General features: G+C 61.6%; 54 protein-coding genes (2 of these 54 cut by a window edge). 37 read left to right on the forward strand and 17 right to left on the reverse strand.

Going from position 1 to position 56,905, the window contains the following annotated elements; all coding sequences use genetic code 11:
• Positions 1-38, reverse strand: partial view of a Bax inhibitor-1/YccA family protein gene (locus AB1495_RS10645; RefSeq protein WP_005852283.1) — the beginning only. Its footprint begins 739 nt before the window's first position; only the first 38 of its 777 coding nucleotides appear in the window; it begins with the start codon at positions 36-38; the stop codon falls past the left edge of the window.
• 859 nt (positions 39-897) lie between these two features.
• Here AB1495_RS10645 and AB1495_RS10650 point away from each other — a divergent pair.
• The 4 genes from AB1495_RS10650 to AB1495_RS10665 all read left to right on the forward strand — a co-directional run bounded on the left by AB1495_RS10650 (position 898) and on the right by AB1495_RS10665 (position 3,975).
• On the forward strand, positions 898-1,272 hold the full coding sequence (locus tag AB1495_RS10650) for a helix-turn-helix domain-containing protein (protein WP_005852284.1): 375 nt from the start codon (positions 898-900) through the stop codon (positions 1,270-1,272).
• A 69-nt stretch (positions 1,273-1,341) separates the two neighbouring features.
• Positions 1,342-2,136, forward strand: a complete 795-nt coding sequence (gene hisN, locus AB1495_RS10655) for a histidinol-phosphatase (RefSeq protein WP_074635524.1) — start codon at positions 1,342-1,344, stop codon at positions 2,134-2,136.
• Entirely contained in the window at positions 2,133-3,473 is a 1,341-nt protein-coding gene (locus tag AB1495_RS10660) for an 8-oxoguanine deaminase (RefSeq protein WP_074635526.1), read from the forward strand. Before hisN ends, AB1495_RS10660 begins: the two co-directional genes overlap by 4 nt.
• Positions 3,474-3,540: 67 nt before the next feature.
• Positions 3,541-3,975: a CAP domain-containing protein gene (locus AB1495_RS10665; RefSeq protein WP_074635528.1), complete on the forward strand. Its 435-nt coding sequence runs from the start codon at positions 3,541-3,543 to the stop codon at positions 3,973-3,975.
• Between the two features lie 81 nt (positions 3,976-4,056).
• Here AB1495_RS10665 and guaD read toward each other — a convergent pair whose 3' ends face one another.
• A complete protein-coding gene (gene guaD / locus AB1495_RS10670) occupies positions 4,057-5,349 on the reverse strand; it encodes a guanine deaminase (RefSeq protein ID WP_074635529.1) in 1,293 nt (430 codons plus the stop codon).
• 117 nt (positions 5,350-5,466) lie between these two features.
• Between guaD and mgtE the strand changes: the two genes are divergently transcribed.
• The 4 genes from mgtE (at position 5,467) to AB1495_RS10690 (ending at position 10,241) form a co-directional block, all read left to right on the forward strand.
• Positions 5,467-6,870, forward strand: a complete 1,404-nt coding sequence (gene mgtE, locus AB1495_RS10675; protein ID WP_005852296.1) for a magnesium transporter — start codon at positions 5,467-5,469, stop codon at positions 6,868-6,870.
• On the forward strand, positions 6,867-7,427 hold the full coding sequence (locus AB1495_RS10680; RefSeq protein ID WP_074635531.1) for a 5-formyltetrahydrofolate cyclo-ligase: 561 nt from the start codon (positions 6,867-6,869) through the stop codon (positions 7,425-7,427). Before mgtE ends, AB1495_RS10680 begins: the two co-directional genes overlap by 4 nt.
• Before the next feature lie 77 nt (positions 7,428-7,504).
• A complete protein-coding gene (locus tag AB1495_RS10685; protein ID WP_009826492.1) occupies positions 7,505-8,317 on the forward strand; it encodes a TIGR00282 family metallophosphoesterase in 813 nt (270 codons plus the stop codon).
• 151 nt (positions 8,318-8,468) lie between these two features.
• The gene (locus AB1495_RS10690) at positions 8,469-10,241 is read left to right on the forward strand and encodes an SLC13 family permease (protein WP_009826493.1); all 1,773 of its coding nucleotides are present in this window, start codon (positions 8,469-8,471) and stop codon (positions 10,239-10,241) included.
• A gap of 79 nt (positions 10,242-10,320) precedes the next feature.
• On the opposite strand, the gene AB1495_RS10695 is transcribed toward AB1495_RS10690, so the two are convergent.
• Entirely contained in the window at positions 10,321-12,093 is a 1,773-nt protein-coding gene (locus AB1495_RS10695) for an SLC13 family permease (protein WP_074635532.1), read from the reverse strand.
• Positions 12,094-12,251: 158 nt separating this feature from the next.
• Here AB1495_RS10695 and AB1495_RS10700 point away from each other — a divergent pair, with 158 nt between their 5' ends.
• Positions 12,252-12,992 (forward strand): YebC/PmpR family DNA-binding transcriptional regulator, encoded by a 741-nt coding sequence (locus AB1495_RS10700; RefSeq protein WP_005852303.1) that lies wholly within the window; start codon positions 12,252-12,254, stop codon positions 12,990-12,992.
• 143 nt (positions 12,993-13,135) lie between these two features.
• Here the strand turns inward: AB1495_RS10700 and AB1495_RS10705 are convergent, their stop codons facing one another.
• Positions 13,136-13,375, reverse strand: coding sequence for a hypothetical protein (locus AB1495_RS10705; RefSeq protein ID WP_074635534.1), 240 nt, complete (start codon positions 13,373-13,375; stop codon positions 13,136-13,138).
• Between the two features lie 200 nt (positions 13,376-13,575).
• On the opposite strand from AB1495_RS10705, the gene AB1495_RS10710 reads away from it, so the two are divergent.
• The 8 genes from AB1495_RS10710 to AB1495_RS10745 all read left to right on the forward strand — a co-directional run bounded on the left by AB1495_RS10710 (position 13,576) and on the right by AB1495_RS10745 (position 22,761).
• Positions 13,576-14,172, forward strand: a complete 597-nt coding sequence (locus AB1495_RS10710) for a LysE/ArgO family amino acid transporter (protein ID WP_037943761.1) — start codon at positions 13,576-13,578, stop codon at positions 14,170-14,172.
• Positions 14,173-14,209: 37 nt separating this feature from the next.
• The gene (locus AB1495_RS10715; RefSeq protein ID WP_064217410.1) at positions 14,210-15,112 is read left to right on the forward strand and encodes a DMT family transporter; all 903 of its coding nucleotides are present in this window, start codon (positions 14,210-14,212) and stop codon (positions 15,110-15,112) included.
• Between the two features lie 122 nt (positions 15,113-15,234).
• Positions 15,235-15,810 carry a transcriptional regulator BetI gene (betI, locus tag AB1495_RS10720; RefSeq protein ID WP_074635535.1) on the forward strand — a complete coding sequence of 192 codons (576 nt, stop codon included), beginning with the start codon at positions 15,235-15,237 and terminating at the stop codon, positions 15,808-15,810.
• Positions 15,807-17,315, forward strand: a complete 1,509-nt coding sequence (gene betC / locus AB1495_RS10725) for a choline-sulfatase (RefSeq protein WP_074635537.1) — start codon at positions 15,807-15,809, stop codon at positions 17,313-17,315. Before betI ends, betC begins: the two co-directional genes overlap by 4 nt.
• 63 nt (positions 17,316-17,378) lie before the next feature.
• Entirely contained in the window at positions 17,379-18,563 is a 1,185-nt protein-coding gene (locus AB1495_RS10730) for a choline transporter (protein WP_074635539.1), read from the forward strand.
• A gap of 57 nt (positions 18,564-18,620) precedes the next feature.
• Positions 18,621-20,072 carry a betaine-aldehyde dehydrogenase gene (gene betB / locus AB1495_RS10735; RefSeq protein ID WP_074635540.1) on the forward strand — a complete coding sequence of 484 codons (1,452 nt, stop codon included), beginning with the start codon at positions 18,621-18,623 and terminating at the stop codon, positions 20,070-20,072.
• A 241-nt stretch (positions 20,073-20,313) separates the two neighbouring features.
• The gene (betA, locus tag AB1495_RS10740; RefSeq protein WP_074635542.1) at positions 20,314-21,972 is read left to right on the forward strand and encodes a choline dehydrogenase; all 1,659 of its coding nucleotides are present in this window, start codon (positions 20,314-20,316) and stop codon (positions 21,970-21,972) included.
• A gap of 102 nt (positions 21,973-22,074) precedes the next feature.
• Positions 22,075-22,761 carry a thermonuclease family protein gene (locus AB1495_RS10745; protein WP_074635543.1) on the forward strand — a complete coding sequence of 229 codons (687 nt, stop codon included), beginning with the start codon at positions 22,075-22,077 and terminating at the stop codon, positions 22,759-22,761.
• 4 nt (positions 22,762-22,765) lie between these two features.
• Here the strand turns inward: AB1495_RS10745 and AB1495_RS10750 are convergent, their stop codons facing one another.
• Positions 22,766-24,166: a short-chain fatty acyl-CoA regulator family protein gene (locus AB1495_RS10750; protein ID WP_074635545.1), complete on the reverse strand. Its 1,401-nt coding sequence runs from the start codon at positions 24,164-24,166 to the stop codon at positions 22,766-22,768.
• Between the two features lie 71 nt (positions 24,167-24,237).
• Positions 24,238-25,455, reverse strand: coding sequence for a multidrug effflux MFS transporter (locus AB1495_RS10755; RefSeq protein ID WP_064217417.1), 1,218 nt, complete (start codon positions 25,453-25,455; stop codon positions 24,238-24,240).
• Between the two features lie 178 nt (positions 25,456-25,633).
• On the opposite strand from AB1495_RS10755, the gene AB1495_RS10760 reads away from it, so the two are divergent.
• From AB1495_RS10760 to AB1495_RS10785, 6 genes are all read left to right on the forward strand, one after another.
• Positions 25,634-27,166, forward strand: a complete 1,533-nt coding sequence (locus AB1495_RS10760; protein ID WP_005852320.1) for an acyl-CoA carboxylase subunit beta — start codon at positions 25,634-25,636, stop codon at positions 27,164-27,166.
• A gap of 61 nt (positions 27,167-27,227) precedes the next feature.
• Positions 27,228-27,680 (forward strand): DUF6497 family protein, encoded by a 453-nt coding sequence (locus AB1495_RS10765; RefSeq protein WP_244268902.1) that lies wholly within the window; start codon positions 27,228-27,230, stop codon positions 27,678-27,680.
• Positions 27,681-27,894: 214 nt separating this feature from the next.
• Positions 27,895-28,038: a hypothetical protein gene (locus AB1495_RS10770; RefSeq protein WP_167354535.1), complete on the forward strand. Its 144-nt coding sequence runs from the start codon at positions 27,895-27,897 to the stop codon at positions 28,036-28,038.
• Positions 28,039-28,137: 99 nt separating this feature from the next.
• Entirely contained in the window at positions 28,138-28,485 is a 348-nt protein-coding gene (locus tag AB1495_RS10775) for a hypothetical protein (protein WP_005852325.1), read from the forward strand.
• Positions 28,486-28,669: 184 nt separating this feature from the next.
• On the forward strand, positions 28,670-28,876 hold the full coding sequence (locus AB1495_RS10780; RefSeq protein WP_037943771.1) for a hypothetical protein: 207 nt from the start codon (positions 28,670-28,672) through the stop codon (positions 28,874-28,876).
• 116 nt (positions 28,877-28,992) lie between these two features.
• Positions 28,993-31,038: an acetyl/propionyl/methylcrotonyl-CoA carboxylase subunit alpha gene (locus AB1495_RS10785; RefSeq protein ID WP_005852328.1), complete on the forward strand. Its 2,046-nt coding sequence runs from the start codon at positions 28,993-28,995 to the stop codon at positions 31,036-31,038.
• 94 nt (positions 31,039-31,132) lie between these two features.
• Here AB1495_RS10785 and AB1495_RS10790 read toward each other — a convergent pair whose 3' ends face one another.
• Positions 31,133-31,594, reverse strand: coding sequence for a DUF4174 domain-containing protein (locus AB1495_RS10790; protein WP_074635547.1), 462 nt, complete (start codon positions 31,592-31,594; stop codon positions 31,133-31,135).
• 168 nt (positions 31,595-31,762) lie between these two features.
• Here AB1495_RS10790 and AB1495_RS10795 point away from each other — a divergent pair, with 168 nt between their 5' ends.
• The 7 genes from AB1495_RS10795 (at position 31,763) to AB1495_RS10825 (ending at position 38,150) form a co-directional block, all read left to right on the forward strand.
• Positions 31,763-32,692 (forward strand): hypothetical protein, encoded by a 930-nt coding sequence (locus AB1495_RS10795; RefSeq protein WP_005852331.1) that lies wholly within the window; start codon positions 31,763-31,765, stop codon positions 32,690-32,692.
• The gene (gene scpA / locus AB1495_RS10800) at positions 32,655-34,784 is read left to right on the forward strand and encodes a methylmalonyl-CoA mutase (protein ID WP_074635549.1); all 2,130 of its coding nucleotides are present in this window, start codon (positions 32,655-32,657) and stop codon (positions 34,782-34,784) included. Before AB1495_RS10795 ends, scpA begins: the two co-directional genes overlap by 38 nt.
• A gap of 69 nt (positions 34,785-34,853) precedes the next feature.
• On the forward strand, positions 34,854-35,468 hold the full coding sequence (locus AB1495_RS10805) for a VOC family protein (RefSeq protein ID WP_074635551.1): 615 nt from the start codon (positions 34,854-34,856) through the stop codon (positions 35,466-35,468).
• On the forward strand, positions 35,465-35,950 hold the full coding sequence (locus AB1495_RS10810; protein WP_074635552.1) for a GNAT family N-acetyltransferase: 486 nt from the start codon (positions 35,465-35,467) through the stop codon (positions 35,948-35,950). The genes AB1495_RS10805 and AB1495_RS10810 overlap by 4 nt, the downstream gene beginning before the upstream one ends.
• 32 nt (positions 35,951-35,982) lie before the next feature.
• Complete coding sequence (locus tag AB1495_RS10815) at positions 35,983-36,663, forward strand: molecular chaperone DjiA (protein ID WP_037944973.1); 681 nt, start codon at positions 35,983-35,985, stop codon at positions 36,661-36,663.
• The gene (locus AB1495_RS10820) at positions 36,663-37,688 is read left to right on the forward strand and encodes an endonuclease/exonuclease/phosphatase family protein (protein WP_074635554.1); all 1,026 of its coding nucleotides are present in this window, start codon (positions 36,663-36,665) and stop codon (positions 37,686-37,688) included. The genes AB1495_RS10815 and AB1495_RS10820 overlap by 1 nt, the downstream gene beginning before the upstream one ends.
• A gap of 42 nt (positions 37,689-37,730) precedes the next feature.
• Complete coding sequence (locus AB1495_RS10825; protein ID WP_074635556.1) at positions 37,731-38,150, forward strand: hypothetical protein; 420 nt, start codon at positions 37,731-37,733, stop codon at positions 38,148-38,150.
• Between the two features lie 6 nt (positions 38,151-38,156).
• On the opposite strand, the gene ppx is transcribed toward AB1495_RS10825, so the two are convergent.
• From ppx to AB1495_RS10850, 5 genes are all read right to left on the reverse strand, one after another.
• Positions 38,157-39,731: an exopolyphosphatase gene (ppx, locus tag AB1495_RS10830; RefSeq protein WP_037954289.1), complete on the reverse strand. Its 1,575-nt coding sequence runs from the start codon at positions 39,729-39,731 to the stop codon at positions 38,157-38,159.
• Between the two features lie 179 nt (positions 39,732-39,910).
• Complete coding sequence (locus tag AB1495_RS10835) at positions 39,911-42,085, reverse strand: RNA degradosome polyphosphate kinase (RefSeq protein ID WP_039911814.1); 2,175 nt, start codon at positions 42,083-42,085, stop codon at positions 39,911-39,913.
• Between the two features lie 52 nt (positions 42,086-42,137).
• Positions 42,138-42,821 carry a chromosomal replication initiator DnaA gene (locus AB1495_RS10840; RefSeq protein ID WP_074635557.1) on the reverse strand — a complete coding sequence of 228 codons (684 nt, stop codon included), beginning with the start codon at positions 42,819-42,821 and terminating at the stop codon, positions 42,138-42,140.
• A gap of 4 nt (positions 42,822-42,825) precedes the next feature.
• Positions 42,826-43,905 (reverse strand): AI-2E family transporter, encoded by a 1,080-nt coding sequence (locus AB1495_RS10845; RefSeq protein WP_009826519.1) that lies wholly within the window; start codon positions 43,903-43,905, stop codon positions 42,826-42,828.
• 148 nt (positions 43,906-44,053) lie between these two features.
• Positions 44,054-45,415, reverse strand: coding sequence for an FAD-dependent oxidoreductase (locus AB1495_RS10850; protein ID WP_074635559.1), 1,362 nt, complete (start codon positions 45,413-45,415; stop codon positions 44,054-44,056).
• Positions 45,416-45,573: 158 nt separating this feature from the next.
• On the opposite strand from AB1495_RS10850, the gene proS reads away from it, so the two are divergent.
• From proS to AB1495_RS10875, 5 genes are all read left to right on the forward strand, one after another.
• Complete coding sequence (gene proS, locus AB1495_RS10855; RefSeq protein WP_037943787.1) at positions 45,574-46,914, forward strand: proline--tRNA ligase; 1,341 nt, start codon at positions 45,574-45,576, stop codon at positions 46,912-46,914.
• Positions 46,915-47,000: 86 nt separating this feature from the next.
• Entirely contained in the window at positions 47,001-47,513 is a 513-nt protein-coding gene (locus tag AB1495_RS10860; protein WP_074635561.1) for a DUF2937 family protein, read from the forward strand.
• Positions 47,514-47,689: 176 nt separating this feature from the next.
• Positions 47,690-48,937 carry a lipoprotein-releasing ABC transporter permease subunit gene (locus AB1495_RS10865; RefSeq protein ID WP_074635730.1) on the forward strand — a complete coding sequence of 416 codons (1,248 nt, stop codon included), beginning with the start codon at positions 47,690-47,692 and terminating at the stop codon, positions 48,935-48,937.
• Positions 48,930-49,613, forward strand: a complete 684-nt coding sequence (locus AB1495_RS10870; protein WP_074635562.1) for an ABC transporter ATP-binding protein — start codon at positions 48,930-48,932, stop codon at positions 49,611-49,613. The genes AB1495_RS10865 and AB1495_RS10870 overlap by 8 nt, the downstream gene beginning before the upstream one ends.
• An 82-nt stretch (positions 49,614-49,695) precedes the next feature.
• On the forward strand, positions 49,696-50,430 hold the full coding sequence (locus AB1495_RS10875) for a calcium-binding protein (RefSeq protein WP_074635564.1): 735 nt from the start codon (positions 49,696-49,698) through the stop codon (positions 50,428-50,430).
• A gap of 6 nt (positions 50,431-50,436) precedes the next feature.
• Here the strand turns inward: AB1495_RS10875 and AB1495_RS10880 are convergent, their stop codons facing one another.
• Complete coding sequence (locus AB1495_RS10880) at positions 50,437-50,871, reverse strand: DMT family transporter (protein ID WP_074635566.1); 435 nt, start codon at positions 50,869-50,871, stop codon at positions 50,437-50,439.
• 37 nt (positions 50,872-50,908) lie between these two features.
• Here AB1495_RS10880 and AB1495_RS10885 point away from each other — a divergent pair, with 37 nt between their 5' ends.
• A complete protein-coding gene (locus tag AB1495_RS10885) occupies positions 50,909-51,394 on the forward strand; it encodes a cytochrome c (RefSeq protein WP_244268904.1) in 486 nt (161 codons plus the stop codon).
• Here the strand turns inward: AB1495_RS10885 and AB1495_RS10890 are convergent.
• The 3 genes from AB1495_RS10890 to AB1495_RS10900 all read right to left on the reverse strand — a co-directional run bounded on the left by AB1495_RS10890 (position 51,391) and on the right by AB1495_RS10900 (position 55,296).
• Positions 51,391-52,071 (reverse strand): hypothetical protein, encoded by a 681-nt coding sequence (locus AB1495_RS10890; RefSeq protein WP_074635567.1) that lies wholly within the window; start codon positions 52,069-52,071, stop codon positions 51,391-51,393. The genes AB1495_RS10885 and AB1495_RS10890 overlap by 4 nt on opposite strands.
• A gap of 445 nt (positions 52,072-52,516) precedes the next feature.
• A complete protein-coding gene (locus tag AB1495_RS10895; protein ID WP_074635569.1) occupies positions 52,517-53,338 on the reverse strand; it encodes a HEPN domain-containing protein in 822 nt (273 codons plus the stop codon).
• A complete protein-coding gene (locus AB1495_RS10900; protein ID WP_005852372.1) occupies positions 53,335-55,296 on the reverse strand; it encodes a type IIA DNA topoisomerase subunit B in 1,962 nt (653 codons plus the stop codon). The genes AB1495_RS10895 and AB1495_RS10900 overlap by 4 nt, the downstream gene beginning before the upstream one ends.
• Positions 55,297-55,446: 150 nt before the next feature.
• Here AB1495_RS10900 and AB1495_RS10905 point away from each other — a divergent pair, with 150 nt between their 5' ends.
• A complete protein-coding gene (locus AB1495_RS10905) occupies positions 55,447-56,166 on the forward strand; it encodes a dimethylsulfonioproprionate lyase family protein (protein ID WP_074635571.1) in 720 nt (239 codons plus the stop codon).
• On the opposite strand, the gene AB1495_RS10910 is transcribed toward AB1495_RS10905, so the two are convergent.
• Positions 56,163-56,905, reverse strand: the 3' portion of a protein-coding gene (locus AB1495_RS10910; RefSeq protein ID WP_074635572.1) for an alpha/beta fold hydrolase. Its footprint extends 130 nt past the window's final position; only the last 743 of its 873 coding nucleotides appear in the window; its start codon lies off the right edge, out of view — the gene reads right to left on this strand; it ends in the stop codon at positions 56,163-56,165. The two genes, AB1495_RS10905 and AB1495_RS10910, sit on opposite strands and share 4 nt — an antisense overlap.

A 56,905-nucleotide genomic window follows, 5' to 3' on the forward strand; every position in this document is an offset into this window, starting at 1 on the left:
GATCCGGCCGCAGACCGGATTGTGTTCACGTCGGCCATGAATATCCTCCAAATAATAGACGTGTTGCAAAGTCGGTTCTCCGACCTCGGTATTGGGTCAAATATCGGCACACACGTCTTTGTTTTCAAGAGCTTTCGCATCCAATTCTAGCGCAGCGGGCACTATTGGCGTTTTGCTTTGCCAAATGTGGCGCAACATAGGCATTTCTTCCGTCGGAACACGCAGCCTTTCGGTTGCACATCTGCGTGTCCGTGATGGATGAGCTAAAGAACAGATATGAAGATTTGCCTAACGCGTTTGCGAATTTTGCGTCGCGGCGTTTTGCTGCCTCGTTCTCGCGGCTCTGAACGGTATTTTAAGGTTTAGACTGCAAGCCTTTTGCCCATGAGAAGGATGATTCTTCCCCGCGACGGGCGCAATTGTGCCGTAACGTTTTTGTTATTTGCGCTAATCAGGCGGTATTCGGGTGTCGTGAGCAAAACATCGCGCACCCGCGCAGAATGTAGTGGCGAAGCTGAGGGACGGGGCTATCTTACTGACAAATATGGTATTCTTGAGCGTGAGAGGAGCAGGTCTCAATGTGTTGGAAATGCTGACACACAGCATTGCGGCGAATTTATGGTGCTCGGCTCAGGTAAAAAGTTTTGCGAGTTCCCGAACGCTTGCTACGTTCAATTCGCGTATAAGGGGTATTTTTCTCGCGGAAACAACGCTTGATTAAGTGCTGGCGCTGATTGGAATGATAACTGAACGTATGTCCATTTTCATTTTATTTGCGCATAGTGAGTATATTTGCAAGTAGCACGTTTTGTCGGAAATGACCACGTGAATTGGTCACTTCCTCTCCACAAATACAAGCGTCGAAATTATGGGCGCTGAGTTAGAAAGAAGATCGTGATGCCTCATAAAGTAGATGTTCATGTTGGTCAGCGAATACGGCAGCGCCGTTGGCTGACAGGCATGACACAGCAGCGCTTAGCAGAACTTGTTGGCATAAAATTCCAGCAAATCCAAAAGTATGAAACCGGTGCAAACCGTGTCAGCGCGTCCAGACTTTGGGACATCGCCTTTGCCCTGAACGTGGACGTTTCGCATTTCTTTGAAGGTCTGGAAGCCGAAAAGCCTCAGCCCGAGAAGGCCTTGGACAATATCCCCGCCGATCTGAGCGGCGATAAAGAGGCGATGGATTTGATCCGCTCTTACTATGCGATCCCCGAAAACCAGCGTCGCCGCCTGTTCGAATTGGCGCGTGTCCTCAGTGATGTGGCTTAACCTTTAGCGGGAAGTGTTATCTTGCAAGGATCTGGCGAAAGTGTCAGATCGGTAGCTATGATACCAAATATGCACTCCGATCCCGATATATTGCGTGTGGGCCATTTGCTGGCGGACGCCGCCCGTGCCGCGATACTTCCCCATTTTCGTCAAGCAGATCTGATTGCGGACAACAAATTCCAGTCGGGGTATGATCCCGTCACAGAAGCCGATCGTGCGGCCGAACGGGCCATGCGCGATATCTTGGCACGCGAACGCCCCAACGACGCCATCCTAGGCGAAGAATATGGTATCGCGGAAGGCACCTCCGGGCTCACCTGGGTTTTGGACCCCATTGACGGCACGCGGGGTTTTGTCTCCGGCACGCCGACCTGGGGCGTGTTGATCGCCGTCAGCAATGCGAATGGGCCGTTTTTCGGGATCATCGACCAGCCCTATATTCGTGAGCGTTTTGTTGGGCACAGCGGCCAAGCCGAGGTGTCGGGCCCGTCTGGCGTTCATCCGCTACGGACACGTGGGGCGCGTGCACTGTCACAGGCGACCGTTTTCACTACTTTTCCAGAGGTCGGGACGACATCCGAAGGGGCCGCCTTTGCCGAGGTGGCGCGACATGCGCGTTTGGCGCGCTTTGGGATGGATTGCTATGCTTATGCTTTGGTGGCCTCGGGGCAGGTCGATCTGGTCATCGAAGCGGGCCTGCAACCCTATGATATTCAAGCGCCAATCGCCCTTGTCCATGCCGCCGGTGGCATCGTTACCGACTGGGATGGCGGCCCCGCCCATCATGGTGGACGTGCCATCGCGGCGGCCAATGCCGATATTCACGCCGAAGCTTTAGAGTTTGTTAGGAATTGTCCGATATGACCGAACTGCTGATACGCAACGCTGATTATCTTTTGACGATGGATGAGACGCGGAGCGAATTGGTATCGGCTGATGTTTTGCTGCGCGATGGGGTTGTCGTGGCGGTGGGGCAAAACCTGACAACTGAAGGGGAGGTGATAGAAGCATCAGGGTGCGTTGTGACGCCAGGGTTGGTGAACACCCATCACCACCTTTATCAAAGTCTGACGCGGGCGGTGCCGGGGGGGCAGGACGCGCTGCTGTTTGGCTGGCTTAAAACGCTTTATCCGATCTGGGCGCGGTTTACGCCGGATCACATGTATGTCTCGGCTCAGGTGGGGTTGGCAGAGCTTGCCTTGTCCGGCTGCACGTTAAGCTCGGACCACCTGTATATGTATCCGAACGGCAGCCGGTTGGAGGATACAATACACGCCGCGGCAGAGATCGGGATGCGGTTTCAGCCCACGCGCGGCGCGATGAGCATCGGGGAAAGCGACGGTGGGTTGCCACCTGACGCTTTGGTGGAACGCGAGGCTGCGATACTGGAGGATTGCATTCGTGTGATCGACGGTTTTCATGACCCATCGGCCTCTTCCATGTGTCGGGTTGGCATCGCGCCCTGTTCGCCCTTCTCGGTAAGTCGGGACCTGATGCGGGACGCAGCGCTGTTGGCGCGGGATAAAGGCGTGATGCTGCATACGCATCTTGCCGAGAACGACGAGGATATCGCCTATTCATTGGCGCAATTCGGCTGTCGTCCGGGTCAATATGCGCAGGATCTGGGCTGGGTCGGGCCCGATGTCTGGCATGCCCATTGCGTGAAGCTCGACCCGAGCGAGATCGCGTTATTCGCGCAGACCAAGACTGGCGTCGCACATTGCCCCTGTTCGAATTGCCGCTTGGGCTCGGGGATCGCGCCCCTTCGTGCGATGCGAGATGCCGGGGTTCCCGTGGGGCTAGGGGTCGATGGATCCGCAAGCAATGACGCCGGTAATCTTGTCGCGGAGGCTCGGCAGGCGATGCTTTTGCAGCGCGTTGCCGGCGGGGCGGATGCGATGAGCGCACGCGAAGCGCTCGAGATTGCCACGCGCGGCGGTGCAGACATCTTGGGCCGCCCCGAATGCGGGCGGATCGAAGTGGGGGCGCGGGCAGACATCGCCATCTGGGACGTGAGCGGGATTGAAAGCGCCGGGAGCTGGGATCCGGCAGCGTTGCTGCTTGCGGGGCCGACAACGGTCCGCGATTTGCTTGTTGAGGGGCGCAGCGTCGTGCGGGACGGGCAGGTCGTGACCATAGATCTACCCGCGCAGATCGCGCAGCAAAACAAACTCGCGCGGGCGCTGCGGGACGCGATATAAACACGCGTGCCTCGATCTCGGGAGGAAGTAGAGACGCGGGGAGCGCGAAGGTGGGGGAGTTGACGGTATGAATATTCTGCGAAGGCTGGCTTTGGCCGTGGCTCTGTTGATTGCCGCGATATCGCCTCTGCGAGCCGACCCACAGGCGGTTCAGATGTTGAATGCCATGCGCGCGCAGCAGGGGGTGGCCCCGCTGTCCTATGCACCGCGGCTAGAGGCCGCCGCGCGGGCACATGCGCTGGACATGGCGCGGCACGGGTATTTCTCGCACACGGGGCGCGATGGGTCTGGTGTCGGCGATCGGGTGCGGGCGCAGGGCTATCGCTGGTGTTATGTGGCCGAGAATCTTGCCAAGGGGCAGGGGGATCTGACGCAGGTCATGCGGGGATGGGCGCAGTCGGCGCCACATTACCGCAATATGATGAGCCGGAATGCCACGGGTTTTGGCCTGTTTCAGGGGCCGGACCGGATTTGGGCAATGGTTCTGGCCGCACCCTGTTAGGATGGGCCCGAAGCCGTCTCGCAAGGCGCGCCTGCGGGACGCGCCGCGGGGAGTTTAAAGGCAAAATGAAGGAGTCTGGCGTCAGCCTCGGCGCACCCCGTTGACCCAGACATCGCTGATGGCGCGGTCGTCGCCCATCATGATTGTGGCGAAAAGCTGATCCCATATGCTGTGCGCATTGTCGCTGCGCTGCTTGATCGCGGGGGTGGAGGCGAGGTCGAGCACGGTGATGTCGGCCTCGAAGCCTTCGGCGAGTGTGCCGATCTTTTCGTGCAGATGCAGGCTGCGGGCAGAGCCGGCGGTGGCAAGCCACATCAACTGCGCCGCATGGGTGGGGGTGCCGCGCAGCTGGCCGATCTCATAGGCCGCAGCCATTGTGCGCAGCATCGAGAAGGACGATCCGCCGCCGGTGTCCGTGGCCAAGCCAATCGGAATCTGGCGCGCCGCGATATGCGCCATGTCGAACAGTCCCGATCCGATGAAAGTGTTCGAGGTGGGACAATGCACCACCGATGCGCCGCTGTCGGCAAGGCGGTCTATCTCGCGCGGGGTCAGGTGGATGGCATGGCCAAAGACGGCGCGATCACGCACCAGCCCGTGTTCCTCGTAGGTGTCCAGATAATCGCGGGCGTGGGGCACAAGGTCTTGGACCCAAGCGATCTCGTCGATCTGTTCGCTCAGGTGCGTCTGCATCAGGCAGTCGGGGCGCTCGGTCCAGAGCGCACCCAGGGCCGCGAGTTGCTCCGGCGTCGAGGTCGGCGTGAAACGGGGCGTAATCGCATAGGTGGCGCGGCCTTTGCCGTGCCAGCGGTCGATCAGCATCTTGCTGTCGTCATAGGCCGATTGCGCCGTATCGCGCAGCCCGTCGGGGGCGTTGCGGTCCATGCAGGTCTTGCCCGCCACGATCCGCTGACCACGCTCTGCTGCCGCGTCGAATATCGCGTCGACGCTGGTGGGGGCGATGGTGGCGAAAGAGCAGACGGTGGTTGTGCCGTTGGCCAGGGTCAGATCCAGATAGCGCCCGGCGATGTCGCGGGCATAGGCGGGGTCTGACAGGCGCATTTCCTCGGGAAAGGTATAGCTGTTGAGCCAGTCGATCAGCCGTTTGCCCCAGCTCGCGATGATGGCGGTCTGCGGATAATGCACATGGGCATCGACAAACCCCGGGCAGATCAGCCGGTCGCCATAGTCCTGCACCGTCGCCTGCGGGTGCGCCTTGCGCAGGTCGTCGGCGCGGCCCACGGCCTTGATCTGCGCGCCTTCAATCAGCACGCCACCGTCGCTGTCGATATGGACCGTCTCCTCCCACGGGTCAGAGAGAGGATTGCCCGTAAATCGGAGCGTTTGGCCGAGGAGGAGTGTTTGTGTTTTCATGCCGCCTGTCTAACCGCAGCCTGCCGTGCCGACAATCCGATAGAGTAGGGTTCCGCGCCATTGTATCCGCGCTGTGGCACGCTTATGGTCTGCGCAAAATCGCAAGTGGGGGCAGCCATGGTTGACGACGCACAGGAACTTGAACTCTCCCCCGACGCCGAGGATGAAGGCGAGGCATATCGGCTGAACAAGAAGGCCGTGGCGTCCATTCTCTATGCTGTGGAAATCGATGACGCCGCCAAGCTGACAGAACTGATGGAGCCGCTGCACGCGGCCGACATCGCCGACCTTCTGGAACAGATCAGCGCCTTTGAACGGACCAAGCTGATCCGGCTCTATGACCGCGAGTTCGATGGCGAGATTCTGTCGGAGCTCGACGAATCGATCCGCGAGGAAGTCGTTGCGATTCTGACGCCCGAGGTGCTGTCGGACGCCGTGCGCGACATGGACAGCGATGATGTCGTCGATCTGATCGAAGACCTTGAGGATGCGCAGGCCGAGACCATTCTGGGGGCCCTGGAAGATGCGGACCGGGTCGCTGTCGAACAGGCGCTGACCTATCCCGAATATTCCGCTGGTCGTTTGATGCAGCGCGAAGTCGTGATGGCCCCCGAACACTGGACCGTGGGCGAGGCGATTGATCACCTGCGCGCCACGCCCGAGGAAGACCTGCCGGACCAGTTCTATCACATCGTCATGGTTGATCCGCGGTTGCACCCTGTGGGCAATGTCACCCTTGGCAAGCTGATGCGGTCCAAACGCGCCACCCCCATGCGCGACATTCTGGAGGATACGTTTCAGGTCATTCCCGCCCTGCGAGACGAGGGCGATGTCGCCTATGCGTTCAACCAGTATCACCTGATCTCCGCGCCCGTTGTCGATGACGAGGGGCGTTTGATCGGGGTGATCACCATTGATGACGCCATGTCGGTGCTGGACGAGGAACACGAAGAAGACATCCTGCGTCTGGCCGGTGTTGGCGAAGGGTCGCTGTCTGACCGTGTGATCGAGACAACCAAGCAGCGGTTGCCCTGGCTGGCGGTGAACCTGGTGACGGCCATCGCGGCCTCTATGGTGATTTCGCAGTTCGAGGCGGCGATCGCGCAGATCGTTGCGTTGGCGGTGTTGATGCCCATCGTGGCCTCTATGGGGGGGAATGCCGGTACGCAAAGCCTGACCGTGGCCGTGCGCGCCATCGCGACCCGGGATTTGACCGGATCGAACGTCTGGCGTGTGATCCGGCGTGAATGTCTTGTGGGGCTGGTGAATGGCCTGATTTTCGCGATCATCATGGGGATCGTCGGGATCCTGTGGTTCGGGTCACCCGCGCTTGGCTATGTGATCGCGACGGCGATGGTGATCAATATGGTCGTGGCGGGGCTTGCGGGGACGGGCATCCCGATCCTGCTGGAACGTTTTGGCGTGGATCCGGCCCTTGCCTCTGGTGCTTTTGTGACGACGGTGACGGATGTCGTGGGCTTCTTCGCCTTTCTGGGGCTGGCGGCGGCGGTCTTGCTGTGATGGATATGGCGGCGGTCAAGGCGGCAGCGCGCAAGGCGGCCTTCGCCCGCCGCAAGCCGCTGTTTGATGATGCCAACGCCGCGCAAGCCGGCTATCTGAGCGAAGTGCTCGCGGGGTACCGCGGCGTCCCGCTGTCCGGTTTTTTACCCATACGCACAGAGATTGACCCGCGCCCCGCCATGGCCGAGGCGGCGGCCCATGGCCCCGTGGGCGTGCCGGTGATCATGGGCGCAGCGCAGCCTTTGCGGTTTTCGCGCTGGACCCCGGATACCCCGTTGGTGGACGGTGCCTTTGGCGCTCAGATCCCCGCAGTCGAGGATTTCTTTGACCCTGAAATCGTGATCGTACCCCTGCTGGCGTTCAACCGCGCTGGCGGGCGTCTGGGGTATGGCGGCGGGTTTTATGACCGCACGCTGGAAAAGCTGCGTGCGCGGCGAGCGACCTTGGCGATCGGTTTTGCCTTTGCCGGGCAAGAGGTTGACGATCTGCCACTTGAACCCACCGACCAGCCGCTTGATCTGATCGTGACAGAGACGGGCGTGATCGAGATCGTCTAGGCGCGCCCGCACCCCGCGCGCAAAAACCGCAGCTCCGCCCCTTGCCCTCGGGCGCTGCGCAGCCTAACGCTTGGGGCATGAAAATACTCTTCCTCGGCGATGTCATGGGCCGCGCGGGCCGCCGCGCAATCAGCGAAAACCTTCCCCGTCTGCGGACGGAATGGAAGCTGGATTTTGTGGTGGTGAACGGTGAAAACGCCACCTCTGGCATGGGGCTGTCTGGCAGCCACGCCAAAACGCTGCTGGACGCAGGGGCCGATTGTCTGACCCTGGGCGACCACGCCTTTGACCAAAAAGACATGCTGAGCTTTATCGAACAGGAGCCGCGTGTCATCCGGCCGCTGAATTTTTCGAAAAACGCACCGGGCAAGGGCGCGCGCCTGTTCACCGCCAAGAACGGGCGCAAGGTGCTGGTCACCCAAGCACTTGGTCAGGTCTTCATGAAGCGTCCCTTTGACGATCCGTTCTCGGCGCTTGAGCCTGTGCTCAAGACCCACCCTCTGGGCGGCATGGCATCGGCGGTGATTGTCGATATGCACTGCGAGGCGACCTCGGAAAAGATGGCCATGGGGCATTGGTGTGATGGCCGCGCCAGCCTTGTTGTGGGCACGCATACCCATGTGCCCACGTCTGACGCGATGATCCTGCCGGGCGGGACGGCCTATCTGACAGATGCAGGCATGAGCGGCGATTACCATTCGGTGATCGGGATGGAGAAAACAGAGCCTTTGCGCCGCTTCATCACCGGCATGCCCAAAGACCGCTTCACCCCCGCCAACGAAGAAGCGACCCTATCCGGCGTCTATATCGAGACCGACGACCGCACCGGCAAGGCGACCCGTATCGTGCCCGTGCGTCAGGGCGGCAAGCTGCAGCAAAGCGCGCCCTGACCGCGTTTCGGCTGGCGCGCTTTAGACCCGTATCCGGAATAGCGCAGGGCAGGCGCATCTGACGCTTGCCCCAAGGCGACGCTTGCCGTGGACGTTGCAATCAACGACACTGCAGTCTGATTTTCATCTGCCCAAGGCCGGATATACCTGAATGGACTTTCTAAACCTGTCGGATAGCACCTCTGCCATCCTGGCATTGACCGTCGTTGTGATCATGTTCGTCATGTTCCTGCGCGAATCCCTCCCGACCGAGGTCGTGGCCCTGTCAGGGGCGGCCATCATGCTGGCGCTTGGCATCTTGCCCTATGACGATGCGCAGGCGGTGCTGCAGAACTCTGCCCCCTGGACCATTGCCGCGATGTTCATCGTGATGGGCGCGCTGGTGCGCACGGGCGCGCTGGATGTGCTGACGCGCATGGCCGAACGCTATGCCAAGACGCATCCGAAAACGGCGGTGGTGGGCGTGATCGTGGCCGTCATGGCGGCCTCGGCGGTGATGAACAACACGCCCGTGGTGGTGGTGATGATTCCGGTCGTGGTGCAGCTTAGCCAGACGCTTGGCACCAAAGCCTCCAAACTGCTGATCCCGCTGAGCTATGCGGCGATCATGGGCGGCTCCCTGACGCTGATCGGGACCTCGACCAACCTTCTGGTGGACGGTGTCGCACGGTCGCAGGGGCTGGAGCCGTTTGGCATTTTCGAGATCCTGCCCATCGGTCTGGTCGTCTGCGCCTGGGGCCTGATCTATATGGCCGTCTTCGCCCCCAAACTACTGCCCGCGCGCGACAGTATGGCGAATATGCTGTCGGACCGCTCCAAGATGAAGTTCTTCACCGAAGCCGTGATCCCGCCCGACTCCAACCTGATCGGGCGCGAGGTGCTTGACGTGCAGCTGTTCAAACGCGAAGGCGTGCGGCTGATCGACGTGGTGCGCGGCGATCAGTCGTTGCGCCGCGATCTGGCCAGTGTCGAACTGCGGGTCGGCGACCGTGTGGTTCTGCGCACCCAGATGACCGAGCTGCTTAGCCTTCAGGCCAATAAAGAGCTCAAGCGCGTCGATCAGGTCTCGGCGGTGGAAACCTCGACCGTAGAGGTGCTGATCACGCCGGGCTGCAAGATGGTGGGCCGCACGCTCGGGGCGCTGCGTCTGCGCCGGCGCTATGGGGTATACCCTTTGGCGGTACACCGGCGGAACCAGAACATCGGCCGCCAGCTTGACGACCTCATCGTCAAGGTCGGTGACACGCTGCTGCTTGAAGGCGCGATGGAGGATATCCAGCGCCTTGCCTCGGATATGGATATGGTCGACGTCTCGCAGCCGTCTGCACGGGCCTTCCGGCGGGGGCATGCCCCGATCGCCATCGCGGCGCTGGTGGGGATCGTGGTCTTGGCCGCGCTGAATGTCGCGCCGATCCTGCTGCTGGCCGTGCTGGCCGTGGCGCTGGTCCTGGTCACGGGCTGTATCGACGCGGAAGAGGCCTTCAGCTTTGTCGATGGCCGTCTGCTGGCGCTGATCTTCTCGATGCTTGCGGTCGGGGCAGGGTTACAAAACTCCGGCGCGATCAGCCTGATCGTTGACAATATCGCACCCTTCCTCGGCACGCTGTCGCCTTTCTATGTGATCTTCGCGGTGTTCCTGCTGACGACAACCCTGACAGAGATCGTGTCGAACAACGCGGTGGCGGTGATCATGACACCGATTGCCATCAGCCTCGGGTCCGCACTTGGCATGGACCCGCGCCCCCTGGTGGTCGCGGTGATGATCGCGGCGTCTTGCGCCTTTGCCACCCCCATCGGCTACCAAACCAATACGCTGGTCTATGGGCCGGGCGGCTACCGTTTCACCGACTTCATGCGCATCGGCATTCCGCTCAACCTGTCGATGTCGCTGCTCGTCTCCATGATGATCCCGCTCTTCTGGTAGCACCGTTCCCGCGCTTCCAAATGGCAAAAATCCCGGGGGTCCGGGGGCTGGCCCCCGGCACCTCCAATGGGTGCGCGCCCTAAAGCGGCCAGAAGACCAGAATAGCCGGAATGGACACCGCGACGACGATGATCTCAAGCGGCAGCCCCATGCGCCAGTAATCGCCAAAGCTATAGCCCCCGGGACCAAGGATCAGCGTGTTGTTCTTATGCCCAATGGGCGTCAGGAATGCGCTTGATGCGGCGACGGCGACCGCCATCAGGAACGGGTCGGGAGAGACATCAAGGCTTGCCGCCATCTGGATGCCCACGGGGGCGGCGACGATGGTGGTGGCGGTGTTATTCAGCACATCCGACAGGGTCATAGTGACCAGCATCAGCACCGTCAGCACCACCCATGCGGGCAGCCCTTGGGTCAATCCGACAAGCGCGCCGGCAATCAGCTCCGTCCCGCCAGAGCTTTCGAGCGCCGCCCCCAACGGGATCATCGACCCCAGCAAGACGACGACCGGCCATTCGATATGGGTATAAAGCTCCGACAGCGGGACGATCCGTGCCAGCACATAGGCGATGACGACCAGCCCCAGGGCGACGGGCAGGTAGATCAACCCAAAGCTCGCCGCCGTGACCGCGCCGCCAAACAGGCCGATGGCCAGCCAGACCTTGTGGTTTTCGGTCACCGCCAACCCGCGGTCAGCAAGGGGCAGTACGCCGAGCCATTCGACCACATGGGACGCGGTATCGCGCGGCACGAGCAGCAGCAGAATATCCCCCACCTGCAGCTCGGTCTTGCGCAGTTGCGAGGTGATGCGTTTGCCGCGCCGCGATACCCCCAGCAGCACGGAGCGCTGCCGCCACGACAGGCCGACCGCCTGAGCCGACCGGCCGTTCAGACGGGAATCGCTGGTGACCACGACCTCGATGATCTCGACCCCTTCGCCATCGGCGCGCAGGCGGTCTTCGCGGTCGGCGTCGGCGACATGCAGGTCCAGCGTGCTGCGAAATTCGTCCAGCGCATCGGGGGTCGCTTCAAGCACCAGCGCGTCGCCTGCGCGCAGGGGCAGGTTGCGTGACTGGCCGTAGCGGCGCTTGCCGTCCCGGATCACCCCCAGCATGGCGACATCGGCCTTCTCGGCTGCGTCCTGAAGCTCTGCCAGACGTCTACCGATCTGGGCATTGCCTTCGGGGATCGTCAGCTCTGCCAGATAGGGGGACAGGTCTTCGGGGCCCAGCACGTTATTCTCGCGCTGCGGGATAAACCGCCAGCCGATCAGCGCGACAAAGGCCAGCCCCGCCGCCGCTGCTATCCCGCCCACAGGGGCGAAATCGAACATGCGAAACGGTGCGCCAAGGGATTCCTGTCGGATCGAGGCGATGATGATATTGGGCGGCGTCCCGATCAGCGTCGCCATGCCGCCAAGGATCGTGGCAAAGCTCAGCGGCATCAGGCTCAACCCCGGGGATCGACCGGCCTTGCGGGCGGTCTGGATGTCGACCGGCATCAGCAGCGCAAGGGCCGCGACGTTGTTCATGAAGGCTGACAGCACCCCGCCGATAACCCCCATCAGCGTGATATGCCCGCCAAGGCTACGCGAGGCATCGACCAGCGTGCGCGTGATCAGCAACACCGCGCCAGACCGCGTCAGCCCCGCCGATACGATCAGCACCAGCGCGACCACCAGCGTCGCAGGGTGACCAAAGCCCGCAAAGGCATCCTTGCTGTCGACCACCCCCAGCACCACGGCAACCATCAGCGCGGCAAAGGCGACAAGGTCATAGCGGAACCGCCCCCACAAGAGCATGCCAAACACGGCGGCAAACAGGGTGAACAGGATGATTTGATCGGTGGTCATGAGCGTACCTTGCGTGAACTGCGACCAAAGCCCTAGCAGCCGCCCGCGCGCCTGTCTGCCCCAAACCCAGCCATACCGCGCGCGTGCGCGGTGGCTTGTTCAGGCGCGTGGGCTGCCGTATAGAGAGCCAACACTGAATTTTAGCATATGAGGTCACCATGGCAGGTCACTCAAAATGGGCAAATATCCAGCACCGTAAGGGCCGTCAGGACAAACTGCGCGCCAAGGTGTTTTCCAAGCTCTCCAAAGAAATCACCATCGCGGCGAAGATGGGCGAACCCGATCCGGACAAGAACCCGCGTCTGCGTCTGGCGGTGAAAGAGGCCAAGGGCCAGTCCATGCCCAAGGACAACATCGAACGCGCGATCAAGAAAGCCGTCGGCGGCGAGGGCGAGGATTACGAAGAAATCCGCTATGAAGGCTACGGCCCCAATGGTGTTGCCGTCATTGTCGAGGCGATGACCGACAACCGCAACCGCACCGCATCGACCGTGCGGTCCACCTTCACCAAGAACGGTGGCAATCTGGGCGAGACAGGCAGCGTCGGCTTCATGTTCGACCGTAAGGGCGAAATCACCTATCCCGCCAGCGTTGGCGATGCCGACACCGTCATGATGGCCGCCATCGAAGCCGGTGCGGAAGACGTCGAAAGCTCGGATGACGGGCATGTCATCTGGTGCATGGATACTGACCTGAACGATGTCAGCACCGCGCTAGAGGCCGAGTTGGGCGAATCCGACAGCACCAAGCTGGTCTGGCGTCCGACCACCACGACCGAAATGGATCTGGAAGGGATGGAAAAGCTGATGAAGCTGATCGACGCCCTGGAAGACGACGACGACGTGCAGCGGGTCACCGCGAACTTCGAAGCCTCTGACGAGGTGATGGAGCAGCTGTAACATCTACGCCCCGCCAGCGACCCACGTCGCGGCGGGGCTTTGCTTTGGCAGGGGCGGGTGCGTCACGCGCCCGCGAGACACAAAAAAACCGCCCCTGGCTTAGCTGCGGGGCGGTTTTTTTGTGTCAGCGTTTGAGGCCGAATTTATCCCAAAAGGCGCGCCATGCGAAAAAGACCACCCCAGGCCGGTTTGGCCGTGGTGTCGCGCACGCGCTGCTGCGAGATAGAGGCGAGGACGCGTTTGACCTCGTTGAGGTGCCCCAAGGCCCTTGATCCGCCTGCGCTTGCCTGAACGCTCAGGATCTTGGACTGTGTGTGCAGGGCTGCTTCGATAAGCGCCAATTCATCTTGGCTGATTTCCAGCTTCTGTTTGTCGTCGAACATGACATTATTCCTTGGTTGTATGCGGGTCAGATAGGCGCTGTATCTGTGGTTCGCTAGTAGTAACGGGCCCAATCACGCAAATGTTTCGCGGCCGCAACAATAAAGTTGGGGTTGCAGGGGATGAAAATTTATTTTTGGGTGGGGTCCGGCGGTGCATCTTACCCGAGACCGGCCCAGATTCCCGACGGAGCTTTTGACATATGACCGCCTTCTTTCCCGGCTTTGCCTTGGGCCTGACCTTGATTCTGGCTATCGGGGCGCAGAACGCTTTTGTCTTGCGCCAAGGCTTGCGGTTGCAGCATGTCTTTTGGGTCTGCCTGACCTGTGCGTTGTCGGATGCGGTGCTGATCGCCGCAGGGGTGGCGGGGTTCGGTGCGCTGGCAACGGCGGTGCCGTGGTTCGAAACGCTGATGCGTTACGGCGGGGCGGCGTTCCTGATCTGGTACGGCTTCCAGAATGCGCGATCGGCTTGGCAGGGCGGCCATGCGCTGGCCGCTGACGGGGCCGCGCAAACCAGCCTGCGCCGCACGATCCTGACCCTGCTCGCGCTGACCTGGCTGAACCCGCATGTCTATCTTGATACCGTCGTGCTGCTGGGGTCCATTGCCGCGCAATATGAAAGCCGCCTTGCCTTCGGGGCAGGTGCGGTCACGGCGAGCTTTGTTTTCTTTTTCAGCCTGGGCTATGGCGCGCGCCTGTTGGGGCCGTTTTTCAGCAAGCCGCGCAGCTGGCAAATTCTGGATGGTGTGATTGCGCTGACCATGTGGGCGATTGCTTTGAAACTTCTGCTGATGTGACCTTGCCCTTGGGGAAGGGTTGGGGAATGTTGCGCCCATGACAACTGCACATCCCCAAAGCCCCGTCACCGGTATCTTCTGGATGGTCGTGACCGGCCTGTGTTTCATTTGCGTGACCGCCTTGGTCAAACATATGGGCCCGCGCCTGCCGTCCTCCGAAGCTGCTTTTATCCGTTATGGCTTTGGCTTGGTGTTCCTGCTGCCCGCGATTGGCGCGCTGCGTGAGGCGAAGCTGTCGCGCCGCCAATGGGCGCTTTTTTCGGTACGCGGCGGGCTGCATGGGGTGGGCGTTATCCTGTGGTTCTACGCCATGACGCGTATCTCTATCGCCGAGGTGACGGCGATGAACTATCTTGCGCCGATCTATGTCACCATCGGGGCCGCGCTGTTTCTGGGCGAGAGCTTGGCCCTGCGCCGGATCATTGCGGTCGTGCTGGGGCTGGTCGGGGCCGCGATCATCCTGCGACCCGGGTTTCGCGAGCTGACCGGCGGGCACTTTGCGATGCTGATCGCGGCGGTGGTGTTTGGCGGGGCCTATTTGCTGGCCAAAGTGCTTGCGGACGAGGTGCGCCCGTCGGTCGTCGTCGCGATGATGTCGCTGTTCGTGACGCTGTTTCTGGCCCCCTTCGCGCTTGCCAACTGGATCACCCCCACGTGGGAGGAGATCGGAATCCTCGCCGCTGTCGCCTGTTTTGCAACCGCAGGCCACTATACCATGACGCTGGCTTTTGCCGCAGCACCGCTGACGGTGACCCAGCCGGTGACCTTCCTGCAACTGGTTTGGGCCACGGCGCTAGGGGCTGTCGTTTTTGCTGAACCCATTGATATCTGGGTCGTTCTCGGCGGGGCGGTGATCCTTGGGTCGGTGACGTTTATCACATGGCGCGAGGCGATGCTGAAACGCCAGATCACCCCCGCCACGCCGGCGACGAAATTCTAGCAACGCCGCCGGTTGGAATGTAACTAAACCCTGAGTTGATCCGCTCTCAGGTTTTTATTGACTTGTCAGTCAATAAACGTAGGTTTGATGGCCAGACGCTATCAAACCACTAAGGATTCTTTATGCCCAAAGTCGGAATGGAGCCTATTCGCCGCGACGCCTTGGTCAAAGCGACGATTGCTGAAATCGGTGCTGCCCAGTCACTGGATGTGACGGTCGGCCAGATCGCGCGCCGCGCGGGGATGTCCTCGGCGCTGGCGCATCACTATTTTGGCGGCAAGGATCAGATCTTTCTGGCGGCCATGCGCTATATCCTGACGGAATACAGCGCCGAGGTCCGCCGCGAGCTGCGTCTGAACAAATCCCCGCTGGGACGGGCCGAGGCGATCATCCGCGCGAGCTTTGACGAAAGCTATTTCGATCCGGCAACGGTCAGCGCCTGGATGACGCTCTATGCCTCCTCGCGGACCAATACCGAAACCTACCGTTTGCTGGTGGTGTATCAAAAGCGGTTGCGGTCGAACCTGACCTATGCGCTGCGCCCGATCTCGGATGATCCGGCAGGGGATGCCGATACGCTGGCCGCCCTGATCGACGGGCTTTACCTGCGTGCCGCCTTGTCGGACGAGGGCAGCGCCCGCGCCGCCAGTGACCGCGCCCTGTCGGTGCTTCATATGCTTGTGGGGACCAAAGAATGACCCAGCCCAATATCCTGATCCTGATGGTCGACCAGTTGAACGGCACGCTGTTTCCCGACGGCCCAGCTGACTGGCTGCATGCCCCGAACCTCAAAAAGCTGGCGGCGCGGTCGACGCGGTTCAAGAACGCCTATACCGCCAGCCCGCTATGCGCGCCGGGGCGGGCGGCGTTCATGTCGGGGCAACTACCGTCGGCTACGGGCGTCTATGACAACGCGGCAGAGTTCGCGTCGAGCGTGCCCACCTACGCCCACCATCTGCGGCGTGCGGGCTACCAGACCTGCCTGTCGGGCAAGATGCATTTCGTTGGCCCCGACCAGCTCCACGGGTTCGAGGAACGCCTGACCACCGATATCTACCCCGCCGATTTCGGCTGGACGCCGGACTACCGCAAGCCGGGGGAACGCATTGACTGGTGGTATCACAATATGGGGTCGGTGACCGGCGCAGGTGTGGCGGAAACCAGCAACCAGATGGAATATGACGACGCCGTGGCCTATGAGGCGACGCGCAAGATTTACGACCTGTCCCGCGGTCTGGATCCGCGCCCGTGGTGCCTGACCGCCAGCTTTACGCACCCCCATGACCCCTATGTCGCGCGCAAGAAATACTGGGATCTGTACAACGATTGCGACCACCTGCTGCCCGAGGTGCCCGATCTGGGGTATGAAAATCAGGACAACCATTCGAAACGTATCTTTGACGCGAACGATTGGCGCAGTTTCGACATCACCGAACGCGACATCAAACGTTCGCGTCAGGCTTACTTTGCCAACATCAGCTATCTTGACGACAAGATCGGTGAGATCCTGCAAACGCTAGAGGACACGCGGCAAGAGGCGATTGTCATCTTCTGCTCGGATCACGGCGATATGCTGGGCGAGCGGGGGCTCTGGTTCAAGATGAGCTTTTTCGAAGGGTCGTCCCGCGTCCCGATGATGATCGCCGCCCCGCAGATGGCACCCGGTTTGCAGACCACGCCGGTCAGCAATATCGACGTGTGCCCCACCGTCTGTGATCTGGCAGGCGTGTCCATGGACGAGGTGATGGAATGGACCACGGGGCAATCGCTGGTGCCCATGGGGCAGGGGGTGGAACGCACAGAACCCGTTGCGATGGAATACGCGGCAGAGGCGTCTTACGCGCCGATGGTGTCACTGCGTTACGGCAAGTGGAAGTTCAACCGCTGCGCGCTTGATCCTGACCAACTGTTCGATCTGGAAACCGATCCGCACGAGCTGACCAACCTTGCCGAAGAACCTGCCCATCAGGGCACGCGGCTCACCCTGTCGGCCAAGGCCGACGCCCGCTGGGATCTGGCCGCCTTCGATGCCGATGTCCGCAAAAGCCAGGCCCGCCGTTGGGTCGTCTACGAGGCGCTGCGCAAGGGCGGGTACTATCCGTGGGATCACCAGCCGCTGCGCAATGCGTCAGAGCAATACATGCGCAACCACATGGATCTGAACGTGCTGGAAGAAAACAAACGTTTTCCGCGCGGCGAATAGAACGACTGCCCAAGGGGTGCGGGCAACCAAACCAATAATGCACCCCCAACACGGAGGGACACAATGTTAACGACCATCATTTCGTTCGGGGTCATACTGGCTTTGGGCTTAACTATTTTCTGTACGATCAAGTGGTGGAACCTGCCGCTGACCGGCGTGACGCCGGTGCCGCTGTTCACCTTTATCGCGATCCTCTTCACGTCGGGGCTGGACGTGGGGCTGATCATGTTCCCGCTGGCCTTCGACTTTCCGCTTTATGCGGATACGGGCGCTGAACCAGCCTATGGGTTCACCAACCCGCTGGCGCTTGAATTCGGGTTCTGGGGCTTTCTGATCTGGACGTTCTACTTCCTGACGACCTTCTATTTCTGCGCCATCGAGCCGCGGGTGAAGTTCTTTGAGATTCCCGCGATCAAACTGCTGAACAACATCGTGATCATCACCACCTGCGCCTTCACCGGTGCGTTGTTCCTGATCTATATGCCGTATTACATCGCCGAGGTCGGCGACGGAGAGACGATCCTGCCGGTCTTCTACCTGATCTGCTTCCTCGTGATCCTGATTGCGGCTTTCAGCTCAACCGATCTGAAGTTCGTGCGTGTGCTGTCCGTCAGCTCGACCCTGCTGTTTCTGGCGCTGATCGCTTACATGTGGCTGAACGCCGGCATGGGATTGGGCGAATTTGCCTCTAGCGCCAGCAACCTTGGCGGCTATTTCGCGAATATCCACAAGTTCATCATCCCGCTGACGGATTACCACGAATTCTACCTGTTCTGGTGGTTCGCCTGGTCGATCATGATCGGGCAGTTCGTCAGCCGCTTTGTCGGCGGGCTGAAAACATGGCAACTGCTGGCATCCTTGCTGGTGTTCCCGTCGATCCCCTTGGGGCTGTGGTTCTCGGTTCTGTATTACTATCACCTGAACGGCATCGGTACCGCGGGCTTCCCGAACTGGGCCATGACCATCGTGGGCATCGTGTTCGTGATCAACTCTTTCGACAGTCTGATCCGGCTTTACACCGATAACCTCAACTTCACGACCGAACGCTTTGGCACTGTGTCTTATGTGGTGGCCAACGCCATCGGCCTGTTTGTGCTGACCCTGCTGTTCCAAAGCCAATGGCTGCAGATTCAGTGGGTCGGGACCATCGTGATCGGCATCTACCTGCTGGCGCTTGGCTATATGTTCTTTGTCAAACGCGGTCACCTGCACGGGCTGGATGGCAACGCCAATATCCCGGCCGAATAACCCTTAAACCTAAGCGGCCCCGCCATACGGGCGGGGCCCAACCGAAAAGAGAGACCTATGCAAACGCAACCCACCGCCAGCCATTTCATCAACGGCGAATATGTCGAAGATACCAACGGCACCCCGATCGAGGTGATCTATCCGGCCACGGGCGAGGTCATCGCGACCGTCTATGCCGCCACGCCTCAGATCGTCGAGAAAGCCATCACCGCCGCGCGGGACGCGCAGGCTGCTTGGGCCGCGATGACCGGCACCGAACGGGGCCGTATCCTGCGCCGCGCTGCTGACATCATGCGCGAACGCAATCACGATCTGTCGATCCTTGAAACCTATGACACGGGCAAACCCTATCAGGAAACCTCGGTTGCGGATGCGACCAGCGGTGCGGATGCGCTGGAATATTTCGGCGGTCTGGCGGCCTCGTTGACGGGGGAGCATATCCAGCTGGGCGAAGACTGGGTCTATACCCGCCGCGAACCGCTGGGGGTCTGTGTTGGCATCGGCGCATGGAACTATCCGACGCAGATCGCCTGCTGGAAAGGCGCACCGGCGCTGGCCTGCGGGAACTCGATCATCTTCAAACCGTCCGAGACGACGCCGCTTTGCGCGCTGAAAGTCGCGGAAATTCTGGTAGAGGCAGGGCTGCCCGCCGGTCTTTACAACGTTGTGCAGGGCATGGGCGAAGTGGGGGCCTCCCTTGTGACCGACCCGCGCGTCGACAAGGTCTCGCTCACCGGTTCTGTGCCCACGGGCCGCAAGGTCTATGCCGCGGCCGCGGAAGGCATCAAACATGTCACGATGGAACTGGGGGGCAAGTCCCCCATGATCGTGTTCGAGGACGCGGATATCGAAAACGCCATCAGCGGCGCGATTTTGGGCAACTTCTACAGCTCGGGTCAGATCTGTTCGAACGGCACCCGCGTCTTCGTGCACCGCGACATCAAAGAGGCGTTCCTCAAGCGCTTGGCCGAGCGTCTGGACACCGCCGTGATCGGCGACCCGATGGACCCTGACACCAGCTTTGGCCCGATGGTATCAAAACGTCAGATGGAGATCGCGCTTGGCTATGTCGAAAAGGGCAAGGCGGAAGGCGCGCGTCTGGTCTATGGCGGGGCAGCAATCGACCGCGACGGGTTTTACATGCAGCCCACCGTCTTTGCCGATGTGACCGACGACATGTCCATCGCCCGCGAAGAGATTTTCGGGCCCGTCATGTCGGTGCTGGATTTCGAGACCGAGGCAGAGGTGATGGCCCGCGCCAATGCGACCGAATTCGGTCTGGCCGCCGGTGTGTTCACCAAAGACCTGTCCCGCGCGCACCGCGTCGCGGCGGGGTTCGAGGCGGGCACCTGCTATATCAACACCTATAACGACGCCCCGGTCGAAGCGCCCTTTGGCGGCATGAAAAATTCGGGCGTGGGGCGCGAGAACTCCAAGGCGGCGATTGATCACTATAGCCAGCTGAAAACCGTCTATGTGCGCATGGGCGATATGGAAGCGCCTTTCTAGGGCGCTGATCCAAAGCTGCGCTGACGCGCATCCGGCCCAAGCTTTCCTTCGGCAAGAAAGGGGGCTTGGGCAGGGCGTGCCGGAATATGCTGAGAGGTGCTTGAGGGATCGGTCTGATCCTCAAGTCACCTCGACAATGTTGGGATGCGAGTCTTGCGCGCGTCAAGGACAAGCCGCGCCGGGGGCGCGGGGCCTGTGGCCTCCTTGACCCGCGCAAGACTCACGGAAGGAAGGCGATAGGATGAAAGCTGAATTTATTATCGTAGGGGCAGGCAGCGCGGGCTGCGCGATGGCGTACCGCCTGGCCACGGCAGGGCGCAAGGTGATGGTGATCGAACATGGTGGCAGCGATGCGGGCCCGTTCATCCAGATGCCGGCGGCGTTGTCCTATCCGATGAACATGAAAACCTACGACTGGGGGTTCCAGTCCGAACCCGAACCGCATCTGAACAACCGTCGTCTGGCGACCCCGCGTGGCAAGGTGATCGGCGGATCGTCGTCGATCAACGGGATGGTCTATGTGCGCGGGCACGCGATGGACTATGACCATTGGGAAGAGCAGGGGGCCGACGGCTGGGGCTATGCCGATGTGCTGCCCTATTTCAAACGCATGGAAAGCTGGCATGACGGCGGCCACGGGGGTGACCCCGACTGGCGCGGCACTGACGGCCCGCTGCATGTCAGCCGTGGCCCGCGCGAAAACCCCTTGTTCGAAGCCTTTGTCGAGGCAGGCAAACAAGCGGGCTATGAGGCGACCGACGATTATAACGGCGAGAAACAGGAAGGCTTCGGCCCGATGGAGCAGACGGTCTGGAAAGGCCGTCGCTGGTCCGCGGCCAACGCCTATCTGCGGCCCGCGCAAAAGACCGGCAACGTCGAACTCGTCCGCGCCTTGGCGCAGCGGATCGTGATCGAAGACGGTCGTGCTGTCGGCGTCGAGGTGCTGCGCGGTGGCAAGACCGAGGTGCTGCGCGCCAGCGGCGAGGTGATCATCGCGGCGTCCTCCATCAACTCGCCCAAGCTGCTGATGTTGTCGGGCATCGGCCCTGCGGCCCATCTGGCAGAGCATGGTATCGAGGTGATCGCGGACCGTCCCGGTGTTGGCCAGAACCTGCAAGACCACCTTGAACTGTATATCCAGATGGCCGCCAGCCAACCGATTACGCTGTATAAGCACTGGAATATCTTCTCCAAGGCCGTGATCGGCGCGCAGTGGTTGTTCACGAAAACCGGCATGGGCGCGTCGAACCAGTTTGAAAGCGCGGCTTTCATCCGGTCGAAGGCAGGGATTAAATATCCCGATATCCAGTATCACTTCCTGCCGATTGCTGTGCGCTATGACGGGCAGGCCGCCGCCGAAGGCCACGGGTTTCAGGCGCATGTGGGGCCGATGCGGTCGACCTCGCGCGGGTCTGTCACACTGGCCTCGGGCAATCCGGCCGACGCGCCGAAGATCTTTTTCAACTACATGTCGCAAGACAAGGATTGGGAGGAGTTCCGCACCTGTATTCGCCTCACCCGGGAGATCTTTGCGCAGGACGCCTTCAAACCCTTCGTCAAACACGAGATCCAGCCGGGGGCCGATGTGCAAAGCGACGAGGAACTTGATGCCTTCATTCGCGAACATGCCGAAAGCGCCTATCACCCCTGTGGCACCTGCCGCATGGGCCGCGCCGATGACCCGCAGGCGGTGGTCGATCCGCAGGGCCGTGTGATCGGGGTAGAGGGGCTGCGCGTCGCCGACAGCTCGATCTTCCCGCGGATTACTAATGGCAACCTGAACGCCCCGTCGATCATGGTGGGCGAGAAAATCTCGGACCATGTGCTGGGGCTTGATCCATTGGCCGCGGCGAATGACGCGCCCTGGATCCACCCCGACTGGGAAACCGCGCAGCGCTAAGGCATTGCCCCCTTGGTCGAGAGGCCACAAGTGTTAACGAAAGTTAACCTTAGTTAATATCTCTGGTTGATTGGGGCGTGGAAACGGCCCAATCAACGGGATATGAAAGCCATCCTTCATTCATGTTTCGCAGCGGCGCTGATCGCCGTTTTCACGCAACCCGCTGCGGCGGTCGAACCGCGTCTGACGGGCGAGATCCGGGTGATCGACGGGGATACGATCGCATTGGGTGAGACGCGGATCCGGCTTTTCGGCATCGATGCGGTCGAAGGGGATCAGCCCTGCCGTGCCTCGGATGGGCGCGTGTTGAACTGCGGCGCTTGGGTGACGGCGCAGGTGCGCGCCACATACGACGGCCAGCGGGCCGACTGCCAGCGGGTGGATACCGACCGCTATGGCCGGATTGTCGCGCGTTGTGCCGCCTTGGGGCAGGATATGGGGCAAGCCTTGGTCGCGGCGGGGCTGGCCTTTTCCTACGCGCGCTACAGCCGCGCCTATGTCGCGCGTGAAGCGGCGGCCAAACGGGCGGGACGCGGGGTACATGCCTATGAAACGCAGCGCCCCGATGCCTATCGCAAAGCCTCTAAAGCAGCGCCAAAGCCCGTCGCCTCGACAGGGCCGGGCGGCTGTGTGATCAAGGGGAATGTCAGCAGCAAGGGCACGCGGATCTTTCACGTGCCCGGACAGCACGACTATGACCGGACCGTGATCCGCACCGACAAGGGCGAACGCTGGTTCTGCAGCGCGGCGCAGGCGCGTGCCGCCGGATGGCGGGCGGCCAAGCGGTAAGCGGTCAATCCACCTGATAGGGCAACACGTCGCGCAGGTTCGGGTCCACCACCAACTGGCGTTCCAACGGCGGCACAGACCGCTGGTGGCAATGTTTACGTTCGCAAATACGGCAAGATATGCCGATAGGCTCAAAGGCCGAGGCGCGGGTGGTGTCCATCCCGTCGGCATAGACCAGCGCGGGCGCATGGCGCACCTCGCACCCCAGCGAAATCGCATAGCGCCGCACCGGCGCGCCAAACCGCCCCGCCGGCTTCGAGATGTCCCGCGCCAGCGAGATATAGCGTACCCCGTCCGGCGTTTCGGCCAGCTGACGCAGGAAGCGGCCCGGCGTTTCAAAGGCGCTGTGCACGTTCCACAGGGGGCAGGCCCCGCCAAACCGCGCGAATTGCAAACGGGTGGCCGAATGGCGTTTGGTGATCGTGCCCGCCTGATCCACACGGACAAAGAAGAACGGAATCCCCTTTGACCCCGGGCGTTGCAGCGTCGACAGCCGGTGCGCGACCTGTTCGATCGACGCCCCGAAATCAGAGGCCAGCACCTCGAGGTCGTGGCGGCAGCTTTGGGCGCGCTCCAGAAACCGGGTGTAGGGCATCAGCGCGGCCCCGGCAAAGTAGTTCGCCAGCCCCATCTTCGCGATGTCACGGGCCGCGGGGCTGTTGAAACGCGCGAAATCCAAGGTTGCCTCAAGCAGGTCGTTCTGGCGCACAAGGGCGACCTGCAGCAGCATTTGGAACGTCTGTGTGGCCTGCGAAGCGCGGGCCGAGACATGCAACACGCCACTGGCCGGATCATAGCGGCGCAGGGCATCTGTCTCGTCGAAGGCGACGGTGATGCCTGCGCTGGACAGCGCCTTTAGGGTGGTGTCGCGCAGGCTTTGGCCGGTGCCGGTGTCGCGGGCGAAATACTCGGCGGCGCGGTCCACGGCATCCAGATAATTGTCGCAATAATGGAAGAAGTCGCGCACCTCTTCCCACGGGCTGGGCGAGGGGCGGGCATCTTCGCGGCCCAAGGCTTCGTCCAGATAGGCCAGCCGTTCCTGGGTCTGGCGGTGGCTTTGGTGCAGCTTGATGAACGCCCGCGCCAACCCCGGCGCGTTGGAGGCCGCAAGCTGCACATCGGCCAGCGGCAGCACATCGCCCTCGAACACCGGATCAGACAGGACTTCGCGCATGTCGCTGACCAACCGTTCGCTGTCCCCGCTCGACAGTTCGGTGACATCCATCCCGAATTCAGACGCCAGCGCCAAGACGACCGTGGTGCTGACAGGTCGGTTATTATTCTCCATCTGGTTCAAGTACGGGAGGGAAACGCCAAGCCGCGCGGCGAATTCTTTCTGGGTATGAGCCAGATTGGTGCGCAGCTCGCGCAGTTTTGCGCCAGCGTATAGCTTTTGGATCGCCATCGGGGTGGGGCCTTTGCAAAGTTTCCGGTTCTGCAAACCGTATCTTTGCAAACTAACGGCGGCAAGGCCCGTCAGGCGATACCAAGCGCTCGTTCACGGCGGATCACGACCAAGATCGACGCGACGCCCGCGACGGCGGTGGCCAGCATGATCCAGAGCAGCGGATAGGCTCCGGTTTCCTCGCTCAGTAGGGCACCGGCCAAAATGCTCAGCCCCGCACCACCGCCAATCATGATCGCGCCGCCAAGCCCGGACGCCGTGCCCGCCAGATGCGGGCGCACCGACAACAGGCCCGCGGTGGCGTTGGGGATGCACAGCCCGTTGCCAAGGCCCACCAGCGTCATCATCCCGAAGAACGACAGAGGCGATCCATAGCCCAGCAGGAAGATCATCATCGACACCGACCCGCCAATCGCATTGGCCAGACAGCCCCAAAGCACCAGCGTGTTGACGCCGACCACGGTCGCTTTGCGGGCCGTGATAAAGTTGCCAAGGAAATAGCCCACGGCGGGCGCGCCGAAATAGATGCCAAGCTCGGCCGGTTCCATGCCGAAAACGACACTGCCGACGAAGGGCGCGCCGCCAAGGTAGGCAAAGAACGCACCCGAGCAGCAGGCCGCCGCCATCGAGTACCCCCAGAACCGCGGAGAGCCGAGCAGCTCGGGGTATTCGGCGAATTGCTGGGTCAGCGTGCGCCCTGACGCGACGTGGGTCTCGCCAAGGTCGAACCATGTGATCGCCAGTACCAGCGCCCCGATCCAGAACATCGCCCAGAAGGTCGCCTGCCAGCCGAAGGATTGTTCCAGCAACCCGCCCACAGCGGGGGAGATCATGGGCACCAGCGCCATGCCCATCGTGACATAGCCGATCATCGAGGCGGCTTTATCTTGGGCGAACATATCGCGCACCACTGCGCGGCTCAGTACCATCGACACGGCGACGATGGCCTGCACGCAGCGGAAGGCAAGGAACACAGCCGTCGTGGGGGCGTAGATACAGCCCACCGTCGCGACCATATATATCGCCAACCCCCATAGCAGCACATTGCGGCGGCCCAGATTGTCCGAAATCGGGCCGATCAGCACCTGCAATACCGCGCTACACAGCAGATAAAGCGGCACGGAAAGCTGCATCACAGAGTAATCGGCGTCGAAATATTCAGCCATAGCGGGAAGGCTTGGCAAGAACATATTCATCGCCAGCGCCCCGATCCCCGACAGAAGGATCAGCGTGGAAATATGCGGGGGGGATGTTTTATCCAGAAAACGGACGGGGTTATCCTTGATCATTGCATATCAGTATGCCTGCGGTTGCATCTTGTCTATCCAGAACCATACGGTAACCGAACGATTTGCAAGTTTTCAATTAGCAAATGCGTGGGTGTATAGTTTTTGCAAATTTGCAAAAATGCTCTTTGGTTCGCGCGGGGGCGGCGTTACGGTGGCGGAAATCTTATAGAGGTGCGTGATGAAAGATATTCTGGAACAGCTTGAAACCCGCCGCGACGACGCCCGACTGGGCGGAGGGCAAAAGCGCATTGATGCGCAACACGCCCGTGGCAAGCTGACCGCCCGCGAGCGGATCGACCTGTTGCTTGATGATGGGTCGTTTGAAGAATTCGATATGTTCGTTACCCACCGCTGCACCGACTTCGGGATGGAGCAGCAAAAACCCGCAGGGGACGGCGTTGTCACCGGTTGGGGCACGATCAATGGCCGTCTGGTCTATGTTTTCAGTCAGGATTTCACGGTCTTTGGCGGGTCGCTGTCCCAGACCCACGCGCAAAAGATCTGCAAGATTCAGGATATGGCGATCCAGAACGGTGCGCCTGTCATCGGGATCAACGATTCCGGCGGTGCGCGTATTCAGGAAGGCGTCGACAGCCTCGCAGGTTATGCCGAGGTGTTCCAGCGCAATATCGAAGCCTCCGGTGTGATCCCGCAGATCAGCGTGATCATGGGGCCATGTGCGGGCGGTGCGGTCTATTCCCCTGCGATGACTGACTTTATCTTCATGGTTAAAGACACGTCCTATATGTTCGTGACAGGCCCTGACGTGGTCAAAACCGTGACCAACGAACAGGTCACCGCAGAGGAATTGGGCGGCGCGACGACGCACACGCGCAAATCCTCCGTCGCGGATGGCGCGTTTGAAAATGACGTCGAAGCACTGGCTGAGGTGCGTCGTCTGGTCGATTTCCTGCCTGCCAACAACCGCGACCTGCCGCCCGTGCGCCCGTTCTTTGACGAACCCGACCGGATCGAGGCGTCGCTTGATACATTGGTGCCCAGCAACGCCAACACGCCCTATGACATGAAAGAGCTGATCCACAAGCTCGCGGATGAAGGCGACTTTTACGAAATTCAGGAAGACTTCGCCAAGAACATCCTGACCGGCTTTATCCGTATCGAAGGTCGCACTGTGGGTGTGGTCGCGAACCAGCCGATGGTGCTGGCGGGGTGCCTTGATATCGACAGCTCGCGCAAGGCGGCGCGGTTTGTGCGGTTCTGTGATGCGTTTGAAATTCCGATCCTGACGCTGGTGGACGTGCCAGGCTTCCTCCCCGGTACGGGGCAGGAATATGGCGGCGTGATCAAACATGGTGCCAAGCTGCTGTTCGCCTATGGCGAAGCGACAGTGCCGATGGTGACAGTCATCACCCGCAAAGCCTATGGCGGCGCGTATGACGTGATGGCGTCCAAGCACCTGCGGTCCGACTTCAACTACGCGTGGCCCACAGCCGAGATTGCCGTGATGGGGGCCAAGGGCGCGACAGAGATCATCCACCGTGCCGATCTGAACGACCCCGAAAAGATCGCGCGCCATACCGCCGACTACGAAGAGCGTTTCGCGAACCCCTTTGTCGCGGCAGAGCGTGGCTTTATCGACGAAGTGATCCAGCCGCGTACCACGCGCAAGCGGATTGCCCGCGCCTTTGCCTCGTTGCGCAACAAGAAAGCCGCGATGCCTTGGAAAAAGCATAACAACATCCCGCTCTAACGTCGTTTAATCCATATCCCTCGCGGTGCCTTTGCAGGTGCCCGAGGGGCAGGAGACCGCTTTGGTTACCGATCACCCCTCTCTTTCCGCGTCTTTGGCTTACGGTCTGCATCCAGCGGGTGCGGCATTGAAGTGGCTTGCGGTTGGCGCAGCTTTCGCCACGGCCTCTGCCGCGGCGCAGCCGGTCGAGGTGCCGTCGGGCGAAAGCATCGAATTGCAAGAGGTGTTGATAGACGAGGTGGGGGTGCAAACATGGCTGCGCTTCCGTTTTGTCGCCCCTTATATCGCGCGCGATACGGGCGCTGTGGACTTTGCGCAGGTTGGGGCCGATATGACCTATCTGTGCGACGCGCTGGCCATTCCCTACATGGCGCAACATGCGCTGGACGGAGAGGTCATCGTGGTCTCTTTGGCTGATCGCGTCACGGAATTCGGGGTGTCCGACCCCGATGCCACACAGTTTTTCGAGGCATTTCGCCTGAGCAACGACACCTGTATCTGGGAGGGCCTTTGATGCACCCACAATATCTTGCGAGCGCTGCGGCACCAGCGCGCCGAACTGCGGCTTTGGCGTCACATTTGGCCGCATTGGAAAGCACACCGTATGCAACGCCAATGAACTGCGATAATGTCGCGGCGGGGAATACCGAGGTATTTCTTACTTTAAAACCGGGGTCTGATTGGCATGAGGCAGTGCCGGACCCTTTAAACAGTGACAGGAGACTTAGATGTCCAAGAGCATCACAATGCTGGCCGCATTCGGCCTTATCGCAGCCGTTTCGGCATGCGCACCCAAGCAGCAAGAAGAATATGTCGTGGTCGCACCCGAGCCCATCTCGGTTGAGCCCGTGTACACAGGCAAGTACAAGTAATGCTTGTCGGGGACAGGCGTCTGCGCCTGTCTCCAACCTCTCTGCGGCACGTAACGCAGGGATAGCACCGCGCATCGCCCTCGCAGTCTGGGGGGTATCATGCTGAAACATCGCGGTTTTCCGGGGCGTATGCCCGGATCAGACTATCAATTCGTTATCCGTCGCGCCAATCCGCGTGGGGTCACCCCGCTGACCCGTCGAGAACGCCGTTCCGACCGCAAGGCGGCGGACCGTCGCGTTGACACGGCCTTTATGCGCGCGCTGTGGGAAGCCTTTGGCGACCAGCCGTTCGAGAGGGGCAATCTGGACGCGGGGCGTTTGTCTTGGCTCTTTGGTCGCGAGGTCGTCGCGGTAGACGACCCCTTTGATCCAGCCGACTATGACGCGATGCTGGTCATCAACGAAGCCCTTGCCCGGGCGTCTTTCCCCGACGCGTTCGAGGATTGATCATGCGCGTCGCCCCCTTCCTTTCGGCTGGTTTTCGCCACGTGCACGGCATGTTGGGCGGTAATTTGCCCGTCGGGGCAGGGGCGCGCGCCGTTATTCAAACCGCGGTGGAACCTTCTGCGAAACCATGCGTTTATCAGTATCACATCGCGAATAACGCACGATCAATAAAAGGTTTAATCCCATGTCCATCAAAACAATTCTTCTCGCCGTTACTGCGTCCGCTGGCCTTGCTGCATGCGGTGACACACTGGGCGAACAAGCGCTCGGCGGTGGTGTCGTGGGTGCCGGTGCAGCAGCCGTTACAGGCGGTAGCCTCGCGCAAGGCGCGGCCATCGGTGCCGGCGCAAACGTACTGGCGTGCCAATCCGGCGCAGTGCGCTGCCAATAATCTGACATCTGCCGCGGCCTCGGGTCGCGGCAGATGCAGTGCCAAAGATTTTGCCCCGCTCAGCCGCGTGCTGACGCGGGGTTTTTCCGTTCACTCAAGACCAAAAGGGACAGTCGATGTTCAATAAGATCCTGATCGCCAACCGCGGCGAGATTGCCTGCCGCGTTATCAAGACCGCCAAGAAGATGGGCATCGAAACCGTCGCCGTCTATTCCGACGCTGATGCGCAGGCGTTGCACGTCCAGATGGCCGATGAGGCGATCCACATCGGCCCGCCCGCCGCGAACCAGTCGTATATCGTGATCGACAAGATCATGGACGCGATCAAGCAGTCGGGCGCGCAGGCCGTACACCCGGGCTATGGCTTCCTGTCCGAGAACGCGAAATTCGCCGAGGCGCTCGAGGCCGCTGGTGTCGCCTTTGTCGGCCCCCCTAAGGGCGCGATCGAGAAGATGGGCGACAAGATTACCTCCAAGAAAATTGCGCAGGAGGCCGGTGTTTCCACGGTCCCCGGCTACATGGGGCTGATCGAAGACGCGGATGAGGCGGTGAAGATCTCGAACGAAATCGGCTATCCGGTGATGCTGAAGGCCTCTGCCGGTGGCGGCGGCAAGGGGATGCGTATCGCGTGGAACGACGAAGAGGCCCGCGAGGGGTTCCAGTCGTCCAAGAACGAGGCCGCCAATAGCTTTGGCGATGATCGTATCTTTATCGAGAAATTCGTCACCCAGCCGCGCCACATCGAAATTCAGGTGCTGTGCGACGCCCACGGCAATGGTATCTATCTGGGCGAACGCGAATGTTCGATCCAGCGCCGCAACCAGAAGGTCGTGGAAGAGGCCCCGTCGCCCTTCCTTGACGAAGCCACCCGCAAAGCCATGGGCGAGCAATCCGTCGCCTTGGCGCAGGCTGTGGGCTATACCTCTGCCGGTACGGTCGAATTCATCGTGGACGGCGACAAGAACTTCTACTTCCTTGAAATGAACACCCGTCTTCAGGTGGAACACCCCGTGACCGAGCTGATCACCGGTGTCGATCTGGTCGAACAGATGATCCGCGTGGCCAATGGCGAAAAGCTGACCATCACCCAAGACGATGTGAAGCTGACCGGTTGGGCCATCGAAAACCGGCTCTATGCCGAAGATCCGTACCGCGGCTTCCTGCCCTCCATCGGGCGTCTGACGCGCTACCGTCCGCCGATGGAGATCGCGGCCGGTCCCTTGCTGACCAACGACAAATGGCAGGGCGATGCGCCAGCGGGCGATACGGCCGTGCGCAACGATACCGGTGTCTACGAGGGCGGCGAGATCTCGATGTATTACGACCCGATGATCGCCAAGCTGTGTACATGGGCACCGACCCGCGCCGAGGCGATTGAACGCATGCGCGTGGCGCTGGATAGCTTCGAGGTCGAAGGCATCGGGCACAACCTGCCGTTCCTCTCTGCCGTGATGGATCACCCGATCTTTGTCGAAGGCAACATGACCACCGCCTTTATCGCCGAACAATACCCCGACGGCTTCGACGGGGTAGAGCTGCCTGACGCAGAACTGCGCCGGATCGCGGCGGCCACCGCAGCCATGCACCGCGTCGGAGAGATCCGCCGGACTCGCGTGTCGGGCCGCATGGACAACCACGAACGCAAGGTCGGCACCGCCTGGAACGTCGCGCTGCAAGGCCAGTCGTTCGATGTGGAAATTCAGGCCGACCCAAAGGGCGCGACGGTGACCTTCGACGACGGCACAGCGTTGCGCGTCGCGGGCGACTGGACACCGGGCGACCAACTGGCCGAGATGACCATCGACGACGCACCGCTGGTGTTCAAGGTCGGCAAAATCTCTGGCGGGTTCCGCGTGCGGGCCCGTGGCGCGGATATGAAAGTCCATGTGCGCAACCCGCGTCAGGCCGAACTGGCCCGTCTGATGCCCGAGAAACTGCCGCCCGACACATCGAAAATGCTGCTGTGCCCCATGCCGGGTCTGGTGGTGAAAATCGATGTAGAGGTCGGCGACGAGGTGCAGGAAGGCCAGAACCTCTGCACCATCGAGGCGATGAAGATGGAGAACATCCTGCGCGCCGAGAAGAAGGGCAAAGTGTCCAAGGTCAATGCCGCAGCGGGTGACAGCCTCGCTGTGGATGATGTCATCATCGAGTTCGAATAAGCGCCATGCCAGCCGTTGCCATCATGGGATACAACACGGCGCTGCGGGGGATCCCTTCGCAGCACCGGCCCATATTGCAGCGGCTGCCGGCTGTTCAGTCGAAGATTTTACCTGACTTTTCCTTGGCTTCGCGAATTTCGCGTTGCCGGATGGTCATTTTGTCGATGCTGCGGGTGATCTCGCGCACATCCCAGGGGCGGGGCTTGCGCAGCTTGATCCCGCCGTCTTTGCCCACCAGCACCAACATGAACCCGCGCGGCCGCATCCGCAGCCGCAACGGGCTGCGCGCGCCCGGATCGGTATCGGTCAGGACAATCACGTCACGTTCGATCAGGTCTTCGGGCTGCTCGCGCAAAAGCTCCATCTGGGATTGGAAGGCGGGGTCATCCTCGCTGTCCGCAAAGACCAGAACCGGTCTTTTTTTCCAGTGGAATTCACTCAAATCTTCCATATCTGCAGGCAGGAACAAGGTGGGAACCTCGGGGTCCGTGGCCGTTTGCGCCCCCGCCGAGACCGCAAACAATCCTGCAAAAACAAGGGCTATCACTGGTTTCATTTTGTCTCCTGTCCGTACAGATATAAGCTTGCGCGACGCAATTGCGATGCACAACCGGACATCTGCGCATATTAAGCACTCTGCAACAGGTTTGCGGGCATGACTGTGGCTCAAACTCTTAGTGGGCCACAGTGGCTGGCCCCCGTTCAAGGATTGGGCAAGCAGATCATGGATATTCTTCTTCACGTCGGTGCACACCGTACAGGAACCACCAGTTTTCAACGCTATCTGGCGGATCACGCCGACCCCATTGCGGCGCAGGGCACCTGCGTCTGGGGGCCGCGCCAGACCCGTGGCGGGCTGTTTGCGGGGCTGTTTCCGGCGTCGGGAATGCTGGCCTCGGGGCCGAATTTGGTAAACGGGCGCGTGTCGCTGCTGATGGGCAAGGCGCGGGACCTCGGGGCGGATCAACTGCTGATCTCGGACGAGAATATGATCGGCTCGGCGCGCCATTCGGTGCGCAGCGGGCGGCTGTTTCCTGCCATCGGCGAACGTATGGCGCGGTTCGGGGCCAGCTTTGGCGGGCGCGTGACGCAGGTGGTGCTGACCATCCGGCAGACGGACCATTGGTGGGCCTCTGCGCTGGCCTATACCGTGGGGCGCGGGCATCCCGTACCGGATGCCGACCAGATTGACCGTATCGCTCATGACCGGCGCGGCTGGCGCGATGTCATCACCGATCTTGCCTGCGCCTTGCCCGAGGCGAAGATCAGCATCGCCCGCTATGACGATTACGCTGGCCGCCCCGATGCGCTGTTTACGCAGCTCACCGGTCGTGCTGCCCCCGCCACCACCCAAGGCTATTGGCTGAACCGCCGCCCGGACGAGGCGAGCCTGCGTGCGCAGATGGGCCCTGCCGCGGCAGGGCTGCGCAGCGACGGGCTGGGCAACTGGCACCCCTTTAGCGACGCGCAGGCCGCGGCCTTGCGTGAAACCTATGCGGACGATCTGTTCTGGCTGACAGCCGGTGCGGATGGTCTTGCCACCCTGACAGAGACATCAACCGCCCCAAGAGCCGGCACAAGCTGGCCAGACGGCGATAGAAGAAAAGGACACCACCATGACAGCGGACAAAGAAAACTGGCGCAATCTGGCTGAGGCGGAACTGCGCGGGCGTAGCCTCGATGACCTGACGTGGCACACGCTGGAAGGCATTGATGTCAAACCGCTTTATACCGCGGAAGACACCGAAGGGCTGGACCATCTGGGCGGCATCCCCGGCGAGGCACCCTTTACCCGCGGGGTGAAGGCGACCATGTACGCCGGCCGCCCGTGGACGATCCGCCAATATGCGGGTTTCTCTACGGCAGAGGAATCGAACGCCTTTTACCGCCGCGCCCTTGCGGCGGGGCAGCAGGGGGTGTCGGTGGCCTTCGATCTGGCCACCCACCGCGGCTATGACAGCGACCACCCCCGTGTCGAGGGCGACGTGGGCAAGGCGGGCGTGGCCATCGACAGCGTCGAGGATATGAAGATCCTGTTCGACGGCATCCCGCTCGACAAAGTATCGGTCTCCATGACGATGAACGGCGCGGTGATCCCGATCCTGGCGAATTTCATCGTCGCGGGCGAAGAGCAGGGGCATGATAAATCCGTGCTCTCGGGCACCATTCAGAACGACATTCTGAAAGAGTTCATGGTCCGCAACACCTATATCTATCCGCCCGAGCCCTCGATGCGGATCATCGGGGATATCATCGAATATACCTCGGACCACATGCCGAAATTCAACTCCATCTCGATCTCGGGCTACCACATGCAAGAGGCGGGGGCGAACCTTGTGCAGGAACTGGCCTTTACCCTTGCCGATGGCCGCGAATATGTGCGCACGGCGATTGCGGCGGGCATGGATGTGGACCGGTTTGCACCCCGGCTGAGCTTCTTCTTCTGCATCGGCATGAACTTCTTTATGGAGGCCGCGAAACTGCGCGCGGCGCGCCTGCTGTGGTCGCGGATCATGGATGAATTCAAACCGAAGAACCCCAAATCCTCGATGCTGCGGACCCACTGCCAGACCTCCGGCGTGAGCCTTCAGGAACAAGACCCCTATAACAACGTGATCCGCACCGCCTACGAGGCGATGAGCGCGGTTCTGGGCGGCACGCAGTCGCTGCACACCAATGCCCTGGACGAGGCGATTGCCCTGCCCACCGATTTCTCCTCGCGCATTGCGCGCAACACGCAGTTGATCCTGCAGGAAGAAACCGGCGTCACCAATGTCGTCGACCCGCTGGCCGGCAGCTACTATGTCGAGAAGCTGACCGCCGATCTGGCAGACGCCGCATGGAAGCTGATCGAAGAGGTGGAAGAGCTGGGCGGGATGACCAAGGCCGTCGCCTCCGGCATGCCGAAACTGCGCATCGAAGAGGCCGCCGCCACGCGTCAGGCCAAGATCGACCGCGGCACCGAGGTGATCGTCGGGGTCAACAAATACCGCCGCGAGGTCGAGGACGTTATCGACATTCTGGATGTCGATAACGTCAAGGTGCGCGACAGCCAGATCAAGCGTCTCGAAGCGATCCGTAGCGCGCGTGACGAAGACGCCTGCAAAGCCGCTCTGGCCGAGCTGACCCGCCGCGCCGCAGAGGGCGGAAACCTGTTGGAAGGGGCGGTCGAAGCCGCCCGCGCCCGCGCCACCGTAGGGGAGATCAGCATGGCGATGGAAGAAAAATTCGGACGTCACCGCGCCGAGGTCAAGACATTGGCCGGCGTCTATGGCGCGGCCTATGAGGGCGACAGCGGCTTTGCGGAAATCCAGAAATCGGTCGAGGATTTCGCCGAAGCCGAAGGCCGCCGTCCGCGTATGCTGGTGGTCAAGATGGGTCAGGACGGGCACGACCGCGGGGCCAAGGTCATTGCGACCGCCTTTGCCGATATCGGGTTTGACGTGGATGTGGGGCCGCTGTTCCAGACCCCCGCCGAGGCCGCGCAGGATGCCGTGGACAACGACGTGCATGTCATCGGCATCTCGTCCCAGGCGGCGGGTCACAAAACGCTCGCCCCGCAGTTGATCAAGGCGCTGAAGGATCAGGGGGCCGAGGATATTCTGGTCATCTGCGGCGGGGTCATTCCGCAGCAGGATTACAAGTTCCTCAAGGATGCGGGGGTCAAGGCGATCTTCGGGCCGGGGACCAATATCCCCAATGCCGCGCAGGATATCCTGAAACTGATCCGTGCCGCACGCAGCTAAACGGGCGCGAGGGGGCTGTCTGCCCCCTCACACTCCCCCGAGGATTTGAACCATCTGGAAGCAGGACCAATGATTGAACTGGACCATCTTGCCGTCGCGGGCGAGAGCCTGAAAGCCGCCTCTGACCTGGCCGCGCAGGTGCTTGGGGTGCCGTTGCAACCGGGCGGAGCACATGCGGTGTTTGGCACGCATAACCATCTGCTGGGGCTTGCGGATGCGCTGTATCTGGAGGCGATTGCCGTCGACCCCGACGCGCCTGCGCCTGCCTATGCGCGTTGGTTTGATCTGGACCGGTTCAACGGACCGGCGCGGCTGTCCAACTGGATTTGCCGCTGCGATGATCTTGAGGCGACGCTGGAAGCCTTGCCCGAAGGTTATGGCGCGCCGGTGGCGTTGCAGCGCGGGGATCTGCGCTGGCGTATGGCGGTGCCGAAAACCGGTATGCTGCCCTATGACAATTGCGCCCCTGCCTTGATGCAATGGGAAGGGGAGGCCCATCCGACCCAGCGGCTTGATGCCTCTGGCTGTCGTTTGGTGACATTGACGGTCCAGCATCCGCAGGCCGAGGCATTGGCGGCAACGCTTGCCCCGATCCTCACCGATGCGCGCGTCGTGTTCGAGGTCGGGACACCGGTGCTGTCTGCCCGTTTTGACACGCCCGCGGGCCGTGCTGTGCTGGCGTGATCATCCGGCCAGCAAAGGGCAGCGACGCCGCGGCCGTGGCGGCCCTGTGGAATGTGATGATCACGCAAACGCTGTTCACCTTCACGTCGCAGCCCAAGACCGGTGCAGAGGTCGCGGCGCTGATCGCCGGTCGCGCGGGGCAGTTCTGGGTGGCCGACGCGGAGGGTGTCGCCGGTTTCATCACCTACGGGGCTTTTCGCAGCGGGGTGGGGTATCGCGATGCGGTGGAGCATTCGATCGTGCTTGATGCCGCTGCACAGGGCGCGGGTGCCGGCCGTGCCTTGATGCAAACTGCCTGTGATGCGGCCGTCGCACAGGGGCGGCGCGTCATGGTGGCGGCGATCAGCGGGGCCAATCCGGGTGCCATCGGCTTTCATGCGGCACTCGGGTTTGACCACGTGGGCAGGATGCCGCGCATCGGGCAGAAGAACGGGCAGCAGCTTGACCTAATTTTGATGCAGAAAATGCTGACGCCCCGCTGACTTCCCCGGCGCTGCCCCGTATGGTGGGCGTCATGTCTATTTGGTCTCGCATCACCGAAGCTTTGTCAGCGCTCACCGCCGGTGAGGGGCTGTCGGCTGTTTTCGACCGTCTGCGCACCCCGCCAGAGCGGTCGGTGGCCTTTACCATTGCGGTGATCGCGCTTGGGGCCAAGATGGCCAAGGCCGACGGGCAGGTGACCCGCGACGAGGTTACCGCCTTTCGCGAAGTGTTCCAGATTGCCGAGGCCGACCAGCAGGGGGCGGCGCGGGTGTTCAATCTGGCACGGCACGATGTGGCCGGGTTCGAGGATTACGCCGCGCGCATTGCGCAGATGTTCGCGGACCAGCCCGAGACGTTGCATGACCTGATCGAAGGGTTGTTCCACATTGCCATGGCCGATGGCATGTACCACCCGAACGAGGATGCGTTTCTGGTGCGGGTGGCGCAGATCTTCGCGATGGATGACAGCGATTTTGCCTCGCTTCGGGCGCGGTTCGTGCCCGATACCTCGCCGCTGCCCCATGCGGTTCTGGGCATTCCGCCCGATGCCTCGCTTGAAGAGGGGCGCGCGGCGTGGCGCAAGCTGGTGCGGGCCAATCACCCCGACGCTCTGGTCGCCCGCGGCCTGCCGCAAGAGGCCATCGCCATGGCCGAAAAACGCATGATCGACATCAACCGCGCGTGGGAGACCTGGTCAGGCAAGGCGCAGTAATGCGGATCGCGACCTATAACGTTGAATGGTTCACGGGTCTGTTCGACGATGAGGATCAACTGTTGCTGGATGACGGCTGGTCGGCGCGCCACAATATCACCCGTGCGCAGCAGGCGCAGGCTTTAGGCACTGTGTTTCGCGCGATGGATGCCGATGCTGTGATGGTGATCGAGGCCCCTGACCAAAGCCGAAAACGCGGCACGGTGGCCGCATTGGAACGCTTTGCCGCGCATTTTGATCTGCGCACGCGGAAGGCGCTGATCGGCTTTGCCAATGACACGCAGCAGGAAATCGCGCTGTTGTTCGATCCCGACCGGCTGTCGGCCACCCATGCGCCCGGTGGTTCGGTCGGGCAGGGGGATGCGCCGCGCTTTGACGGGACGTTGGACATTGATCTGGATATCGACGCGCGCGAGGATCATGTCGTCTTTTCCAAACCGCCACTCGAGCTGGATATCGTTACCCGCGAAGGGGTGGCGTTTCACATGATCGGCGCGCATCTGAAATCCAAGGCCCCCCATGGGGCCAAGACGCCGCAGGATGCGCTGCGCATCGGCATCGCCAACCGGCGCAAGCAGTTGGCACAGGCGATCTGGCTGCGTCGGCGGATCGATGCGCGGCTGGACGATGACACGCCGCTGATGGTCTTGGGCGATCTGAACGACGGGCCGGGCCTGGACAGTTTCGAGGATCTTTTTGGGCGGTCCTCGGTCGAGATTGTGATGGGCCACCGGCAAGATCGCGCGCTCGTCGATCCCCATGCGATCCGCGCCTTGGGCCAGCGGATCGGGGCGATGCCCACCACGTCACGCTTCTGGATCGCGCCCGAAAAACGTTATCTGCAGGCGCTGCTGGATTACATCATGATCAGCCCGGCCCTGACCGCGTATCGGCCGCACTGGCGCATTTGGCACCCGTTGGACGATCCGGAATGCTGGGGGGATGCCGCCTTGCGCGACGCCTTGATCACGGCGTCGGATCACTTTCCGGTGACGATTGATCTGGACCTGTCGACGCGCCTTTAATCCCGCTTTCATCACAAGATGAAATAGGGCAGTCTTCGCCGCATGAGACAGTTTCTTTTGACCACCACCCTGATCTGCCTGTCCAGTGTCGCCGTGGCACAAGAGCAGGAAAACGACGGCTCCGGCTTTTCCTTGATGGAACGCGGGGCGCGGGATTTCTTTGACGGTATGAAGAAAGAGATGGCCCCCGCGCTGGAAGGGCTGGGCGAGTGGGGGCGCAAGGCCAGCCCCGCGCTGCGGAATTTCATCTCCGAGATGGGGCCCGCCTTTACCGATCTGCTGGAAGAGGTCGAGGATTGGAGCGTCTATGAGCCGCCCCAAAAGATGCCCAATGGCGATATCGTGATCCGCCGCAAGCCAGACCCCGCGCCGGAAGATGACATGCCCGAAGACAAGACACCCGAGAAAACGCCGCCCCCGCCCGCGATCTATCTGGACGAGGTGCCGCAGATCGACCTGTAAGACAGGCTATTTCTTGCAGGTCTTAAGCTGGACCTCGGCCCCCAGTGACAGGGCGAGGGAATTCAGCCGCGCTTCGGCGACCTCTCCGAACAGGGGCATCATGTCGTCGGTCAGCCACAGCTCCAGCAGCTTTTTCTTGGGGAACCAGCGCAGGTGACCGCGCTCTTCCTCGGGGTTCATCCAGAGCATCGCGCCAAAGCGCATGGCCTTGCCCAGAATCTCGGCCTCTAGCCGCGTCTTTTCATCGACCATTTCATAGAGGTCTTCGAAACGGGTATTCTCGCGTTTGTTGGAATAGCGGTGCAGCAGCGCCAGCCCCAGATAGATCCGTTCTGAATGTTTCAGCCCGCCCAGATTTGCCCGCGTCGCATTGTCAAAACAGACTTCGGCGCGGTAGTCGGGATGCGCGCGCCAGCTGACGTCGTGCAGCAGGCAGGCGGCCTTGACCAAACGTTTGCGCTGCGGCGGCGCGGATTTATAGAGCGGCAGGATAAAGTCGAACAGCGCCTTGCCGAACCCCGGCGTGCGCGCGTCTTTTGCTTCGGCAAAGCGGCAGGCCTCGATCAGCGGGTCGCGGTCGCGCAGGCGTTGGGGCATCTGTTCATACAGCATCCCCTCGCGGATCCCGTAGCTGGAGATCGCGATATCCTTGGGTTTGAACGTCTTGACCAGCCGCGACAGCACTTCGGCGGCAAAGGGCACCAACGCCATCCGGCTGGAGGAGACGCCGCTGATCTTGCGCAGCTCTTCATGGTCGCTGGTCTGGATGTGTTTCACCGTCTCGCGGACGGATTTCGGGGTCATCCGGTATTCATGCAGCACGTGCAGCGGGTAGCCGCGGCGCACCATGTCGATGCGCGCGATGGCACGCCATGAGCCGCCCACCAGAAACAGACGGTCGCGCTGTGCGCCCATCTTTTCGGCCAGCCCTTCGATCACCGTCTTGATCTGCGCCTGCCGTGCCTTGGCACCGCCCTTGATGTCGCGCAGTTTCAGCGGCCCAAGCGCCGAGGTCACCCGTTTGCCCACGCGCCCGCCCGAGATTTCCGCCAGCTCCATCGACGACCCGCCGATGTCGCAGACCAGACCAAAGGCACCGGGCCAGCCCAGCAAAACACCCTGCGCTGACAGCCGCGCCTCTTCCTCGCCGTCGATGACCCAGATCTTCAGGCCCGTCTCGCGCTGCACCTCGTCGCAGAAATCACGCCCGTCGCTGGCATCGCGCACGGCGGCGGTGGCGACGACGGTCAGCTCGGACAGGCCCATGCCCTGTGCCAGCTTGCTGAAGCGGCGCATGGCAGAGAGGGCGCGGACCCGGCCTTCGGGCGACAGATGACCTGTTTCGGCCATGCCCGCCCCAAGGGCGCACATGATTTTTTCGTTGTAGAAATAGGCAGGCGACCGCGCGGCCCCGTCAAACACCACCAACCGGACAGAGTTCGACCCCACATCGACCACACCCACACGCGCCAGCGCACGGGCCGAAGGGTCTTGGAACAGGGGTTTGCCGAACAGGCCCAGATCAGCGACGCCCGTTTCGGGGACGGGAGAGGGCGGAGGGGTGTCGGTTTTATCTGCCACGGACGCTCCTGCGGGGGCCTTTGTTTGGGGGGCAAGTTGGCCCAGCCGGCCCGCCGCGTCAATCGTTAACGCAAACGGGCACGTGAAAAACCCCGCCGCGTTGGGGGGATATAAACGCCAGCGGGAACGCAAGCGGACAGATGCGCCTTCGGCGAGAGTTTACAGGCAAAATGAAGCGGTTAGTCTTCGGTATGGGTCAGTTTCGGGACGTCGGATGCGCCCGCCGTGCCGCGCCCGGAGAGAGAGGGGTTCTCCATGAAGAAGCGGTGACAGTTGAAGGCGAAGGTGCCTTCTGCAATCTCGGGTCGGGCAAAGCTGCCATCGGGGGACATGACCCAGCTTTGCGCCACATCCGCAAGATTGGCTGCCATGACCTGACTGGTGATCTGCGCCTTGACGGTGGGGTTCTCGATCTCGACCAGGGTTTCGACGCGGCGGGTCAGGTTGCGGCCCATCCAGTCGGCGGAGGACATGAAGACCCGCGATTTCTTATGCGGCAGCCCGTAGCCATTGCCAAAGCAGACGATGCGTGAATGCTCGAGAAAGCGCCCGACGATGGATTTCACGCGGATGTTTTCGGACAGCCCCTTGATGCCGGGGCGCAACCCGCAGATGCCGCGGATCACCAGGCTGATTTTTACCCCGGCCTGGCTCGCGGCGTAGAGCGCGTCGATCACATCCGCATCCACGATGGAGTTCATCTTGGCCCAGATCTCTGCCGGTTTTCCGGCTGCGGCATGGTCGGCCTCGGCGGCGATCATCGCCAGCAGGCGCGGCTTCAACGAGATGGGCGAGATGGCGAGGTTGTCCAGCGTGTCGGGTTGCGCGTAACCCGACAGGTAGTTGAACACTTTGGTCGCGTCGCGGCCCAGCTTTTGGTCACAGGTGAACAGCGACAGGTCGGTATAAATGCGTGCGGTGATCGGGTGATAGTTGCCGGTGCCATAATGGGTATAGGTGACCAGTTGGTCGCCCTCGCGGCGCACCACGGTCGAGATTTTTGCATGGGTCTTGAGGTCGAGAAACCCATAGACGACATGCGCGCCCGCGCGTTCCAGCCGGCGTGACTGGCGGATGTTGGCAGCCTCGTCGAAACGCGCCTTGAGCTCGACCAGCGCGGTGACGGATTTCCCGTCTTCGGCGGCTTCGCACAGCGCCTCGACAATGGGGCTGTCGCGCGAGGTGCGGTAGAGCGTCTGTTTGATCGCCACCACATCTGGATCGCGCGCGGCCTGTGCCAGAAAGCGGACCACCATATCGAAGGTCTCGTAGGGGTGGTGCAGCAGCATGTCCTTGGACCGGATCGCGGCGAACATATCGCCTTCGTGGTCGGTCACGCGTTCGGGGATGCGCGGGGTAAATTGCGGCCAAAGCAGATCGGGGCGGCTATCGGTCACCAGTTCGGACAGGTCGTTGATGCCGATCATCCCGTCGAGTTCGATCACATCCTGCGGGCGCACGCCCAGTTCGGCCATGACCACGGATTTCAGCTTTTCGGGGGCACCGGCGGAATGGGTCAGGCGCACGACCTCGCCGCGGCGGCGGCGTTTCAGGGCGACCTCGAATTCGCGGACCAGGTCTTCGGCCTCTTCCTCGACCTCAAGATCGCTGTCACGCAGCACGCGGAATTCGAAATGCGCCTTGAGCTTGTAGCCCGGAAACAGCCCCGGCACCTTGAGCACCAGAAGATCTTCGAGCGGCAGGAACCGCAGCGAGCCTTCGGCGGCGGGCAGGGCGACGAAACGGTCGATCTGCGCCGGGATCGGCAGCAGGGCCTGAAGGGGGCGTTTGTCGCTGGTGCGTTCCAGTTGCAGCGCCAACGCGTAGCCGGTGTTGGGGATGAAGGGGAAGGGGTGCGCGGGGTCAATCGCCAGCGGGGTCAGAACCGCAAAGACGCGGTGCAGGAATACATCGTCAAGATAGGCCAGATCGGCCTCGTCCAGATCAGCGGCGCGTTCGAGCATGATGTTCTGGTCGTCCATCTCGGACATCAGATCCACCAGCACGCGCTGTTGTTCGGTCATCAGCTTGCGCGCGTCTTCGTTGATCAGCACCAGTTGCTGGGCAGGGGTCAGCCCGTCGCTGGCGGGGGTGGTGTTGCCCGCCTGAGCCAGCTCGCGCAGGCCGGCGACACGCACGGTATAGAATTCGTCGAGGTTGCCCGCAGAGATCGACAGGAAGCGCAGGCGTTCCAGCAGTGGCACGCGGGGGTTCTTGGCCTCTTCGAGAACACGCCAGTTGAACCCGAGCCAGCTGAGCTCGCGGTTATAGAAACGACCGGGGCCGGTGATGTCCAGATCGGGCATATCCTGCGGCGGCACGAAGGCGGATTCGAGAAAGTCAGCGTTTGTCATGACGGCCTTATGGCGTTGCAATGTAATGGGTTTGTGACGAAATCTGAGAAGATTATCGCGCGGCGTTAAACCCATTGTCCAGCACTTGTGCGGCCAGCGCCCGTGTCACCGGCTTTTGTTGCGCCAGACTGGCGGCATCCAGGGCCGCGACCAGATCACCCGCAGCTGCGAAAGACCGGTCCATACGCAGCAACAGATAGGGGATCACATCGGGTTTGGGGGTCAGCTGGCGGTCGGCCAGCAGCTTGGCCATGACGGCCGTGAGCAGGCTGTCATCGGGCGCTTCAAGTGCGGCCGCCGTCGCCGCGCGCATACGGCTGGTCAGGTCAGGCAGATGCAGCCCCCATTGGGGCACCGCCGGGGTGCCGGTCAGCAGCAGGCTATGGCCTTCGGCCAGCACCAGATTGTGCAGGTGGAAAAGATGCGTCTCGGCCGCATTATCGCCTGCGATGTCGGGTACATTCTCGACCGCCAGCGGGCCTTGGGCCAGCGCGGGGATATCGCCTGTGGCAATGTCGCGCGCGTCGATGATACGTGCGCCGGACAGATTGGCCCAGACATGCGCCAGGTGGGTTTTGCCTGATCCGGGCGGGCCGGTCAGCACCATCTTGCGCCCCGCCCAGGCCTGCCAGCCCTCGATCATGGCCACGGCAATCGCGTTGGACGGGGCGACGAAAAAGTCGTCCCGTCCCAGTGCGGGGCGGCTGGGAAGGTCAAGTCCAAGCTGTTGTGCCATCGTGTCAGTCCGCCGTTTCGTCCAAGGTCTTGCGCTGCGTGCCCTGATATAGCGAGCTTTCGACATATTGCTCGGTCGCGAAGCGTGCAATCACGCCAAGGGCGGCGGCAATCGGCACGGCGGCCAGCATGCCGACAAAGCCGAACAAAGAGCCAAAGACCGACAGCGCCAGGATCAGCCAGACCGGATGCAGGCCTACCGAATTGCCCACCAGCTTGGGGGTGAGGAAGTTGCCTTCAATCATCTGGCCGAGCACGAAGATGCCCGCGACCATCCCGATCGAGAACCAATCCCCCCAGAACTGGAACAGCGCCAGACCGATGGCCAAGGCACCGCCCAGAACCGCGCCGAGATAGGGGATGAAGGTGACCAGACCCGCGATAAAGCCCACGACAAGGCCGAATTGCAGCCCCACTAGCATCAGCGCGATGGCATAATAGGCCCCTAAAATCAGGCAGACGGTGCCCATGCCGCGGATGAACCCCGCCAGCGTGCGGTCGATGTCACGCGCAAGGCGACGGATCACCGGCGCGTGGTCGCGCGGCAGCAAACGGTCGATCTGGGCGACCATACGGTCCCAGTCCAACAGCAGATAGACGGCAACCACCGGCACGATCACAAACAGCACCATCACGTTCAGCAGCGACGCCGCCGAGGAGATCGCCGTGTTCAGCACCTCGCCGCCGCGTTCTTGAATGGTCGACCCGATAGAGTTGATCGAGCTGCGCAGCGTCGATCCTTCGTCCAGCAGGGCGGGGAAACGTTCGGTCAGGAAATTGGTGAAATTGCGGGTCAGCTCGGGGGCGACCTCGAACAGGTTGACGGCCTGATTGATCAAGGTCGGGATCACCAGCAGCGCCATCAGCACAAAGATCAGCAAGGCGACAAGCGTGATCACCATCGTGGCCATCGCGCGGCTCAGCCCCATGGCTTCAAGCCGGTCGGCCACGGGATCCAGGAAATAGGCAATCGCCGCCCCGATCAGAAACGGCAGCAGCACGTTACCGGTGAACCACAGGAACACCAGAAAAATCGCCCCCGCGACACCCCAGTATTTCATCTGATCTCTGATAGGCAGGCCCATGCCGCATCCTCGCATTCTGGTTTCGGTCGACATTGCGCAACGGGGCCGGTTTTTCAAGGCCCGTGGTGAAATGGATCGGCAGCACTCGCCGATAGGGCAGGTGCCTTCGGCGAGGATTTAGAGCCATTTGGAAGCGGGCGTGGCGCGGTCAATGCAGGCGGACGCCCTGATCTTGCAGGGTTTTTTGCACGCGCTCCAGCGGCACGGCGTCCAGCGGGCAGCCCGAAGCCAGCGCGATGGCCGCCGTGACGCCCGCGCCTTGGCCCGCCACCGTGCAACACGCCATGTTGCGCGTGGCGGCATGGGCGATTTTATCGCCGCCGATGGCGCGGCCCGCGACGAGCAGATTCTTCACCCCTTTGGGCAGCATCGCACGGTAGGGGATATGCATGTAGCGTCCCGTGGTGGGGATGATCAGCACGCCGTAGCCGTCGATGAACTCGGGGTAGATGCCGATACTGTCGTCAAAACGGGCCTGCTGGCGCACGTCGGTTTCGGTCATATTGTAGACCGCGTCGATCTTGCGCGTATCGCGGATGCCGATGCTCATGCCGAAATTGCGCAGCCGCGCGGTCTCGCAGCCCGGCGTATAGGCCTTGAGCGCGTCAATCGCGTGCATCGCCTGCGCGCGGCCCTCGATCTCGAAGCGGGTCATGCTGTCGGGGTCGGTGCCGTCGCATTCCGCAAGGTGGATCAGGTTCATATAAGTCATCTCGCCACTGTCATGCACAGCGCCCCATGTGCCCCCGATGGTATTGAGGTTGGCGGGCATACGCCCGTCGCGGATGGCCTGGGCAAAGGGTTTGGCCAGAAACGGAGAGAACATCGCGTCTTCCTTGCCATCGGTTTCGACGACCCATTCGCCCGTGGACCAATTGGCGTAAGTTTGCGGGTCGGCCTTGACCCCCGCCATGAAGGCCGCCTTATCGACGCCCGCGATGTGGAACATGACCGAGGCGGCCTGCATTTCCTCGACCGGGGTCTTGTAGGTCGGGGCACCGGCACGGTGCGCGACATCGGCGTCGCCCGTGGCATCGATCACGATTTTGGCGAGGATCGCCTCGCGGCCCGCTTTTGATTCGACGATGACACCCCGGATCGTGTCGCCCTCCATGATGGGGGCTACGAACTGGCGGTGCAGCATCGGGTGGATCCCTGCTTCGGTCACCAGCCGGTCGGCGACGAGTTTGAACCCCTCGCTGTCCAGCTCGTAGCTGAGCGATTGGGATTCAGGGCTGGCAGCCCCCATCGCCTTGGCGCGTTCCTCGAATTCCCAGCCGATGCCGCCGGCCTCTATCGTCTGTTCATGGCGGTACCAAGCAAAGCCTTCGACCCCGACCACGGTGATATTGCCGCCAAAGCAGCCGAACCGGTCGAGCAGCGTCACCTCTGCCCCGGCGCGGGCGGCGGCAAGGGCCGCGGCCAGACCACCGGGGCCGGAGCCGATCACCAGCACGCCGGTCTCGTGGATCACAGGGGTTTCGCGCGCGGGCTCTAGGATCATGGTCATGGGGCGTCCTTTTTGTTTTGTGCCGCTGACAACAAACGCGTCTGTGCGCCGAGGGTCAATCAGTTGCGGGACGCGGGACCTGGTGCCCCGTCTCTTCGTGATTGTCTCGGCGCGGGGATTATCATAGTCAGGTGCCAATTCACTCTGAGAGGATCATCATGCGTCTGTCCCGTTATTTTTTGCCTGTGCTCAAGGAAAACCCCTCTGAGGCGCAGATTGTCAGCCACCGGTTGATGCTGCGGGCGGGCATGATCAAGCAATCGGCGGCGGGGATCTATTCGTGGCTGCCGCTTGGCTTCAAGGTGCTGCGCAAGATCGAAACCATCGTGCACGAAGAACAGCAGCGTGCGGGCCACATCCCGATGCTGATGCCGACGTTGCAATCGGCGGACCTGTGGAAGGAATCCGGCCGCTTTGACGCCTATGGCCCCGAGATGCTGCGCATCAAGGACCGTCAGGACCGTGACATGCTTTACGGTCCCACGAACGAGGAAATGATCACCGATATCTTCCGCAGCCACGTCGGGTCGTATAAAGACCTGCCGATGACACTGTACCACATCCAGTGGAAATTCCGCGACGAGGTCCGCCCCCGTTTCGGCGTCATGCGGGGTCGCGAGTTCCTGATGAAGGACGGCTATACCTTTGATCTGACAAAAGAAGACGCGCTGCACGCCTATAACCGCCATCTGGTGACCTACCTGCGCAGCTATGAACGCATGGGCTTGCAGGCGATCCCGATGCGCGCGGATTCCGGCCCGATCGGCGGCGACGACACGCATGAATTCCTCGTGCTGGCGGAAACCGGCGAATCCGAGGTGTTCTATGACAGCCAGATCACCGAGCTGAAGTTCGGCGACCGCGAGATCGATTATGATTCCGTCGACCAGTGTCAGGCCGTGATGGAGGAGTTCACCTCGCGCTATGCCCGCACGGACGAGACCCATGACGAAGCGCTCTTTGCCGAAGTCCCCGCCGAACGCCAGCGCAGCGCGCGCGGGATCGAAGTGGGGCAGATCTTCTATTTCGGGACGAAATATTCCGAACCGATGGGGGCGACCGTACAGGGGCCCGATGGCAAGCCCGTGCCGGTGCACATGGGGTCGCACGGCATCGGCGTCAGCCGTCTGCTGGGCGCGATCATCGAGGCATCGCATGACGACAAGGGCATCATCTGGCCCGAGGGCGTGACGCCCTTCCATGTGGGGATTGTGAACCTCAAGCAGGGCGACGAACAGGCGGATGCGGCCTGTGACGCGCTGTATGCCAGCCTGCAGGCTCTGGGTCTGGACCCGCTGTATGACGACACCAAGGAACGCGCGGGTGGCAAGTTCGCGACGATGGACCTGATCGGTCTGCCATGGCGGATCACCGTCGGGCCGCGGGGGCTGAAAAACGGTGTGGTCGAGGTGACCTCGCGTCGCACCGGCGAAAGTGAAGAGATGACGCCAGAGGCCGCGGTCGAAAAGATCGCCGGGATTTATCGCGGTATCGCTTAACCTTTAACGACGGGCCTTGGAACGTGGGGCCTTGAAAAACGGGGGCGGATCATGAAGCGCTGCACAACGGACCTTTGGGGCGTTTCATGATCCTGCGGGCGCTGACCCTTGCTGGTGGTGTGGCGGGCGCGGCGGTGACCTCGCAATTCCCCGAATACTCGCAGCAATATCTGCAACGGTTGGGCGGGGCGGTCGATGCGCTGCACGAGGTCGTCGCCGATTTCGATGCCAGCGCCCAAGCGGTCGGCCTGTCGCGCAGCGATGCCCTGGCGCAGATGACCGGCACCGCGTTTATGGAGCGACGCCGCGCCGATATGGCCGCGACCTTTACCCGCTACGAGACATTGCAAACCGCCCTGACCCGATTGCAGGGGCAGGGGCCTTTCATGCGCGCCTACCACCTGCCGCAGATGTCGGACCCGCAGATCGCGGGGGCGGCGTGGCAGGCGTTTCAGCCCGCCGTACCGTTGAACTTTGCCGGGGTGGTGTTTGCGGCTGCGGGCTTTGTCGCGGGCGGCTTGGGGCTGGGTGTATTGCTGCGACTGTTGCGCGCCCCGTTCCGGCGGCGCGGCACCCGCATACCGGCGCAGGGCCGCTGACACGCGGCACCTTTACCTGCGGTACAAGCTGCCGCGCGACCACTCCTCGCTTGACCCTATTCCTCGCTTGACCCGATGCGCCGAAACCGCGAGGTTGCGCGCGATTGATCCCAGATCGGAACCATCCCTTGGCCAAACCAGTATCCTCGACACCGCCCTTCGCCCCTTTTGAATGGATGATCGCCTGGCGCTATCTGCGTGCGCGTCGCGCCGAAGGCGGCGTGAGCGTGATGACCTGGATCAGCCTGATCGGGATCACGCTGGCGGTCTTTGCCCTGATCGCGACTCTTGCCGTGCGGTCGGGCTTTCGGGCTGAATTCGTCGATACGATCCTAGGGGCCAATGCCCATGTGACCGTGTATAATATGGCGTCGGTGGATGAGAACGGCGTGTCCCAGACGGGGATACCCGATTACACCGAGATGGCCGCACGTGTGGCCCAGGTGCCGGGCGTGACGCAGGTGGCCCCTTTGGTGCGCGGTCAGGTGATGGCCAACAAGGGGCAGGCCAACGCGGGGATCGAGATTTTCGGCATTGAGGCCGCCGATCTGGCCAATATCCCGCGCATCGCCAACCCCGAAACCGCCGACGGCGATCTGGCCGATTTCGAACAGGGCATCGCCATCGGGTCCGGCGTGGCACAAGCACTGCGGGTCGGCTTGGGCGACACGATCAAGATCATCTCTCCGAACGGGGTGAAAACCGCTTTTGGCACCTCGCCCCGCGTGAATGGCTACGAGGTGACCTATATCTTCTCGGCCGGGCGCTATGACATCGACCGCACCCGCGCCTATCTGCCTCTGGCCGAGGCGCAGTCCTTCTTCAACCGCGAAGGCGTCGCCGACGAGCTTGAGGTAATGGTCGAAAACCCCGATAGCGTGGATGATCTGACCGTGCCGCTGCTGACCGCCGCGGGGGAACGCGGCATGATCTGGACGTGGCGCGATGCGTCGGGCTCGTTCCTCAGCGCGCTGGATATCGAGGACCGCGTGATGTTCGTGATCCTCAGCATCCTTGTGCTGATCGCGGCGATGAACATCGTCTCGGGCCTGATCATGCTGGTCAAGAACAAGGGGCGCGACATCGGGATCCTGCGCACCATGGGGCTGAGCGAAGGGTCGATCCTGCGCGTGTTCTTCATCTGCGGGGCCTTCACGGGTATCATCGGGACCGCGATGGGGGTGATCCTTGGCTGTCTCTTCGCGCTCTATGTCGATCAGATTTTTGCCGTCGTGAACTACCTCTCGGGGGGCAACGCATGGGATCCGTCGATCCGCGGCATCTACTTCCTGCCCGCCAAACTGCAATTCGGTGACGTGATGTCGGCCATCGGCCTGTCGCTTGGCCTGTCGTTCGTCGTCACCATCTTCCCCGCGCGCCGTGCCGCGCGCATGAACCCAGTCGAGGCGCTGCGCTATGAATGATCCTGTTTTGCGGCTCTCGGGGATTGGCAAATCCTACAACCCCGGCCAACCGAACGAAGTCAACGTGCTGCGCGGCATCGACCTGACCGTCGCCGCCGGAGAGGTCGTCGCACTGGTCGCCCCCTCTGGCGCGGGCAAGTCAACGCTGCTGCATATCGCGGGACTGCTGGACACGCCCGACACCGGCACGGTCGAGATTGGCGGCACCGATATGACAGGGCAGTCCGATCGCAAACGCACCGGCGTGCGGCGGCGCGATGTGGGGTTTATCTATCAGTTCCACCACCTGCTGCCTGAATTTTCCGCGTTGGAAAACATCGTGTTGCCGCAGCTGGCGAACGGTGTCTCGCAGTCCGAGGCGCAAACCCGCGCGCTGTCACTGTTGGACGAGGTCGGTATCGGCCACCGCGCCGACCACCGCCCGGCGGCGCTGTCGGGGGGCGAACAGCAACGGGTCGCTTTCTGCCGTGCGCTGGCCAATGCGCCGCGGCTGCTGCTGGCGGATGAGCCCACAGGCAACCTTGATCCGACCACCTCGGATCAGGTCTTTGCCGCGCTGATGACGCTCGTGCGGGGCACGGGGCTGTCGGCGGTAATCGCGACCCATAACCTTGAGCTTGCCGCGCGAATGGACCGCCAGATCCGGCTTGAAGCAGGGCAGCTCGTCGCGCTTTAAGGCGGCTGCCTTAATTTATCCTTACCCAGACCCAACTGGTGCCACGAGCAGGGGGCAAACTGTGTCAAAACAGGATGCTGCCATGTCACCTTTGCTCGTCATGCTCTTTGCCGCTTTCGGCCCCATGCTGGCCGTGTTTGACCCGTTTGGTGATGATACGGAGGATGAGCCCGAGGACGAAGAAATCCCCATCGGCATGCCCGATATGGGGACGACCACGGGCGCAGGCATGGATGATGCACTGACCCCCGAGCCGGCAGATCCTGAAGCCGAGGCACCAACAGATGTGCCGACCGCGGAGGATCCAGCGGTCGAGACGATCAACGACACCGAGCAACCCCCCGAGGATGACGCACAGTCGCAAACCGGCACGGCGGGCGATGATACATTACAAGGCACCGACGCGCGCGACATCCTGTTTGGCGGGCAGGGCAATGACACGCTTTCGGGCGGGGTCAACGCCCAGGATGGCAGCGACGACGGGGTCGCGGACGAGTTGATCGGCGAAGATGGCGACGACAGCCTGCGATTGGGGGCGAATGACACTGGCATCGGGGGCACGGGCGCGGACAGTTTCACTGCGATCTACGGCGCCACAGGCGGGATCACGGTCACCGATTATGACGTGGGCACCGATGCCCTGATTGTCGAAACCGACGATGAAAACGCCTCTGTCACCGATCAGACCGTCGCGGATGGAGAGTTGACGGTCACGCTCAGCACAGGGCTCACCATCACCCTGCCGGGGGTCGAAAATCCCTTGGCGGAGGATGAAATCCTTTTTGTGCTGACCAACCCGCTACAAGACGAGGCCTGATCTGCCTCAGGCTTGCTGGGTCAACCAGACACCGGCACACATCAAGGCGATGCCAGCGGCCCGCGCGGCCCCCAAGGGCGCCACCTGTGCGCCGAACAGCCCGAAATGGTCAATCGCCGCGGCGCTGAAAAGCTGGCCCACCAGAACAAAGAACACCGCGTTGCCGACGCCAAAATGCGGCGCGATAAAGGTGATCGACAGGATGTAGAAGGCCACCAGAAATCCGGCCAGCAGCAGATGCTTCGGGGCCGCGGGGATCTGCGCAAACCCTTGCCGCCCCACCAACATCGCGACCAGTAAGCTGACCGAAAAAGCCACCACAAACAGCACCGTAGCCGCTGCCGCAGGAGATCCGATCCGGCTGCCAAGCCCTGCGTTCAACGCGGCCAGAACGGGAATGCCAACCCCGGCCAAAAGCATCACAACTGCATAATGCGCCATGAGTATTCCTAATCTTTCCCGTTTCTTGATCCAGATCATGGCGAAGACCCCCGCCAAGGGCAAGCATCCCCGTGACCTACCGGAGGATCATATGATGAAAACCACAATCGCCCTCGGCGTGCCGCTGTTCCTGGGGCTGGCCGCCTGTATGCCCGCACAGACCCTGCCCGAGGCCCCCGACCGCGCGGAAGGGGCGGCGTTTTTTGCCGAAAACTGTGTGCAATGCCACGGGGTGAACGCCCAAGGGGCCGGTGCCGCGGCCAAGGGCCTTCGCCCGCAGCCCCGCGACCTGACCCTACTGGCGCGGAACAATGGCGGGCGGTTTCCGCAGACCAGAACGCTGGCCTATATCTACGGCGACCCGGCGGGCGATGCCACAGACAGCCACCTGCAACGGGTGATGCCGCAGTTTGGCGAGGGCATGGCGCTGGATCTGGTACCTGTCGATCTGGATGGCCAGTTGACGCCCACACCACGGGTGCTGGCGGGGCTGCTGGTCTATCTTGAAAGCATCCAGCGTTAACTACAGATCCCGTTCACCTCGACCCCGTCCCAAGGCATCCGCACCGCATAGGGCCGGCTTTGGGGCAGGGGTGCTACGGGCATCTCTTGCGAAATCAGCGCATGCAGCCTTTTGGTGCGCGGTGCCTGCGGGTCCAACGCACGACAGCAGACGAATTCCTCGACGATAGAGCCTTGTTGTTCAAAGGCAAAATCCAGAAACTTCGGGTCGCTCTCCAGATCAAAGAGATACGGGTCCGCCCCGCCGCCATGTTCAAACGCCGCACGCAGCGGCGAATAGCCCGTCGTCTCGCGGTTCTGCCACTGCCAGATATGGGTCAGCTCATGGGCAAAGATCATCGCCGCGATCAGCCCGATCCGGTCGGGATAGTCGGGCAGGTAATCGTCCAGATACCAGTCTTCGTCAAACAGCACCGTATTCCACAGCGCGACGGCAGCGGGCTTGGTGGTGATCACCTCGCCGACCTTTTCGGGCGGCAGGATACGTTCGCGACAGGTCGTGCGCGGCCGCGCCTTGCGCGTCATCGTCACCCCGCGCGAGGGCGACCCGTCATGCAGCCGCACCTTGGGGTAATTCAGCGTATCCCCCATGATGTCGCCCGCGAACAGCAGCTCATTCTGGGTCAACGGTCGCCCGCAAGAGGCTAGAAACATGAGGAGGATAAAGGCTCGGATCATGGCGAAACGTTGAGTGAAAGCGCAGTGCGGATCAAGCGGTATTTTTGACGTGAGGCCCGTGTTGAAATCTTCCGAGGGAAGGTTTCAGGGGCGAACGGGCGGAGCCCAGAGGGGGCTATCGGACGCAGCGGATACCCGGCGGAACAGATGTTAAGGGCTGCGCCCGACCTCGGGCCGAAGGCCGTCTTGCGAAAGGTCCTGTGGACCTTTCGAGGCCGCAGGGATGCGACAGCATCGAGGGAGCATGAAATGCGCCCTCCCCGTGGGGGAGGTCGGGCGCGGCCCGAGGCGGGGCCTCGGGCTGTAGTGTGTAAAAGGCAAGTAAAGGAAGGAGATATGCGCCGAAACTGAATGGGAACGAGCAAACAAAAAACTTAGGAACGCTTGCAATGCAGGGTTGGGTTTAGAAATGCACTCTGATTTATTTTTAATCCTCGAGAGGCCTTTAAAATTTTTCAGCCATTCTAACAAGGGCTTCTTTATTTCGACGAGTGAGGTTTGCATTATTGATTACCCACTCCAAATCTTCTTGTTCTTTGACCTCTTGAGATGAAATTGCGTTTGCTTTTCTATTAGCCCACGAATTGTTTCTCACAGAAAATCCACCGATCAAGGGCTTATCGTGCAGAAAAAGTTCAGGAAAATACTCAATGTTCTGATTAGCCAGAATCTTAATCATTAGTGCGTTGGCTGCTCTACTAGATTTAAGTTGCGGAAAGCGATTGCTAAATAGTTTGATTTTACATTGATCAGTTGGTAATCGGGGCTCATTGTCGCTCAAGGGTGCGACCGGACGCCCCGCTAGCGTTCGAAGTAATGTAAAAGTTGCATCTAGAAGATGGATTTCGCAAAAATAAACCTTGGTTTGAGGATTGCCTCGGTATCGTGAAACGGGTTTTCCATTACTTTCAAAATGCTCTAACACTGAGATAGTAGATTGTGGATAAAGCCGTTCTCTCCCAAATTTCAATGCCCCGATTGCTTCGGTAGGCAGCGATGTTTCTATTTCGTGTGGTAGGTCGCACAAAATATTGTCTTTAATCAATCCGGTGACATTGTGCCCAGAGTTTTCCTGTAAAGGAATTTTAAGTTTAAGCAGTAAGGCTTTTGAACTTTTTTCGATGGCTTGCGAAGCACTCCAACAGTACTGGTGGAGCCTCATTGTTTGTGCTGCCCAACGTGCTGTTAGATAGTCCTCTTCTGCACTATCTAGGAAAAACTCATCTACTATGGCTTGCGCGGGTGCTGCTAGTTTAAATTCCCTCAAACATCTAGCTCCTCCACAAACTGGGCGTTCTCCTGAATATACTGGTAGCGTAGCTCCGGTTTCTTCCCCATCAGACGCTCGACCAGATCGCCGGTCTCTCCGGGCATGTCTTCGTCGACGGTGACGCGGATCAGCTTGCGGGTGGTGGGGTCCATCGTGGTCTCTTTCAGGTCTTTCGCGTCCATCTCGCCCAGACCCTTGAAGCGTTGCAGATCGATCTTGCCTTTGCCGCCCAGGCCTTTCTCAAGCCACATGTCCTTTTCCGCATCATCCGCCACATAGACGCGCTTGGCCCCTTGGGTCAGACGGTAAAGCGGAGGACAGGCGAGGTAGAGGTGCCCGGCATCGATCATCGGGCGCATCTGGGTGTAGAAGAACGTCATCAGCAGCGCCGCGATATGGGCCCCGTCGACATCCGCGTCGGTCATGATGATGATCTTGTCATAGCGCAGGTCATCAAGGTTGAACTTCGTGCCCATCCCGACGCCAAGCGCCTCGCATAGATCGTTGATCTCGGCATTGGTGTTCAGCTTGCTCGACGCGGCCCCCAACACGTTGAGGATCTTGCCCTTCAGCGGCAGCAAGGCTTGCGTGTTCCGGTTGCGCGCGCCCTTGCCGGACCCACCAGCGGAATCGCCCTCCACGATGAACAGCTCGGTGCCCTCGCGGGTCTTGGAGGTACAGTCAGTCAGCTTGCCGGGCAGGCGCAGCTTTTTCGTGGCGGTCTTGCGCGCGGTCTCTTTTTCCTGACGGCGGCGCAGGCGTTCTTCGGCGCGCAGCACAAGGAAATCAAGGATCGCACCCGCAGATTTGGTATCCGCCGCCAGCCAGTTGTCAAAGTGGTCGCGCACGGCGTTTTCCACCATGCGCTGCGCGTCCACCGTCGCCAGACGGTCCTTGGTCTGGCCAACGAATTCAGGCTCGCGGATAAAGCAGGACACCAGCGCACAGCCACCGGTGATCAGATCGTCGCGGGTGATGGTGCCGGCCTTCTTGTTGCCGACCAGCTCGCCGTAGGCTTTGACACCCTTCAGGATCGCGGACCAGAAGCCCGCCTCGTGAGTGCCGCCTTCGGGGGTGGGGATGGTGTTACAATAGGATTGGATGAAGCCATCGCGCGACGGCGTCCAGTTGATCGCCCATTCGACCTTGCCCGGTGCGTTGAATTTCTCGCGGAAGTCGACGGTGCCGCCAAAGGGGTGTTCGGCGTAGGTTGTCGACCCTTTCAGCGTTTCGTTCAGATAATCAGACAGGCCGCCGGGGAAGTGGAATGTCGCCTCTTGCGGGGTGTCGCCGTCTTGCTGGCCGCATTTCCAGCGGATTTCGACGCCGGAAAACAGATAGGCCTTGGACCGCGCCATCGCGAACAGCCGCGCGGGCTTGAGCTTGAGCGGGCCAAAAATCTCTGCATCGGGGTGGAAGGTGACAGCCGTGCCGCGCCGGTTCGGGGCCGCGCCGATCTTTTCAAGCTTGCCTTGGGGGATGCCGCGCGAAAACTCCATCGCGAACAGCTCGCGGTTGCGCGCGACCTCGACCCGCAGGTGATCCGACAGCGCGTTGACCACGGACGACCCCACACCGTGCAGACCGCCCGAAGTCTCGTACGAATCGCCCGAGAATTTGCCGCCCGCGTTCAGCGTGCAAAAGATGATCTCCAGCGCCGATTTGCTGGGATCTTTGGGGTGCGGATCGGTGGGGATGCCACGCCCGTTGTCACGCACGGTAACATGGCCGTTTTCATGCAGTTCCAGTTCAATCCAGGTGGCATGGCCCGCCACCGCTTCGTCCATCGAGTTATCGATGATTTCCGCGACCATATGGTGCAGCGCGCGATCGTCCTTGCCCCCGATGTACATGCCGGGGCGCAGGCGCACGTGCTCCATATCCTCAAGAACCTGGATCGAAGAGGCATCATATTCCTTGGCGTTGCTCTGCGCACCGGAAAGAAGATCGGACATGTAGGGGCCTGCCTGTCTGTTGTTTTTGTTGAGCCTCCCACTATGCCAGAGCGCTATGGTCGGGGGAAGGGCGGATGACGTCGCAATGCGGTGTTTCCTGCGGCTGTGCCTTTGCTATCATCGGGGCAGGAAACCGTTGGGAGGCTTGCCATGACGTTTGACACCGTTACCCCCACCACCCTGCGCGATGTGCCCGACTGGCGCTATATGATGCAGGAATGTGACGAGCTTTATCGCTACCTGCCCGCGGGGGGCAGCGACCGGATCAAAAGCCATCAACGCAAAGCGCGCGAGGCCATCGCCAGGCTGCTGCGGGGCAATGCCGAACTGCGGTTGCAGCCGCGTGCGGAAAAGCCCGTCACCGCCCATCTGCGCCGCGCGCTGGACGAGGGCAAGCAGGGGGCCTTGGCCCCCGCGGTCCGGGCGCTGGATGCCGTGGCCCATGACCTCAGCTGGCAATACGGCTACGAGAAAGTCCCCAAGGGGCTGACCAACAGCTATGCCTATGCCGAACTGGCAGGGGCGCAGGGGCCGGTGGTCAGCCATGATATCATTCTGGGCGTGGTGCTCTTCGCGCCGGGCTGCACCTATCCGGCCCATGCCCATAAGGGGATCACCGAAAGTTACGTCTGCCTGTCCGGCGCGGTGTCCGAGAACCATCAGGGCGTCTATGTGCCCGGTTCGATGATCTTTAACCCGCCTGAACATCTGCACCGGATCACTGTGGGCGACCGCGAACCGGCGCTTCTGGCCTATGCGTGGATGGGCGATCCTGCCGATCTGCACCAGCAGAAAATGGTCTTTACCCGCGCCCGCCCGCGCCCGCCCGCGCCCGTAAATAACGTGCGGGACGGGGCAGGCGTGGCCTAAAGCCAGTTCAGAATGGCCTCCGCCACCTCTTGCGGTTTTTGGTGGTGCAGCCAGTGATCCGCGCCCTCGATGGGGGCGCGGGTCAGGTCGGGGGCGTAGTCCTCAAGCCCGCGGGTCGTCTCGGGCAGCAGCGCGGTATCATCGGTGCCCCAGACCAGCAGATGCGGGCAGCGCACCTGCAACCGCGCCGGATCAAAGCTCAGCGCGTCGTCAATCGCCTCGCCCTCGGCCCCCAGTTTCAGCGGAGAGGCGCGATACCAGTTCACCATCCCGCGCAGCCCCGCCGCATCGCGCCACGCTGCCTTGTAGCCCGCCAGCGTCTCGCCCTCTAGCCAGCTCATATCCATATGCGCTGAAAACAGCCCCATCAACTTGTCGAAATCATCCGCGGCCAGAATATCCTCTGATCCCTCACGGCGCAGGAAATGGATGTATTGCGACGCATCGGTCTGCGCACCGCCCTTGGCAAGCTCGCGCTGGAAGGGGGCGGGGTGGACGCCGTTCATGATGATCAGCTTCGATACCAGATCAGGCCGCCCGATGGTCAGCGCATAGGCGACAGAGGCCCCCCAGTCATGGCCCAGCAAGATCACGGGCTCGTCCCCGATCAGCGCGGCCATATCCGACACCAGCTTCGATGTCTTATACTGCTCTACCTCGGCGGGTCGCCAGCTTTGCCCATAGCCGCGCTGGTCGGGGGCAATGCAATGGAACCGCTTGGCCAGCAGCGGGGCCAGAT

This window comes from Sulfitobacter pontiacus (genome assembly GCF_040790665.1).
Lineage (GTDB): Bacteria > Pseudomonadota > Alphaproteobacteria > Rhodobacterales > Rhodobacteraceae > Sulfitobacter > Sulfitobacter pontiacus.

Bases quoted from the DNA above. Each gene is read 5' to 3' on its own strand.
- AB1495_RS10650 (WP_005852284.1), top strand. From the start codon at position 898: ATGCCTCATAAAGTAGATGTTCATGTTGGTCAGCGAATACGGCAGCGC.
- hisN (WP_074635524.1), top strand. From the start codon at position 1,342: ATGCACTCCGATCCCGATATATTGCGTGTGGGCCATTTGCTGGCGGAC.
- AB1495_RS10660 (WP_074635526.1), top strand. From the start codon at position 2,133: ATGACCGAACTGCTGATACGCAACGCTGATTATCTTTTGACGATGGAT.
- AB1495_RS10665 (WP_074635528.1), top strand. From the start codon at position 3,541: ATGAATATTCTGCGAAGGCTGGCTTTGGCCGTGGCTCTGTTGATTGCC.
- guaD (WP_074635529.1), bottom strand. From the start codon at position 5,349: ATGAAAACACAAACACTCCTCCTCGGCCAAACGCTCCGATTTACGGGC.
- mgtE (WP_005852296.1), top strand. From the start codon at position 5,467: ATGGTTGACGACGCACAGGAACTTGAACTCTCCCCCGACGCCGAGGAT.
- AB1495_RS10685 (WP_009826492.1), top strand. From the start codon at position 7,505: ATGAAAATACTCTTCCTCGGCGATGTCATGGGCCGCGCGGGCCGCCGC.
- AB1495_RS10690 (WP_009826493.1), top strand. From the start codon at position 8,469: ATGGACTTTCTAAACCTGTCGGATAGCACCTCTGCCATCCTGGCATTG.
- AB1495_RS10695 (WP_074635532.1), bottom strand. From the start codon at position 12,093: ATGACCACCGATCAAATCATCCTGTTCACCCTGTTTGCCGCCGTGTTT.
- AB1495_RS10700 (WP_005852303.1), top strand. From the start codon at position 12,252: ATGGCAGGTCACTCAAAATGGGCAAATATCCAGCACCGTAAGGGCCGT.
- AB1495_RS10705 (WP_074635534.1), bottom strand. From the start codon at position 13,375: ATGTTCGACGACAAACAGAAGCTGGAAATCAGCCAAGATGAATTGGCG.
- AB1495_RS10710 (WP_037943761.1), top strand. From the start codon at position 13,576: ATGACCGCCTTCTTTCCCGGCTTTGCCTTGGGCCTGACCTTGATTCTG.
- AB1495_RS10715 (WP_064217410.1), top strand. From the start codon at position 14,210: ATGACAACTGCACATCCCCAAAGCCCCGTCACCGGTATCTTCTGGATG.
- betI (WP_074635535.1), top strand. From the start codon at position 15,235: ATGCCCAAAGTCGGAATGGAGCCTATTCGCCGCGACGCCTTGGTCAAA.
- betC (WP_074635537.1), top strand. From the start codon at position 15,807: ATGACCCAGCCCAATATCCTGATCCTGATGGTCGACCAGTTGAACGGC.
- AB1495_RS10730 (WP_074635539.1), top strand. From the start codon at position 17,379: ATGTTAACGACCATCATTTCGTTCGGGGTCATACTGGCTTTGGGCTTA.
- betB (WP_074635540.1), top strand. From the start codon at position 18,621: ATGCAAACGCAACCCACCGCCAGCCATTTCATCAACGGCGAATATGTC.
- betA (WP_074635542.1), top strand. From the start codon at position 20,314: ATGAAAGCTGAATTTATTATCGTAGGGGCAGGCAGCGCGGGCTGCGCG.
- AB1495_RS10745 (WP_074635543.1), top strand. From the start codon at position 22,075: ATGAAAGCCATCCTTCATTCATGTTTCGCAGCGGCGCTGATCGCCGTT.
- AB1495_RS10750 (WP_074635545.1), bottom strand. From the start codon at position 24,166: ATGGCGATCCAAAAGCTATACGCTGGCGCAAAACTGCGCGAGCTGCGC.
- AB1495_RS10755 (WP_064217417.1), bottom strand. From the start codon at position 25,455: ATGATCAAGGATAACCCCGTCCGTTTTCTGGATAAAACATCCCCCCCG.
- AB1495_RS10760 (WP_005852320.1), top strand. From the start codon at position 25,634: ATGAAAGATATTCTGGAACAGCTTGAAACCCGCCGCGACGACGCCCGA.
- AB1495_RS10770 (WP_167354535.1), top strand. From the start codon at position 27,895: ATGTCCAAGAGCATCACAATGCTGGCCGCATTCGGCCTTATCGCAGCC.
- AB1495_RS10775 (WP_005852325.1), top strand. From the start codon at position 28,138: ATGCTGAAACATCGCGGTTTTCCGGGGCGTATGCCCGGATCAGACTAT.
- AB1495_RS10780 (WP_037943771.1), top strand. From the start codon at position 28,670: ATGTCCATCAAAACAATTCTTCTCGCCGTTACTGCGTCCGCTGGCCTT.
- AB1495_RS10785 (WP_005852328.1), top strand. From the start codon at position 28,993: ATGTTCAATAAGATCCTGATCGCCAACCGCGGCGAGATTGCCTGCCGC.
- AB1495_RS10790 (WP_074635547.1), bottom strand. From the start codon at position 31,594: ATGAAACCAGTGATAGCCCTTGTTTTTGCAGGATTGTTTGCGGTCTCG.
- AB1495_RS10795 (WP_005852331.1), top strand. From the start codon at position 31,763: ATGGATATTCTTCTTCACGTCGGTGCACACCGTACAGGAACCACCAGT.
- scpA (WP_074635549.1), top strand. From the start codon at position 32,655: ATGACAGCGGACAAAGAAAACTGGCGCAATCTGGCTGAGGCGGAACTG.
- AB1495_RS10805 (WP_074635551.1), top strand. From the start codon at position 34,854: ATGATTGAACTGGACCATCTTGCCGTCGCGGGCGAGAGCCTGAAAGCC.
- AB1495_RS10815 (WP_037944973.1), top strand. From the start codon at position 35,983: ATGTCTATTTGGTCTCGCATCACCGAAGCTTTGTCAGCGCTCACCGCC.
- AB1495_RS10820 (WP_074635554.1), top strand. From the start codon at position 36,663: ATGCGGATCGCGACCTATAACGTTGAATGGTTCACGGGTCTGTTCGAC.
- AB1495_RS10825 (WP_074635556.1), top strand. From the start codon at position 37,731: ATGAGACAGTTTCTTTTGACCACCACCCTGATCTGCCTGTCCAGTGTC.
- AB1495_RS10835 (WP_039911814.1), bottom strand. From the start codon at position 42,085: ATGACAAACGCTGACTTTCTCGAATCCGCCTTCGTGCCGCCGCAGGAT.
- AB1495_RS10840 (WP_074635557.1), bottom strand. From the start codon at position 42,821: ATGGCACAACAGCTTGGACTTGACCTTCCCAGCCGCCCCGCACTGGGA.
- AB1495_RS10845 (WP_009826519.1), bottom strand. From the start codon at position 43,905: ATGGGCCTGCCTATCAGAGATCAGATGAAATACTGGGGTGTCGCGGGG.
- AB1495_RS10850 (WP_074635559.1), bottom strand. From the start codon at position 45,415: ATGACCATGATCCTAGAGCCCGCGCGCGAAACCCCTGTGATCCACGAG.
- proS (WP_037943787.1), top strand. From the start codon at position 45,574: ATGCGTCTGTCCCGTTATTTTTTGCCTGTGCTCAAGGAAAACCCCTCT.
- AB1495_RS10860 (WP_074635561.1), top strand. From the start codon at position 47,001: ATGATCCTGCGGGCGCTGACCCTTGCTGGTGGTGTGGCGGGCGCGGCG.
- AB1495_RS10865 (WP_074635730.1), top strand. From the start codon at position 47,690: ATGATCGCCTGGCGCTATCTGCGTGCGCGTCGCGCCGAAGGCGGCGTG.
- AB1495_RS10870 (WP_074635562.1), top strand. From the start codon at position 48,930: ATGAATGATCCTGTTTTGCGGCTCTCGGGGATTGGCAAATCCTACAAC.
- AB1495_RS10875 (WP_074635564.1), top strand. From the start codon at position 49,696: ATGTCACCTTTGCTCGTCATGCTCTTTGCCGCTTTCGGCCCCATGCTG.
- AB1495_RS10880 (WP_074635566.1), bottom strand. From the start codon at position 50,871: ATGGCGCATTATGCAGTTGTGATGCTTTTGGCCGGGGTTGGCATTCCC.
- AB1495_RS10885 (WP_244268904.1), top strand. From the start codon at position 50,909: ATGGCGAAGACCCCCGCCAAGGGCAAGCATCCCCGTGACCTACCGGAG.
- AB1495_RS10890 (WP_074635567.1), bottom strand. From the start codon at position 52,071: ATGATCCGAGCCTTTATCCTCCTCATGTTTCTAGCCTCTTGCGGGCGA.
- AB1495_RS10900 (WP_005852372.1), bottom strand. From the start codon at position 55,296: ATGTCCGATCTTCTTTCCGGTGCGCAGAGCAACGCCAAGGAATATGAT.
- AB1495_RS10905 (WP_074635571.1), top strand. From the start codon at position 55,447: ATGACGTTTGACACCGTTACCCCCACCACCCTGCGCGATGTGCCCGAC.